This is a genomic window from Phyllobacterium sp. TAF24 (assembly GCF_052113785.1).
Taxonomy (GTDB): Bacteria; Pseudomonadota; Alphaproteobacteria; order Rhizobiales; family Rhizobiaceae; genus Phyllobacterium.
In genome coordinates this window covers 1-57094 of record NZ_JBFRDN010000027.1, presented here as the reverse complement: position 1 = coordinate 57094, position 57094 = coordinate 1, and the positions used below count along the sequence as shown (strand labels likewise).

Below are 57094 nucleotides of genomic sequence, written 5' to 3'. Positions count from 1 at the left end.
TATCCGTCGTCTTAAGGCCCATGGCCTCTCCGTCAGCGTGGATTCAGCCAACCGCAATGAGCTTGAAACCGGTGCTGCTGCCGGTGCTGATTATCTTCTTAGCCTCACCGAGGAGACTATAGGTCTGGCGGTGAAATATAACGCCGTTCCAATCCTTATTCCTTCAGTTGCAGGTGATCTCGATTCACTTGGCCGTGCGATTGTGGCTGCACAGAATGCAAATATCTCCTTCATTGCCGATCCGGTACTCGATCCGATCCATTTCGGTTTTGCCGCTTCGCTCGGGCGATTTCTGGAAGCCCGCCGCCGATGGCCCGATATCCCGATGATGATGGGCACCGGTAATCTCACGGAACTCACGGATGCGGACACGTCCGGTATTACTGCGCTTCTCTCAGGGATTTGTTCGGAACTATCGATAGACAACGTCCTTGTCGTTAATGTCAGTCCCCACACCATTCGTACTGTCGAGGAGCATGATCGGGCTCGCCGCATCATGTTTGCAGCCAAACGGGATCATGCTCTGCCACGCGGCTATGATGCTGGACTGTTGCAGATCCATGACCGTAAGCCCTATCCGAACAGCGTAGAGGATATCGCCGTGCTTGCCAGTGATGTGCGCGACGCCAATTTCCGCATTATGACCGCGCCTGATGGCATCCACATCTTCAATGTCAAAGGTCATGCAATTGCACAGGATGCATTTGAACTTTTCCCGAAGCTCAACGTTGAATCGGATGGTGCCCACGCCTTCTATCTGGGCGCCGAGCTGACGAAAGCCGAAATAGCCTGGAAGCTGGGCAAGCGGTACACGCAGGATGAAACACTTGCATGGGGTGCCGCCACTCCGGAAGAAAAAATGGATCGTCAACGATTAAAAGAAGCGGGCCATACGTTACGAGCGAAGAAGGATACGACGACTTGACCTATATCAGGGAAACCATCGTCACGACGGTTGATGTTGCCGGAATTGTCCACGTCGCGCCGCTTGGTATCATCCAGCAGGAGGATGGGTGGGTTATCGCGCCGTTCCGTCCATCGAAGACGCTCGATAATCTTAGCGCTGTCCCCTTTGCAATTGCCAATTATACGGATGATATGCTGGTGTTTGCTGGCTGTCTCACGGGGCGCAAAGAGTGGCCCACAGTCGCAGTTGAGGGCTTTCCCGTGCCGCGCCTGCAAACAGCACTCAGTCATTCAGCGCTTCAGGTGGTGTCCGTCGACGATGACGGGTTGCGCCCACGCCATTTCTGCAAAGTTGTTTCTGAGGCAATGCACGCGCCTTTCACCGGGCTCAATCGAGGCAAAGCCGCAGTGCTCGAATTGGCCATTCTGGTCAGCCGTCTGCATATGCTGCCACAAGAAAAGATCGATGCGGAAATTGGCTATCTCACGATTGCAATCGAGAAGACTGCAGGGCCGGATGAACTGCTTGCGTGGTCATGGTTGATGCAGCGCGTGAAGGAGCATCAGGAAGCCGCCGATTCCAAGGGCAAGAGTGCAGCGCGTCACCCCGGTACTGCCTGAATTATCCTGCCAAGGACATTGACGCGAGCAGTGCGACTGCGGCCGCAGGCGCAGCTTTGCTTGCATCGTCCCGCGCATCTGTCGTTGCTGGTATCAACATGCCGAAATCGACATAGGGTCGGTCCATACGCCGGGCCAGTTGTTTAATTTGAGGTCTGCCTATACCTGCACCAACAATGGGCGCGGTCTGCTCGGGCGAGAGGTGGCGTGCCACCCGGAAAGCTCCATCATGGATCATGCGTATTTGGTGCTCGCTGAACCACCGTGCAATATCGATCCATTCCGCCTCGTGCAGGTCACCACTATCCCGCCCCACCATTCTTGCCAGCCTTTGAATGGACCCGGCAAGGGTTTTCGGTTGACGGTCGGCAGATGGATATTTGTCATCGGCCTCATCCAACGTTCCGAGAATACGGCCCAGATCGGCGGTGTTGGCGAAATATTCGTTCATAAGCGGCGTCATGTGGCCACGTATGGGGACAAGAGCCGCGATACCGATCAGCGCTGAGCGGGCAAATCCCGTATAAACCAGTTCGCCTGTCGACAGCCGCTCCGCATCGGAGTAACCGTCATGGACCAATTCACCGTTCCTGAAGGCAAGTATATCTGTAGTGGTCGATCCCATGTCGATAAACAGGCCGGTACCCGCCAGTTTCGCACTTAATGAAGCTGTGGCGTGCCAATTGGCGGATGCGATGTCCCCACCCAGATTGCGTGCCATATCAATATCACAGAGGCCTGCACGGCCGGCATAGATGAGCGTGTTCTTGTCCCCGAATTGCTCTGCGATAAAATCAAGCAGCCCTGCAATTCCTGCGTCGCGTGAGGTGAACGTATCCGAGAGTTCTCCGGTCATCGTGAACACATTGAGATGACCATCTGCCCGCAATGGCGCAATTTCGATCAGGACCTCGCGCACCTGATCGACACCGAGCCAGAGTGGGGTTTTGAAAATTTTTGCCGAGACGATCTCGCCATTCTGGCATTGCGCCATCTTGAGATGGGCTCCCCCAACATCCCAGCCGGTAATCAGGGGCTTTCCTTCAGCAGCAAATCGGCGTTTCATGAGCATAACATTCCTTGGATTCTACAAGTGCATATCATTCCGGTACTCGACATAAAAGATGGACTCGTTGTTCGCGCCTATATGGGCAAGCGCGAGACGTATCGTCCTATCGAAACACCCCTCAGCCCTACGGCTGAAGTACTTGATGTGGCCGAAGGTTTGCGCAAACTCTATCCTTTTCCAGCCTTCTATATTGCTGAACTCGACGCAATACAGCGCGGCCCTTCTGACGATACATTGAAAAGATTGAGGCCATTATTGGCCACAGCCGATGTCTGGCTGGACGCTGGTTTCTCGACCCTTAGCCAGCTGGAACAAGCCTTGAATATGGATGGCATATCACCTGTATTGGGTTCGGAGTCTCAATTTGATGCTTCCGTGCTTGAGAAATTACGCGAAAATCTACGGCTGGTTCTATCCCTGGATTTCAAGGAGGATGAATTTGTCGGGCCGCCGTCTATTCTTGAAAATGCTGATAACTGGCCATCCCGGATCATCGCCATGACGCTTGGCCGTGTCGGCGCCAATTCGGGCCCCGATTTGAAACGGCTGACCGAAATCAAGCGCCGGGCCGGCAATCGTGCAGTTATTGCTGCGGGCGGCGTTCGCCATGTCCATGATCTGGAGCAACTGGAAGCAATCGGCATCTCAGCAGTACTTGTCGCTACCTCCCTGCACAATGGATCACTGACATCGGAGACAATCTCGTCTCTGATGAAAAACACCCAACAAGGCAGGTTTGAGCAAGGGGATTGATTGCTTTCCCCTTGCTCAATTCTAGAAGCCCAAACGTTTTGCCAACCGGCGCAACAGACCATCCGATGCAACAGAGGGCGTACTCTGTGCGGGGTTGTCTCGTGTCTAAGCGCTGAACGGATGCTTTACAGCATCACGCTGAGCTGTTGCTTCGGCGGCAGTCGGCTTGCCCGATACTGCACGTTCCAGAGCTTCCTTGGTTGCTCGATAATTGAAGTCCTGAATCTTCGCGTCGTCCTCAGCCTCCCAATGGATGAAAACACCAACGCAAATAAACAGATCATCGGCTTCATCAGCTGGAATAGTGCCATCGGCTACACTGTCCTGGACCGCCTTGGCTACCGCATGCTGTGCGGGACCAAACATCTGGACAGCCTGTTTGGCTCCCTTGATGGTAACCTTGTTGAACAGAATAGTGTTTGGCTTACATGCCAAATTCGGCGCGATTACCGCAAGGAGAGAGGTGAATCCATCCTTGTTATTTGTCAAAGCGTTGCAGAATGCTGTTTCAACTGCACTGCCGCGCGGTCCGATCAACAGATCGATATGCGCAACTTCATTACCATCGCCAACCAGCGATTCGCCAACCATTACCTTGTTGATTTTAGCCACGGCCAAATACCTCCCTAAACCGTTTCCAAGTGGTTTGTCCAAAGACGCCGTACCTCTCGAGACACGACTCTCGATGGACAGCTATCCTTGTTCACAGCACCCTCAGTCCGGGGTCGGTTGGCCAGATAGCAGCGGACAAATCCGCTGGGGAAATTCAAGCATTTACCTCGCCATTATGCAAGAGCCAGATGAGTTTTGAAGCAAAAAGGCTTGCAACTGTAAGGTCTGCAGAAGTGCCGGGATTGATACTTTTCGCTTTGAGTTGAGCATCGAAAGCAAGGAGTATTTTTTCACGTTCCTTGCCATCGTGCACTTGAATAACCCGGGCAAGAATTTTCTCCGCCGCCAGCCGCGTTTCTTCGGCAATAGTGACACCATGCTTACGCACGATGTGGCTATCCGGAAAATTTGAAAGGAAATAGAGATAGACGAATATGCTTGGCCACATCGCAGGTTCGCTGCGTCCAACAGCCGAACTATAGGCCGACAGACCACCGGCGAAAACGTCGGAAAAACCTGTCACATATTGCCGCGCAATCATATCACGGTCTGACGCCGCGCGCATCGCGTCCAGAAGTGGGACATCCGGTTCATTAGCAACGTCATGTTCCGATGTCGTCCCAAGGCCACCCGGCTGTGCCAATGTGATTGCTGTAAATACATTCCGCGCATCGGCCATATCGAGCATCTCAAGTGTTTTGGCGAGATCAGATTGCAGATCGGAAGTGCTCTCGACGGCTGCTTGGGCAAGCGGAATACAGAGAAGAAGTATACCGAGATTTGTATTGGTCCCCACTTCAGATCGGGTAGCCGCTACTGCAGCAAGAATGCGTCCACCAACGGAAAGGGCAGGATCAGTCACTGGACCGGATGAAACCTGTGCGCTGTCGAAAAACTGCTGTGCATTCATGCGATGCCCGTCAGCAAAAATATGCACGTTGCCCGGTTTCAGCGCCTCAATCTCCTTGTAGCAGGCATCGATATAGGCGCGGCGGATCTGTTCACGCGTCAAGGTCAAGCGGCAGGTCTTTCGTCCAGTTCGGTTTCAATTTGCGCGACGAGAGCACCGGCAATGCAGTCAGCAATCCGGACAGGAACAACCGATTGCAATCCCGACCAGGCAGGCATGCTATTGACCTCGAGAACAAGGAGTTTTCCATCTGCTGCAGGAATGATGTCGATTCCGGCAAAATCGGTGCCGATGGCGGCGGAAGCTGCAAGCGCAAGCTCTTCCAGTTTATTCCGCAATGGCCCAATGATGGGCTCCGCCTTTGCGCCCTTGGCAATATTGGTGATCCATCCTTCGGCGCGCCGTGCCATCATACCGAGGACCTCGCCCGCACAGGTGAAGACCCGATAATCGCAGTAAGGCGGGCCTGGTCTGGCCACAAAGCGCTGCAGATAATAAACGTCATCCATTTCTTCCGGCTCGGGCAAATCCTCGACGCTGCGGATCAACCTGATGCCGCGGCCTTGCGACCCGAACAGGGGTTTGAGCACTAGTGGCCCGTGCACGAGTTCCCGCTCCGCGATCAATCTGGCGTTCACAAGACTTTCAACGGCAAAGGTTTCTGGTGTGGGCAAACCGGCCTGCACGAGAAAGAACGTCGTTGTGGACTTGTCGACACAGCGTTCGATGGCCTTGGCGGAATTCCATACGGGAACACCGAGGTGGGCAAAGGCATGCAGAATCCCAAGGCGACGGGTGATTGCCTCGAATGTGCCTGAAGAGATTGACCGCACGATAACGGCAGCGGGCAAAGTACCGTTCATGCGGGGAATGGCTATGCCGGAGGGATAGCGTGTATCGAAACCGATATCGGCTAATGGTAATGTCTGAACATTAAGCCCATGGGTTTTTAGCGCAGCACGAAGCTGTTTCACCTGACGGTCGGGTCGGTCGGAAAGGATCAATACGGTTTCTGTCATTTTGTCATTCAGCCCAGAGATTGTTCGAGCATTGCTTCGTGGACTCCGCCGTTGCGAAAGGTATCACCAGTCTCAATGGCTGTAACGATTACTTCCGCAGGGCTGAACAGGTGTGGGTCAATGGCATAGAAATCTCCTTTGAATTTCTTGAATATATCGGCGAAAGGCTGGCCATGATCGCGTGATGTATGGCTGGGAAGCTGTTCAGCCAGCTTACGAGCCGCTGCCGAACTACCGCGCACGAAAAGTTGAACCGTACCCCCATAGATGATCGCATCATTGGTTCTGCCCATGGCTTTGAGAAAATCCGGGTGCGGGGCAGGGATTGGAGCGCGTCCGGCACCATCCACAATGTCACCCAGTGGAAATTTTAGATCATGCGCCTTGTGCATTGCGACCTCAAGCACACGTCCGACAATCTGTACTGCCCCCGTAAGACTTTGCGTCGGCGCATAAATGAACGTCAGCTTCTCAGGTGTGAAACCCGTCGCCTTGGACACTTTTTCAACAATAGCTTGAGGCGGCGGTGTCGCAGTTTCAAGAATGACGACAGCGGATTCCGCGTCGGGTTCGCGATAGAGGATTTCCTCAAACAATGGTTCCACCCGTGCCAGTGTGCGTGCTGGTCCCGATCCCATGGCGAAGTATTTCTCATGCGAGAGATTCCAGCCAGCATATTGACTGGCAAGACAGGCCAGAACCGGCTGGGAGGAACGCACATTCACAATAAAAGGCCATTTGCCTATGCCGAGCGTAGCGGAGGCCGTGCCGAGCCCGCCCATGCAGATTTCAATAATGCGAAGCCCGGCGTCCACACCACCCCGACAATTAGCGCCCGCGTCGATAACGTGTTCGCCTATGCTGCCACGGCTATAGTTGATACCAAGCCTGCTCGCATCCTCAATCATCTTGTCGGCCAGGTATTGAGCGCTTCGGTTGAGATAGGCATGACCGTCTCTCATGAAAACTCCTCCCTCCAGTTAACCGCGAGTTTTTCGACGCGGCTCTTCACGGCTTTCATCGCTGCTGAGGCGGAGGGAGCCGTGGCGAATACAGTACAGACAGGATCGCCTGCCTGAAGCGCGGTGCCTGCCCTTTGATGGTCTGCGGTCATCGTCGGCCAAATAATTTCGGGAAAGGCGCTGATGGCTTTGGCGGTATAGGCGATTGCCGAAGCAGTTGAGCCCCTATAGCTGGGTATGGAGATGCCGCACCCTGTCAGGGCTTGTAAATGTTGACGCAAAAGAGGTGCTTCTTCAGTATCGAAAATATCAAGCGTCGCACCCGGCCGCGGGTTGATTTCGATCAGATAGAGACCGGTGTCACCAACAATAAAGTCAGCACTGCACAATCCGACCAGATTAGTGCGACGGGTTAATGCTGTCAGCCAGTCCTCTATATCTTTCGCTTTTTTCTTATTGAAGCGGCGTAGACGAACCGCGCCGCCATAGCGATAGGGGCTGATCTTTGACGGAGCAGACCACTGTTGACTGAACCCGATAATATGCGCCTTTTCCCGGTCGGCAAGAAAGAGCGCCGATAAATTTCGGCCAGAGATAAAGCGCTGAAAATAGTGCTTCAGGTCCGCAGTTCCACCGTTTAGAGGCTTTACGTGCGAGCCACCTGCGCCTCCAGCCAATTTACTCAGCCAATCCGTAGGATTGTTTGGAGGATCAAACTGTATTTCAGGATGTCTTATGCCAAACTCATTACATAGCTGTGCCAGATATGCAGGATCTTTAATAAGCCGAACTGTCTCGGTGTTGTTTCCAGCGACCGTGAACTTTTGCGAAAGTGCCTCTATCATTTCCGGATTGCGCTCGAAACCGGAGCCGTAAATGACAGCTATCGGTTTGTCGTTACCGGCAAGTTCTTGGAGTGTTTCTACGAGATATCGTTCGTTGATGCCCTCGTGCAGACTCCCCGAAAGTTTCACGGCACGCTCTGACAGTGCGAGCGTGTCCGCGTCGTTGAAAAGATCCGCAACCAATGGCCGAAAGCCTGCACGGCGCGCAGCCGCAGCTAGCGAGCGTCCTGAAACTGCGGCGATCAAGACCGCGTTATTTAACGAGTTCGCGTGCAAGGGCAAATGCGTCCCGAAAATCAAAGATGACTGGCTTTTTGGCTCTGATCATCTGTTCAAACAAACCGGCTTGAGTCTTGTATTTGACATTACCGATGGAAAGCGGGCCAATGCCGACAGCCTCTGTCGCATCGAGCGGCTCATCATTGGCATTGACTTTCAATCCCTCAATACCGGCTGGTGGAACAGCGTTGACATCAGCGGCGACGAGAAGCTTGCCGGCTTTACCCAGCTGTGCCGTCGATAAGACCTGCACACCCGCTTTTGCCGCCGCCAGCACCACTTCCGTGTTCTGAAGAATAGCGGACTTTTTCTGCTCGTTTGACCCGTCAGCAGGCTCAACGGAAAGATTAAATCTTTGCCTGATTGAGGTTGCAACTGCCTTCACCCGTTCAATGCCGTCGTGACCGACAATCGTCACATTTGCGCCCTGTTGCGCGGTAATCACTGCTGTGCAATAGCCGACGACGCCAGTAGCGCCAAAGATCACTACACTGGCACCCTCAAGCTTGCGATCGTGATGTTTCAACAATGCCTTTTCTACCTTGGCAACCATGGCAGCGGCGGTTGTAAAGGACCCGGCAGGGTCGGCAAAGACCGAGATTTCAAAGGGCGGAACCATGGCATTCTTTGCAGCGTTGAGCATGTCGAGCGCGATTGGGGCATCCTTTCCGGCAATGAAAATGCCGGTCGCCACACCCGCGTCCGGCGGTCGCGAGAATATGGCGTCTTGAACAAGATTGCCCACATCTGAAAGAGCGACATCGGTGTAGGGCACAACCGCGTCGTAACCGGCATCAAGTGCCATGTTGACATCAAATGGGCTCATTTGCCGAAGCGGGGTTAGCATATGCAGGATTGTTTTGCGGCTCATAATATCCGCTCCTTTTTTATGAAGGCGCCCATGGTACAAGCTCTGGCAAGATTCAAAGCGGCATGCGTGATATCCGCCCCGGCATTGCGGCCCGCAACAATCTGGATGGTGGTGCCGTACGCATCCTGGTCTATCGTATCGACGATCCGCTCGGCATCCATTTGTGATGCTGCAAAAGCAAAACCGGTGGGTCCCCAAGAACTCTGGCCGATACCAACGGCACCAGCCCGGACAAGTTGACTGATAGTCGCCGCAACCCGCTTACTGGTGAAAATACCGCCCTGTGCCGGTGCAAAATAGTTGCCGATCTCGCTCTGGATGGCAGCAATTGCCTGCCCAAACAACGGTAGGTTGTTTTCGATAAGTCCCGGCATAATACCCATCAAAACATGACGATTGATCGCGGCCGATGTTGCCAGCGGGAATGGGGGCAATGCTTTGAAAGCTTCAATCTCGGCATCACCATGAATGCCTTGTGTGGATGTATCGAAGACAAGGATGATGCGCCAGTCCTCGGGAAAGGGTATCCGTGCGACAATCGTCGGCGCTGCACTGTTTGGCCCCTTGCCGGCATCAACAATGACCCCGCCCTTTTCAAACGCTGCTATGCCTATGCCGGAGCGTGTCCCGCGTCCGAGCAGGGAGGCGTCATTGACGATATCAAGCGGCAGGGAGTGCAGAGAGCGAAGAGCTGCTGCAATGGCGAGGGCAATCTGGGTGCCGGAGCCGAGGCCGATATGCTGCGGGATGGTTTGATGAACGACAATCCTATGTTGCGCCTTGATACCAAGATGACGGGAGAGCGTTGCAACATGCTGCGCGACGCGTTCCTGCTCATCGCCTTCCACATGGGCCTTCGCAGCACGTGAGATCGTCAGGACGGTTGCAACATCCTGTATAGGCAGGCCAACACTGCCGAACCTGTTATGACCAGGTTCAGGGACGTGGCGTGGTATATCAAGGAAGCCAAGGTGAAGACGGGCCGGGACTTCAATAGTGACGGATTCCGACATTTGCTTAATTTACACAATCTCGAAAATCGGGCCCTGCAGTATGATATCGTCTTTCGAGCGAGGTGCAAGCACCATACGCAAAGAAGTGGAGGATTGGTGAATGGCTGAGGAATCAAAGGGGACGAAGCCTGCGGAAAAAGTTTATTCCGAAAGCGAAGTGGTCGCAAAACTCAAGAAAGATTTGCCCCAGTGGCGATACGAGAACGGCTGGATTCGCCGGAAATACAAGACCCACAGCTGGAAAGCGACGCTCATGGTTATCAATACCGTTGGGCATCTCGCCGAGGCCGCCTGGCATCATCCGGATCTCAAAGCGTCCTATGCGTGGGTTGAGGTCTTGCTGATGAACCATGCGGCAAAAGGCATCACCGACAAGGACTTCGAGCTTGCGGCAAAGATAGAAAGTGTTGTCCAGTGGCAGCCCGGCGAAGAGGCGGGATCGCTTGAAGGGACACCGCAAACGGACCAGCGTTTTGCCTATATCAAGTACGACAGTTGATCTTGTAAATTTTGCATCCCGACAGGGTTCACATTCGAGAAAAAATGGCTAAGCTCAAATTGGCACCAGAAAGTTGCGGAATATGTCGGTTGCATGGATTGGCAGCCAGCCTGTATCTTTAACGGATGCAATTCAGAATGCTGTGAAGCTTCTGGCATCAAGCCGTTGTCCGGTTTTCTCCTTGGATACGGATGTGCATGGTACGCGCAGTGCCATTGCTCTGGCGATGATATTGGGTGGTGCTTACGATCACACGATGGGTCGGTTACTTGCCAATGAAATTTCGCTGATCACAGATCATGGCGGCATGTTCACGACACCGGGTGAGGTGCGCCGCCGCTCCAGTCTGATTGTTCTTGTCGGCGAAGTTCCCGTCTTCCATCAAGAGCTGCTGCAAACATGGGCGAACTCGAAACCCGACCTTGGCGACAAGCACAGCCGTCATTGGTTCCATGTTGCCGGTGCGGAAACAAATTCATTAGACAGCAAATTGCTGCGCCCAATGAAGGCCGTGCCAGTCGGTGGCGAGAATTTATCGCTGAATGCAGCATTGGCGGTTCTCCGCGCGCAATTGCAAAACCGCCAGACAGTATCAACATTGAGCAATATCGACCGGTTGAAAAGCGCGCTTACTGCAGCACAGTTTCCGGTATTTGTTTTTTCCGGCGGTTCGATTGAAACAGCTGGTCTCGTGATGTTGCAGGATTTGATCGCCGATTTGAACAAAAAAGGGCGCGCCAGTAGTCTATTCCTACCGGCAGATGATGATGCATGGGGTTCCGCTCTCACCTCGCTTTGGATGACCGGATTTCCACCCCGAACAGGATTTATCAATAGCCTCCCAAGCTATGACCCGGTGCGTTGGGATGTTCAACGCATGCTCCGCGAGAAGGAAGCGGACCTGCATGTCTGGGTGTCTACACGTGAGGGCGAAACGTCCCCCAAAGGGGGAAAGGCCAGATTGATTTCCCTGTCCCGAACCGACGCCCCAACCGCTGGCGCTATGATAACGATTGCTGTCGGTAAAGCCGGGATTGATCACGATGGCGTTGCCTATTCGAGTCGGATTGGCACGTTCGGATTTGTACAAGCGATGGCGCCATCGCATTTGCCAAGCGTTTCGAGCATCATACGTCAATTGGCCGATGCATTGCCCGGAAAAAAGGAGTTCGCATGCTGATCCGTTTGTCAGGCGGCGAAGTCATCGATCCCGTTAATGGCAAAACCAGCCAGCGCGACGTGTGGATCAGAGATGGCGTATTGATCGACATACCAGAGGGTGAAACAGCCGATCAGACGCATAATGTTTCGGGTTGCATTGTCATGGCAGGCGCCATTGATATTCATTCTCACATTGGTGGCGGCAATGTGAATACCGCACGTTTGCTTTTGCCGGAATACCATGCGGCGCACCAGCCGCGGCCAGCCAACACGCCCTTATCCAATGCCGGTTGGTCTACGTTCCGGACCGGTTGTCTTTATGCGCAAATGGGATTCACGACAGTAGTGGAACCTGCAATGGCGCCTTACACCGCCCTGCACACGCATCTGGAACTGGCTGACATACCAATCATCGACAAGGCGACACTGGCCATTCTAGGCAATGATGATTTCACGCTGTCCTTGCTGCGCGACGGCAAATCTTCGGCGATGATCGATGATTACGTGGCGTGGGTCGTGGGTTCGACGCGTGCGCTTGGTGTCAAAGTCATCAATGCGGGCGCCGCCGCGGCATTCAAAGAGAATGTGCGAGCCTTTTCGCTGGATGACGTGGTGCCGGAATATGGCGTCAGCTCGCGCAAAATAGTGAAATCGATGCAGGCGTCTGTTGCCCGGCTGGGTATTCCCCATCCGCTGCATGTCCATGCCAATAATCTTGGCATTGCTGGCAGTGCCAATACGGCCGCTGCCACCATCGCCGCAACCGAAGGGGTACCGCTGCATCTGGCCCATCTTCAATTCTATGGTTACGGCACCGAAGGGAAACGCAAATTCTCGTCTGAAGCGGCGCGACTGGCTGAAGCAGTTAACAGCAATCCCGATGTCACCATAGACATCGGTCAGGTCATGTTTGGCCAGACAGTAACGATTTCTTCTGACGTGATGCGCCAATTCGCAGCCCTCGGCAATGCCAGTCCGAAAAAAACGGTGATTTTTGACGGCGACGGCAATGGTGGTGGTGGAATTGTGCCCTACCGTTACAAGCAGGATTACTACGGTTCGATACAATGGGCTGTTGGGCTTGAGCTTTTCCTGCTCGTTACCGATCCATGGCGCGTGTTCTTCACCACCGATCATCCCAATGGTGCGCCGTTTACGGCCTATCCTGAATTGTTTGAGCTTTTGATGAGCAGTGCTGCCCGGGATGCAAAATGCACGGAACTGAATGCATCCGCACTGGAGCTTACGACACTCGCGTCCATTCGTCGTGAATACAATCTGGAAGAGATTGCGATTATGACGCGCGCCGCGCCCGCAAAACTGCTTGGTCTCAAGGACCGCGGTCATCTTGGGGCAGGGGCAATTGCTGATGTCGCGGTATACCGTAAGGGCAAGGATATCGCGAAGATGTTTCGCGAGGCGGCGCTGGTTTTCAAGAATGGCGATCTGGTGGTCAAAAACGGCAAGGTAACGCACTATCGGTGGGGCAAAACGCTCAGGCTTAATCCGCCACCGGATAAGGCAATGGCCAAGCGTATGAACGCTTATCATGAAGAGCGCTATGGCCTGTCACTCGACTGGTTCACCTTCCCAGACTCGGCGATTCAACGCGACGAGCCGTTTGCGGAGGTATCATGCAACAGCTAAGCCGCAATGGTATCCTCATCGATGACACTTTTGCCGAAGCTTTCGGTATGCGTGCGACAGCAATAGTCATTACCGCGCCCACGCTGAAATGGGCCCGTCAGGCGGCCATTACCATGACGGGCTATGCAACATCGGTTATAGGTTGCGGCTGCGAAGCGGCGATCGATGTTGATCTACCAGCTTCAAAGACACCGGATGGGCGTCCGGGGTGCCGCGTCATGATTTTTGCCATGGGTACGGATGAACTACAGAAGCAATTGAAGAGCCGGCTCGGCCAATGCGTGCTGACGTCGCCCGGGAGTGCCTGTTTCGCTGGTCTTGAAGGAACGGCACCGCTGGATCTCGGCAATTCACTGCGCTATTTTGGTGATGGCTGGCAAATATCAAAGAAGTTTGGTGGAAAGCACTATTGGCGCGTACCCGTCATGGATGGTGAATTCCTGTGCGAAGCCACAACGGGGTTGACCAAACTGGCCGTTGGCGGCGGTAACCTTCTGTTTCTTGCAGCTGATAACACCAAAGCCTTGAACGCAGCCGAACGAGCTGTTGCTGCCATCGAAAAAATACCGGGCGCGATTATGCCATTTCCAGGTGGCATCGTTCGCTCAGGTTCGAAAGTTGGTGGAAAGTATAAGGGAATGATGGCCTCTACGAATGATGCTTTTGCGCCCACATTGCGCGGTGTCGTTGGCACGGCCTTGACACCTGACATCAACGCGGTGCTCGAAATCGTTATCGATGGTGAAACCAGTGATGCAGTTGCCGCCGCTATGCGGGCAGGATTGAAGGCTGTTATCGATTTCGGTCCCAAGAAAGGTGCGTTACGGATAAGCGCTGGCAATTATGGCGGCAAGCTAGGCAAATTTCATTATCATCTCAAGGATTTGCTGCCATGAAAGCGTTGACGTTCACACTGATTGACCAACCTGACGAGCGTTTGGATTTATCCGGATTAACGCCCGTCGCTCTGGCCGGATTATCGGAGGTCCAGGTCTCCAGGCTACGTATTGGAACGAGCCGCAATCCAGCCTCCGTTGGTGATGTGTTCAAGGTCGCTGGCAAAGATGTAAACAACATTGTTTTCGAAGGCGGCAGCGCGCGTTTCGATAAAGTCGGAACAGGATTGAACTCCGGATCAATGCGTATCATCGGTGACGTCGGTGACCAGGCCGGCAGGCGAATATCCGGTGGATCATTGTATATTGAAGGCAGCGCCGGTGACCACACGGGATCGTGTATGGCTGGCGGACGGCTGGAGATCAAAGGGAATGCCGGAAACTGTCTGGGTGGACCGCTGGCAGGCGAAATGACCGGCATGGAAGGCGGCATATTGATCGTTCGCGGCAAGGCCGGAGATTATACAGGAGATCGTCTGCGTCGCGGTGTTATTGCTGCATTGAAGGGTTGTGGCGATTATGCGGGGTATCGCATGATTGCCGGAACGATTGTGGTCTGCGGCCGTACCGGTGCTATGCCGGGTTACCTCATGAAACGCGGCTCGTTGCTGTTTGATCGGCGGCCGGAAAATCCGTCGCCGACTTTTATGCCATGTGGCGAACCCGATATTGCCTTTTCTAGTCTGTTTGATCGTTTTCTTATGGATGAGAACATTGTGAACAAGCCGCTGCTCGGTCCAAAGCCGGGAAAATATGGTGGCGACAACGCTGTATCAGGCAAAGGTGAAATATTGTTTCGACAACGCGATCGGTTACGCAGTGATTGACGATAGCGTGCGGTGCTTATCCCGCTAAAGGCGCCGCAGATCAGATAGTGCTTACTTTTGTAAATAAGCCCTTATTGGGTGGGGGGCTTGATGATGACGATTACTTCGACAGTGGCATCAGGAAGCAAACTGGCAAAAGATTCGGATTGCTCCTGTGTGCTGGAACCATCCGTCAATTGGATTTTTCCGGTGGCGTTTTCGTCTTTCAGGACCATTGAGCCCATCACCTGGGAATTAACGCGCAGTTCGATTGCCCGACCGACCGCTTGCCTTGTAAAATCTTTGTAAAGCGCGGCACTTTGTGGAGTGAGAACGATATTCACCGCCACACCACCGGAATCGAGTTTTGACGCCGTTGCATTTTCCACCTGAAGTGGAAGCGCCTCTGGTGTCGCTTGCACCTCAATATGAGCGTCAGGCGATAATAAGTGACGTGCCATGGCATCCAGCGTCTCTTTGTCATCACCCGAAATCTGTACTGTCCCGTCCACGATAGGTGAGATCACCACCGGCTCCGAAATTATCTCCCCATCCACCCGCAATTGCGTTTTCTGTCCGATTGCAGCTTTTGTGAAAGCGCCAAATAAAGCGCTACTCTCTGGTTGAAGGATGATTTTCAGCTCATATCCATAAGAGATCGGTGATTTCATTACCGCCGCGCTCGATATTTTGAGTGCCACCGGCTCGGAATATTTTACTTTCTCTGGAAGGGTTGTCAGCAGTATTTTATCGGGTTTTGCGGGGACGGTTGCGCTACCGAGCAGTTGTTCAACGCCGGCCTGCTTTCCTTGGGTGTCTTTATCATTGCTCTTCAGCTCTTTGAGCGTTTGTTCAAGATTGGAAGCGTTTTGCCAATTTGGTGATACCGGCTGAATTGCACCAGATACCGGATTACGCGGGCTTTTAGCTGCCAAGTCAGACGATATGCCATCTTCACGTTTGACATGCGTTACAGTGGTGGTTTTGAGACCACCCAGCTGAGTAGTCAGCGTTTCAGTCACCTCTATTGTAGAACCATCAACCAACGAAACCACGGAACGACCGAGGCGGCGACTGCTGGCGCTCTTGATGACAGCTAGTTGATCAGTGGTCAGTTTTGCTGCACGCTCCTTCGATGCTGCAATCATCGCATCAATTCCCGGCTGAGATGCCTTTGTTAGCGCTTCCTTATCGGATATTTCGTCCCACGTGATAACGGCCGTCTGGGTTGAGTGATCGACACTTTCGAGCAACGATGTTGTGACAATATTGACAGCGGTTCCATTGATGTCGTCATCGCGAGATGCCTGCCATTGATCCCCCACCTTGAGTGACGCGCTCTTATACCACTGACCACGTGCCAAAAGCCTAGCCTCGGGCACAAGAATATCAGTCAGAACCAAGGGATTATCATCCAGTTTTTTAACAAGGCTTGATAGTACGGACCCTTCAGGCACTGGCCTATTGCCAAAAGAACTTGCGATCTTGTCTTGCATATTCTGTCGAATAGAATCGAATCCGATCAAAGAAAACGGGAATCCATTCAAATCTGTCTCAAATTGCAGTTGCTCAACACCATAAAGGTCCAGTGTGGTCTTGTATTGTGAATTGAGATCATAATTTCCCGTTGCCTTTGCAGGGACATCAGAACTCAACGACCAGCGCATGCGCACCGCTTGCTCATCCTTGGATACAACCATCATTTGCTGGAGAAAGTCACCGCGCATGATGATGCTTGGCTTTTCCAGCCAGATAGACATATCCGTTTCAATGCTCTTTTCTGTTCGGAATGTGCTGATGGCACCAATAGTCGGCGTGTAGGAAGGAATGGTCACCACTTCTTGAGCCATGGCAGAATGAGCCGCCAGGCCGAGAAATAAACCCAAAATCATCTTCGCTATACCGCGCGACATCCCGTTATACATCTTCGTGGTTTCCTTTTTATACGACAAAAAGGAGAGGTCGGTCTGCAGCCGGAACTGCGAGATTTCTTCACGGTTCTTCTGCAAACCACTTGAGAAGGCTACTTCGCCAATCCGATGCATGGCGGCAACCACAGCATGCAGGCATGGAGCTATATATGCTTTCCGGGTGCTCGTAGCAGCTATCAAGAATGGGTTGAACGATACAATGTTCGCTATCCACTCGGTTCTGTTTCGATCAAGGGGGAGAGGGCATAAAAATGGCACGTCAGGACAGTACGGCGAAATGATAACGAGGTTGCGTTGCCCCCTATCGCAGCTTCGGCTCCTTTCTGCCAGGTATTGGCATTGGCGGCGCGAGCACACACTGGAACGGCCTGAACTGGCGTCCGCAACCGGAAGAAATGGCTCTGCGCTCCATGTGCGCGAACGTCTGGGGGAGCAGTCATCCCATAAGACATGAATCTGCAATCTGGAGGGAGGATTCCAAGACGGATAGATGACCTGAATTGACGCAGATTGATGTCAGAGAACGAGCATTCAGGCACCGGCTCGCAGGGCATCGATGAAAACCCGCAGGGCGGGTGCCATATGGCGCTGCTTGGGATAGCATAAAAACAGTCCGGGAAACGGAGCACACCATGGATCGAGAAGGCTGATGAGCCTTCCGCTAGCGAGGTGGTCTTCAACCGTGTCTTCGATTGGAAATCCGATCCCGATTCCTTTGAGCGTTGCGGTCAGCGCCATTTCCTTGTCACTGAAAATCAATGGACCTTCGACAGAGACACTGAACCAGTTTTCATTCTCGAAGAATTCCCAGGCATACGGCGTCGCCCGGCCCGGCCAGCGCCAGCGTATGCAGCGATGGCGAACGAGGTCTCGTGGGTGCTCCGGATATCCATGACGGGCGAGATAATCAGGTGTCGCCACCACCACCTGCCGGAGTTCTGATCCCAGACGAACGGCAATCATGTCGCGCTCGATCACCTCTCCTATACGCAGGCCCACATCGAAGCCTCCTGCAACGATATCAATAACTTCGTCATCAAGCGTAATGTCGAGCAGCACCTCAGGGTAGCATTCGGTGAAGCTGGCAAGAATGGGTTCGATATGCTTTCGGGCTGCAGATCGAAACGAATGTACCTTTACCGTTCCAGCAGGATTTTCTCCTGAGCGACGGGCCTGCGCGACAGCGCTTCCAAGTTCGAATGCCGCGGGCTTCACCCGTTGAAGCAAATTTTCACCAGCCTCCGTCAGTGACACATTTCGTGTCGTCCGGTGGAGGAGGCGCATCTCCAACCGTTCCTCTAGACTTCGCACCATCTGGCTTAAAGCTGAAGGGGAAACGCCGAGGCTATCGGCAGCTCGGGTGAAGCTTAGAAATTCAGCTACGGCAATAAAGGCGCGAAGCTGGTTGTAGTCATGAGCGGCGAGCAAGCTATCCATTCTGGGCACTATATATTGCTTAGATCAACTAACAAGTTCTATAATTTTTGAATGTATTATAAAGACAAGGCCTTTCTGTCATTTTCTCTTTGGTTCATTGAAGAGGATAGAAAAATGACAACTTGGTTTATCACAGGGATTTCGCGTGGTCTTGGCAAGGCACTCGCCTGGGCAGCACTGGCAGAAGGGGACACTGTGATTGGGACAGTTCGAGCTGGGCAATTCCAACTTGATCATGATCGCGGTACCTTGCATATCTTGAATGTTGATCTGGTCGATGGCAACGCGGCGGCGGCCAGCGTACTGAAGGCGTTCGAGATAGCGGGCCAGATCGATGTCATCGTAAACAATGCCGGATACGGGTTGCTTGGTGCATTGGAGAAAGCGTCAGATGCAGATGTCGAGCGGCTGTTTGCTGTCGATGTCTTTGCGCCATTCCAGATCATTCGAGCGGCATTGCCTTACCTTCGCACACAAGGCCACGGTCACATTATCAATGTCACGTCGATCGCCGGGCGCGCGCCAACCACCGGATCGGCAGTCTATGCTGCCGCCAAATACGCGCTTGAAGGGCTTTCATCAGGATTGGCTTTGGAAGTTGCACCACTTGGAATCAAAGTAACAGCGGTTGCCCCAGGTGCATTCCGGACGGATTTCCTTTCGTCTCACTCGATACGCAAAAGTGACGCTGAAGATGCTGCCTACGCTGAGACCATCGGACGGAGTTCTACCGCCTTCGATACCGCTGCAGGTCGACAGCTGGGCAATCCGGATCTCGCGGCGCAAGCGATCATCGCCCTGGTTCGCTCCGATAAGCCGCCTCTTCATTTGCTGCTTGGCAGCGACGCGCTGCGCCGTGCACGCAGCAAACTGGATCAGATTGCCGATGAGATCGATGCTTGGGAAACCGTTACCCGCAGCACTGATTTCGAAAATGCTGAATAGGCAAATCCCCAAGAAAGGGGATCTATTGGGTAAAATGGCGGTGGCGGCCAGCGTGACTATTCAAGCGGATATGACCAATCCTGACCCGTGGCAAGCAGGCGATTGGCGATATCGCGTTCCAAACAGTCGGACCATCTTTCACTGATATCATTTGGGTGCCGACGCAATGCTCCTATAAAGGAGATTTGCCGGAAGAGGCGCGTGTATAATCGCGTTGGTCGTATCGGCGACGCCTCTGTTCGGTCCCTCTCTGCTCCTCGGTAATCCGTGATCGATGGCTTGCTCATGAGGCTTCCTTCGGCAGAGCGTACAGACCGTGGCGTACGCGCAGCAGCGCCACGGCCAACTCAGCAATCGCGAACGCCAATATGGCACCAAGTAAGCCATTCGTGCCGAAATTGACGATCATCCAGCCACCAAACAGGGGAAATCCGAATATGCCGACGAAATAAGCGATTACAAACCACGTCATTGCAGCGTTACGTTGATCGATGGGACCATCATTCACCGCTTGTGTCTGGATCACTGCGTAAACCAAGCCATAACCAAGGCCAAGCAGAACAGCACTGGTGATCTGGACCAAGACGCCATAGTGAAATCCGAAGCTTACCACCACGCCAAGGATCATCAGCGATAGGAGAACAATGGCGACATGATCACCATTGGCCCGGTTGACCACCGGTGCCAATACAAAACGGGATGCCACCACGGTTAAGGCGTAGACGCTAAAGAACGTGCTGGCCTGAAGGCCGGTGCCTCGCACGAGCGACGTCTGAAACGTCAAAATACCACTAAAGACACAAGCGCCAAGCCCCACCATCAGGATTGGGTAGATGGCTCGCGTCCGGGCGATATCAGGCAATTTGCGCACCCAACCTTCACTGAAAGAGGCTGGCGCAACGGCAGCACCTTTTGGGGCCAGTCTGTCAAAAGCCCACAGAAGCACGGCCGCAAGAACACAGGCCGCCGCAACCAGGCAAAATGCAGCGGGAGTGGAAAATCCAAGGCTTCCCGTCAGCGTGCCTGCTATAACCGGGCTGCCGCCAATTCCCGCCATCAGGAACGCTCCGTAGCGTGCGAACCAGAAGCCACGCTCCGTATCTGTGACGCGCTCGGACAACGCCATTGGTGCAGCGAGATAGAATATTCCCCACCCAAGTCCAATGAGAAAGCCAGCTCCACCGATCAGCGGCGACAGGGTCTTCAAGGAAGCAAGAACGAGGTACCCGGCACAGACAGCCAGCGCCCCCAGTGCTCCCATGCGAGCTGCGCCGAAGCGGCCAGCAAACCAGCCGACCAAAGGCACTCCAATCAAAGTGCCGAACATTGCGCCGCCAAGCGTAATGCCGGTGTCGATCTCGCTACCGCCAAAAGCGCGGAAATGCTCGGTAAGGAGGAATGTCGCTCCATAGCCAGCGGCAGTTAGAAGGCTTCCCATAAACAGGCAGTTGGCGTGTGATGTGCGCATGATCTCTTGACTCAAATGAATAATTGGTTCGATTATCTTGCCATTCGACATCAAATAACAGGACCACTTGAAGCCGCTCGCGGGAACCACTTGGGGTATAAAACGTGACAGTTGAAGGCTCGCGCCGGCGCGAGGGAACAGCGCATCTGGTTACTATCGCCATCGACAGGGTGTCTCCCGTGCCGCTTGTCCGACAGCTTTATCTTGCTTTGCGTGCGGTGATCATCACCGGGGTGATGCAGCCCGGGACACGGCTTCCCTCGTCGCGTGCGGGCGCGCAATTTTGGGGTGTGTCCCGTGGCTTGGTCATTGAGGCCTATGAAACACTCCTGAGCGAAGGTTATGCCGTCGGCCGCATCGGCTCGGGTACTTTCGTTTCATCTGATGTGCCTGAACGCTCCGGACGTCCGGGTGGAGAGGGATGGTCGGGGCCGGAACGTGATCGCCTTCTTTCCCGCGCTGCCCGTACTGTCATCATGACGGCTCATCAACCCGATCCGCCACCGCAGGTCCCCTTTGCGACGGGACGCACGCCACCGGATGAAAAGACGCGCGCGATCCTCAATCGCATTGCTCATCGCCATGTCGGTACCTTGTCGGACCATTACCGCAATCCACAGGGGGAAGCGTGGTTGCGGGAAGCGGTGGCCGCCTATCTTCTTGCCGCGCGTGGTGTGCGCTGTGTACCAGACCGCATCTTCATCACTGCGGGGTCACAACAGGCGATCGATCTTGCAATCCGTTCTTTACTTGATCCAGGCGATGTCGTTGCGGTGGAGGACCCTTGTTATCCGCCCGCCCGGCATGCCTTGATCGCGCATGGGGCAACGCTTGCGCCTGTACCGATTGACGACAATGGCATTGACGTTTCCGCCCTCGCAGCACTCGCTGTCAGGCCACGGGCTGTCTATGTCACTCCATCGCACCAATATCCCGCAGGCGTGGTGCTTCCCATGGCGCGCCGGCTGGCGCTTCTTGATTGGGCTGCAACCGCCGGGGCCTGGGTCATCGAAGATGATTACGACAGCGAGTTCCGTTATGATGGGCCGCCACTTGCCGCCCTGCAAGGAATTGATGAGCACCACTGTGTCATCTATGTCGGCACTTTCAGCAAGGCTCTGCTGCCGGGATTTCGTCTTGGCTATCTGGTGGTGCCGGACGATTTGGTTCCGGCGTTTCGCAGCATGCGCGCACTTCTTGATCGTTTCCCCGCCCCATTTCAACAATTGGTGGTCGCTGACTTTTTGGCTGAAGGGCATTTTTCAAGCCATTTACGCCGATTGCGCGATGCCTACCGGCAGTCACGTGATGTGTTGGTGTCATTGTTGCATGAGCGCCTCTTCGAACATCTAAAAGTCAGTCCGCCCCAACAGGGAGTCCATCTTCTGGCGCGCGTTCGTGCGGAAAATGATGACACAGTGTTAGCGCGTGGCGCACGCGACCATGGCGTTTCTGTTCTGCCGGTTTCGCCAATGCACATCGCGCCTACTTCCGATTATGGTTTGTTATTGGGTTTCTCGGCCTTAACAGATGCCGAGGCCGATATCGGAACAAAACGTTTGGCCGCCGTCTTTGCGGATTTCAAACTATGATGATTGCGAATTCCAACCGAGATGTCGGGCCAGTTGAGGTTTGATGACGCGCTACCGTGGCCTGTCGCCAAATAGTTCGTTTTCTATCTGAATGAACCGTGTCCGCCTCACAGACCGTCAGGTACACGGCGTGTCAACCAAGCGCCCCAGAACAGGCTGGAAAAGAAGCGGTATGGAGTATCAAACCCCGCCTCGGAGAGTAAAATGGCAATAGCTTCTTCCGATCTAGGTGGTTCGGCTCCTTGCAATATCTTGCCCATCTTGGCTTCGATTTCCTCGGGACCGGCGCCGTTCATCCGCCAACGGGTGGCCCAAGCCTTCATCAGGAGCGGCTGCGAAGCATAGGTTCTATAATTTCCGGCGAGAACCAATGGCGCGCCCGGTCTAAGACGTGTTGCAATCTGCTTGAGGATTTCGCTTTTTGCTTCGTCATCTTGCAGGTGATGCAGGACACCAATCATGATCGCTGCGTCAAAAGATGGTGTTATGGAGATTTCGGCAAGGTGACCCAGAACCGGCTCCACACACTGCTCCAATCCGGCTGCGGCCAATTCGGCCTTCGCCAGCTCCAGCATTGGTGGTGACGGGTCAACGGCGACAAATGACCAATCTGGTTCGAGTGTTGCGGCGGCTATGATCTCACCGGCTGTTCCACCGGCTCCAACGACCAATAACCTCGCCTTTGTTCCAGCACCAAGCACTGCCGAAAGCATGCAGGCCGAAAGCTCGTGGCAAGCATCGTAGCCGGCCAGAGCAATCCGGCTTTGCCGTGCGTACTCCGCAGCTCGGGAACTATCAAATTTGGCAGCGGAATCTTTGGACATAGTATTTTTCCTTCGCGACCATTCCCAGCCTAGATGGGGCCGGCACAAGAGCTGTTTGAAAATATACAGGAGATGACGTCGGAACCCGAATGCGAGTATCTCGGCCTATATCGCAAGGGATGGTGACTTTATCGAGCGCAAGCATTCATTGATGAACCATGATCTGAAAGCCGATACCACCATTTTCCGGGCGCTTCGTTGAGGTATTGTCAGGCAGTAAGGCTGTCCGAGTTCAAGTACACGTTTTACTGGTCTGATTAGCGGGCCCGTTTCAATTAGGTCAGCAGAATAAATGCCTTGCCCCAGAGCGACTCCCAATCCTCCAAGCGCAAGATCAAGAGCAGCCTTTGACGAGTTTGCGGTCAGGCCCCGTTGAATGTCGCGGCCGGGTGTCAGAAGTGCTGTTTCAAACCAGTTACGCCATGAGGGAAACGAAGACGCAGCCGGTCCCCAATCGGTATGAATCAATGGCAAGGTCAGTAGATCCGCGGTGGTATTCACGGGGCCGTACTGTGCCAGAAAACCCGGTGTGCAGACGGGAAAAACCGCGTCAACGGCAATTTCTTCTGTGCTGTGTTCGCGATAGTGGAAGCGCCCATAGGACAGTCGAATGTCAATCAGATCGCGCTCAAATGAAACAGGGTCGCCTTCACCCCTCAAAGAGATATCTACCGGGCCATGTACGGTGATGAAATCAGGTAAACGGCGCGAGAGCCAACCCATTGCCATCGAAGGCGGTACCGATATGACGAGTGAAGATCGTCGTTGACCACCGGACAGTTCACTCGAAGCACTTCTCAACTCGTCGAAAGCCAATGAAAGCCGGGGCAGAATTTCTCGGCCTGCTTCCGTGAGTATGGCTCGCCGGTTGATCCTTTGGAACAGTTTGCGTGCTACTTGTGCTTCGAGAGCACGAATAAGCTGACTGACTGCCGCAGGCGAAATTGAAAGCTCTTTGGCTGCAGACATAAAACTGCCAGTTCGCGCGGCTGCCTCGAATGCCTGCAATCCACGTAAGGATGGAAACAAGATTATTCACCTAAAATAGATAAGCTTATCTTTCTAATATGGCAGGAATTCTCGTTTTAAAAAAGATTAAATATTGAATACTCTCATTCATCTGAAACCAACTGTTTGAGGGCATCCATGGATCACCGGACTATTATCGCATCACTGACATCTGAGCAGCGTGACCATCTGACTGGCAAATCAAACCGAGCGGGCGTGATTCAGCTCGCCGCTCATTGGGGCGCGATCGTTTTTCTCGGGTCGTTGATCGCAATGCGTATAACTTTGTGGCCGCTCTTGATGTTGCCGCAAGGTATCCTGCTCGTGTTTTTATTCACCCTGCTGCATGAGTCGGTGCATCGTACCCCGTTCAGAACCCAGTGGCTGAATGATTTTGTTGCCCGTACATGCAGTTTAATCCTCGTGCTGCCGACGGACTGGTTTCGGTATTTCCATTTTGCCCACCACCGCTTTACCCAAGACCCTGAAAACGACCCTGAATTGGCATCTCCGAAACCAGAATTTTTACGACAATATATTGTACACGTCTCGGGTTTTCCAGTTTGGGTAAGTCATCTGAAAACGCTGGTCAGGAATGCTGCTGGCCACTGCTCCGACACGTTTGTTCCCGAAAAAGGGCGCCCAAAAGTGCGGGCTGAAGCGCGGATGATGATGATTGTTTATGCCATCATGCTTGCACTTTCGCTTTATCTGCACACGGCGCTTCTTCTCTATGTATGGGTATTGCCAGCTCTACTTGGGCAGCCGTTCTTGCGTCTCTATCTTCTTGCCGAGCATGGTCGCTGTCCATTTGTTGCAAATATGCTGGAAAATAGCAGGACCACCACGACGAATTGGCTCGTTCGCAAGCTTGCATGGAATATGCCATATCATGCCGAACACCACTCATATCCCGGTGTGCCTTTTCACCGACTGCCGGAATTCCACGAGCTGATAGAGGCCCAGCTCAAGGAAACGGAGGCTGGCTATGTCAATTTTAACATTAAGTACATTGAGACGATGCGGTAAATGCTGCCCTTCAATGCCATGAATTTTACCTGACTTAGTTGGTCGACAGCGATGACGATGCTGAAATGCGGTCCCAACTATGTTCGGAAAGTGCCCCACAACAAATACAACGGGGCTGGCTCGACAGGGGATCAGAAGCAAAATATCTATAGAACATGACCGCAGCCAACGAAGACACCATTGCCAACCGCATCAGCCGCATCCTTGCCGACAGGATTGTAACGGGCCAGCTGGAGCCGGGTGCCAAATTGCGGCAGGACCATGTTGCCGAAGAGTTTGGAGCAAGCCACGTTCCGGTGAGAGAGGCATTTCGCAAGCTTGAGGCCCAGGGATTGGCCGTCAGCGAACCGCGACGGGGCGTGCGGGTGGCCTCCTTTGATCTGAAAGAGGTTCGCGAAGTGGCGCTGATGCGTGCCGAGCTTGAGGGGCTTGCACTTCGCCATGCGGTGCCGCATTTGACGGCGTCAATTCTTGAGCAGGCCGAAGAGGCAACCTTCGCGGGCGATAATTCGCGGGATGTGCGCTCTTGGGAAGAGGCCAATCGGCGGTTTCATAGGCTGATCCTGACCCCCTGCGAAATGCCGCGTTTGTTGGCGGCAATCGACGATCTTCATGCAGTGAGTGCGCGTTTCCTGTTTTCAGCTTGGCGCTTGGAATGGGAAGTTCGGACCGATCACGATCATCGTGCAATCCTCGGGTTTCTACGGCAGCGCAATACTGACAACGCTGTTGCCGTGCTTGAACGCCACGTTCAATGGATCGGGCAAAAACCGGTTAAAGGCCCGACAGGCTCAACGCGCGATGCCTTTGCCATTGTTGGCTAATTGCCGCTGTCGTTCATCTCTAGAGGCATTTTTAGACAGCCATAGCTCGATTTGAATTTCCGACCGTTCGAAGCGGCTTGCGTTTTTCCATGTCGTGAATAAAATTATAGATAATTTGTGATTCTATCTATAATTATGCATGTAAGCCCGAAAGGTTATCAATGTCAGTATCTGCGATACAGGAATCCGAAGGTTTGAGTGCATCTGTAATCCCCGCTGAACGCTGGGATTTCGATGAGGCAAAAAAAATCTATAATTTGCCGTTCAATGATCTGCTATTCGAGGCACATAGTGTGCATAGGGCACAGTTTGACCCCAATGCCATCCAGCTCAGCAAATTGTTGTCGATCAAAACGGGTGGATGCCCTGAGGATTGTGGCTATTGCAGCCAGTCCGCACATTACCCCACCGGGCTCAAGGCATCGAAGCTGCTGCAAGTCGAGAAGGTCCTTGAAGAGGCAAGCAAGGCTCGCGACAGTGGTGCAACACGATACTGCATGGGGGCAGCGTGGCGCAGTCCCAAAGATCGTGACATGGACATGGTTGTTGCCATGGTCGAGGGCGTTCGGGCGCTGGGTATGGAGACCTGCATGACGCTTGGTATGCTGTCTTCAGGACAGGCGAACCGGCTCGCAGAGGCGGGCCTTGATTACTACAATCACAACATTGATACGTCCGAGCGCTTTTACAGCGAGATCATCAGTACCCGCAGTTTTGCGGATCGTCTGGAAACACTCGGAAATGTGCGGGAGGCAGGGATCAAGGTCTGTGCCGGTGGCATTCTCGGCATGGGCGAGACGACGGATGACCATATCTCAATGCTCGTTACCCTTGCCAACCTTCCGGTACAGCCGGAGAGTGTGCCGATCAATATGCTGATCCCGATCCCCGGGTCAAAGCTGGCCAACGCAATTCCCGTTGATCCCATTGCATTTGTGCGGGCCACAGCGCTTGCCCGCATTCTCATGCCTCAGACGCATGTTCGTCTGTCCGCCGGGCGTACGGAAATGAGCGACGAGATGCAGGCGCTGTGTTTCTTCGCCGGTGCGAATTCGATCTTTGTCGGTGACACGCTGCTCACTGCGGAAAATCCCGGCGATGATCACGATACCGGACTGTTCCGGCGATTGGGGCTGAAGGCAATGCCTCCGCGTATTGCCGAATGACGTCCCATTATCTTGCCCGTTATGACAGGACGTTGAACGGATTAGAACGCAAGGGAAGATTGCGGACGCTGGTGCCATGCAACGGTGTTGATTTTACATCGAATGACTATCTCGGCTTTGCCGGTTCCCCGCGTATTGCAGCAGCGATAGCTGCTGCTTTGGAGCGCGGCGTCCCGGCTGGTTCGGGCGGGTCTCGTTTGCTTCGCGGCAATCATTCCGAGCATGAGGCGCTCGAAGATGAAGCATCTGCCTTTTTCGGTGTGGAGAAGATGCTCTATTTCTCAAGCGGTTATGCCGCCAATGCCGCGCTGTTTTCGACGCTGCCGCAACGCGATGATCTCATTGTCTATGATGCGTTTATACACACCAGCGCTCGCGAAGGTGTCACAGCCAGCCGGGCGCAATCGGTCATGATCAGGCATAATGATCTCGGGAATTTCGAGAGCGCATTGAGGCAGTGGCGCATGGCGGGCGGCAAGGGGCATGCGTGGATTGCAGTCGAGAGCCTCTATTCCATGGATGGTGATCGTGCGCCGTTAGCCGATCTGATGGCGCTTGCGGACAGATATGAGAGTTTTCTCGTCGTCGACGAGGCACACGCGACCGGAGTATTTGGTAGCGAAGGTCGTGGGCTTGCGACGGGCCTTGAGGGGCGGGATAACATTATCCTGTTGCACACTTGCGGCAAGGCACTTGGCGTTTCAGGTGCGCTCGTAGGGGGGAGCAAGGTCCTTTGCGATTATCTTGTCAATCGCGCCCGCGCCTTCATTTATTCCACCGCGCCGTCGCCACTTATGGCGACGGGAGTTCGCGAGGCACTGAAGATGCTTGCAGACGAACCTCAGCGCAGACTGGGTCTGCAGAAGCTTTTCACGTTCGCCAGCACACAACTTGCGGCGACCTTTGGGATGGAGGGGAGCGGGTCACAAATTCTGCCCATCCTGATTGGCGACAATGCGCGTGCAACGCGTGTTGCGAGGCGGCTGCAAGCGGGTGGTTTCGATATCCGTGCAATCCGCCCGCCCACGGTTCCCGAGGGAACAGCGCGCCTGCGAATAGCCATCACACTGAATGTCGACCAGTACGAAATCGAGCGGATGCTCAATCATCTTAAAGTTGCATTGGCCGAGGAAGTCATATGAGTTTGCGTTTTGTCGTTACGGGTACCGATACGAATATTGGCAAGACAATATTTTCAGCGGCGCTAGTCAGTGCACTCGGTGCCTCTTACTGGAAACCTGTCCAGGCTGGCCTTGAGGAAGAAACTGATAGCGAAGCCGTTGCCCGCCTCGGTCAGATTCCGCCCGATAGGATTATTGCCGAGACCTGGCGGCTTCAGACGCCTGCTTCGCCACATCTTGCTGCGCGGTTGGACAATGTTCGAATACGACCGGAGTTGCTCAATCCGCCTTCCATAGACGGTCCGCTCATTATTGAGGGCGCTGGTGGTGTGATGGTTCCGCTGACGGAAACCGAAATATTTGCCGATCTTTTCGCCCGCTGGCAAATCCCCGTTATTCTATGCGCTCGCACGGGTCTTGGAACGATCAATCACACATTGCTCTCCTTGGAAGCTTTGCGCCAACGTTGCGTACCGGTGTTCGGCGTTGCCTTCATCGGCGATGAACATATGGATACGCAGTACATTATCGGGACGTTGGGTCGTGTCCGCTGCCTTGGCCGGTTGCCATTGCTTAAGCCGTTGACAGCCGATGCATTGCACAAAGCCTTTCAGGAAAATTTCGATACAGCGCATTTTCAGATGGTGAACCCGTGACCTATTCTCTTGCATCATCGCCTGTTTGGCATCCGTTCACCCAACACGCGCTGGAGCCCGCGATGAGGCGCATCCTCAGAACGGAAGGCGCATGGCTTCATGACGACGAGGGGTCAGCCATTCTCGATGCGATTTCCTCCTGGTGGGTTATCACACACGGACATCGCCATCCGCTTATCATGAAGGCGATCCGCGAGGCTTGCGACAGCTTTGATCAGATCATCTTTGCTGAGTTCACCCACGAGCCCGCCGAAGAACTTGCAAAGGGGTTGCTCGCCATCGCTCCGGAAGGCCTTGCACACGTCTTTTATTCGGACAGCGGGTCAACCTGCGTGGAAGTCGCACTGAAGATGGCATTGGGCTATTTCCATAATATGGGAGAACCACGGTCGCGCATCGTCGTTATGGAACACAGCTATCACGGCGATACAATCGGGACCATGTCTGCGGGGGAGCGCGGGGTTTTCAACGCAGCCTACCAGTCATTGCTTTTCAGTGTCGATCAGGTGCCGTTTCCGCTGCCCGGACATGAGCAGAATACGCTTGATGCTTTCGAACAGCTATGCCGGAGTGGGCAGGTCGCTGCATTGCTGGTCGAACCGCTTGTGTTGGGGGCAGGGGGAATGCGGATGTATCCCGCATCGCTCTTGACCGAACTGAAGCGCATCGCTGAAAAATATGGCACCTTGCTGATCGCTGACGAGGTGATGACCGGATGGGGGCGAACCGGAACATTGTTTGCCTGCGATCACGCCGGCATTACGCCGGATATATTATGCACATCGAAAGGACTGACCGGTGGTGCTTTGCCGCTGGCTGCAACCCTGTGTTCTCCAAAAATATTTGACGCGCATCTATCCACCGATCGTACCAAGACTTTCTTTCATTCGAGTTCTTATACTGCCAATCCGATTGCTTGTGCAGCGGGGCTCGCCAATCTTGAAGTGTGGAAGAAAGAGCCAGTGCATGCGCGCATTCGATCGCTGGAAGCCATGCATCGTGAAAGGTTGAAACGGTTCGCGGCAGACCCACGATTCAGCAATATACGCCAGACCGGGACGATCGCTGCACTAGACCTCAATACTTCGATATCAGGCTATCTTTCCGACGCTGGACCAAAACTGCGCGCTTTCTTCCGATCCAGAAATCTCCTGATCCGCCCTCTTGGCAATGTCATTTATCTGATGACACCCTATTGCGTCGATGAAACTGATCTGGACCGTGCCTATGATGCTATTGATGAGGCGGCGGATATGCTTGCCGTGGGGAGGCGATGAGCCGGATAGCGGCAAGTCGAATTGCCGGATTTGGTCACTACGTGCCGGCGCGCCGCGTGGAAAATGCAGAGATAGAAAGCAAACTCGGGCTGGAGCCCGGCTGGATTGAGCGCAGAACCGGTATTCGCACCCGGCATTGGGTCGAAGACGGCGAATTCCTCACGGATATTGCCGAAAAGGCAGGGGCATCGGCTTTGGACGACGCCGATCTCTTGCCTGATGACATCGCCCTGACGATCCTTGCCACATCAACCCCTGACCATCTTTTACCACCTTCAGCTCCATTGCTGGCGCATCGTCTCAGGCTCATTAATTCCGGTGCTATTGATCTTGCCGGTGCATGTTCGGGGTTCCTTTACGCGTTAACGCTTGCTGATGGTTTCGTCCGTGCGCAAGGGCGTCCGGTTCTTGTCGTGGCCGCCAATATTTTGAGCAGGCGCATCAATCCGGCCGAACGCGCAAGTGCCGTTCTCTTTGCCGATGCGGCGGGTGCTGTCGTTCTGGTGCCATCAAGCGATTCAGATGTTGGCTTGCTTGGTGTGAACCTGGCCTCGGACGGCAGCTATTATGATCTGATTTCAATTCCCGCAGGAGGTTCCGCAAAGCCGTTTGCTTCAGGCATGGCAAATGAGGAATGCCTGATGACGATGCGTAGCGGCAAGGAAATGTTCACGCGGGCTGTCCAGATGATGACCACATGCGCGCAGCGAGCAATGGCAGATGCGAATCTCTGTTCGGCAGACATGGACAGGTTTGTGCCACATCAGGCCAATGCGCGCATTTTCGATGTGGTATCGGATAATCTTGGCATTGATGCTTCCCGAACCGTGCGCACCATAGCAGAGTATGGCAATTCCTCTGCCGCAACCATTCCGCTCTCACTATGTCTTACGGATCGCAAGCGACCCTTGGTGCCGGGCGAAAAACTGCTGCTAACCGCAGCTGGCGCTGGCTTAACAGGTGGCGCCGTCGTCTGGGGCATTTAATGCCATACCGGTAACATTGGACTGGCCTAGGTATAATAACCAGCTCAATTGAACCATGTTCTGTGATTTTGCCCGTCTGCTCTCAAGCCCAGAAATTGCAAATTCGTATTAGTTTTCTGAAAATTTGCCGCTATCGAGATTGTTTCGCCCCTGTCAATTTTCATTCAGGATTGGACAGGTAAGAGGAGAAATGCCTGCCATATCCCCAATAATGGTGACCTTGGGAGGACAACCAATGATCGACAGATTATATCGCACTGCCCTGTTTGGGAGTGCCGCTCTACTCATTTTTGCAAATAGCGCGAATGCACAAATCTGCAACAGTACAGTCCGGGTTCTGGCGCAACCCCGCGACAGTCTTACCCTGCTTGAAAACTACAAGGACGAATTCAAGAAGCTTTCGGGTGCTTCGTTCGAGTTTGACTACCTGAATGAAAATGATCGGCGCGCCAAATCGCGTGCGGAGGCAGCAACAACGGGTAAGTACAATGTCTATTATATTGACGAGGCCAATGTCGCGCTTTTTGCCGAGTCAAAATGGATCGTGCCGTTGCTCGATTACTACCCGGCGGACGCCAGTTATGATGATTTCGATGCGGGGCGAAAGAAGGTTGCCAGCTACAACGGCATCGCCTATTTCGCCCCCATTCAGGGCGGCGGTGATCTGCTTTACTATCGTAAGGATGTCCTGGAAAAGGCCGGGATCACGCCGCCCAAGACCTTGGAGGAATACGAAGCCGCACTTGCCAAACTGAATGATCCGGCCAAGGGTTTCTACGGCACGGCCCTACGCGGCGGTCGCGGGTCTGGCGCAAATGTCTGGCGGTGGATGACCTATTTCAAGGCGTTCGGCGGCGAGTGGTTTGTCGATGGCAAACCGGCCTTTAATTCCGCTGCAGCCGTTAAAGCGACAGAGACCTATCTGCGTCTTTTCAAATATTCGGCCCCGGGTACGCAGACCGGCAGCTGGACTGAGGTCACCGAAGCCTTCAACTCCGGCAATGTCGCGATGATCATCGAGTCAAGTCCGCTTGCTGGCCAGACGGAAGATCCCAAACAATCATCGGTGGCGGGCAAGGTCGGTTACACCGTTCCGCCACGTCCGCTCGTCGGAGGCGGCTATGGCCATGGCCTTGCCATCGGCGCAAAGGCAAATGCCGACGATGCCGCAAAGAAATGCGCTGGTGCTTTTATCGCATGGGCCACATCGAAACAAAATGAAGAACGACGGCTTGAACAGGGCATTTTTGGTGACATCAATCGAACCAGCGTCATCAACAGTGATGCTTTTAAAAAGAAATATGGTGCGGAGATTGGCAATGCGCTTAACGAGACGGCGCAGTACACCGATGTCAATTTCTGGGTCAACGCCGATTGGCCTGATCTCGGCGACCGCTGGGGCATCATCCTCGAAGAGCTGATCACCGGCAGCCGGACAGATATCAAAGGCGGCCTTGATGAGCTTGAGGCCTACGCCAACAAGTTGATCGCACGCCGCTGATCCGCAGCGACATTCCTTCGTGTCGCTGTCCGGGGCTTCACAACGCTCCCCATGTGAAGCCCCGTTCCTCACTTATCTTTGATGATTTTGCCGGATTACCGAAATGAACAGGAAAACAAGCCTACCTCTGCTTTTTCTCATACCACCGCTCGTGGTTCTTGCGATCCTTGCGTTTGTCCCGACCATTGCGGCCGTCAATATTGCACTGCAGAACCGGGAGCTGAGTTTCCCTAACAGTAGCTATGTCTGGTTTGCCAATTTTATAGATTTGTTCAATGACCGACGTTTTCTCAATGCGATCCGGATCTCGCTGATCTGGGAGGTGGTGACTGTAACTGCAACGATGCTGGTCGCCATTCTGCTGGCAATCTTTCTCTACGAGACCGCCTCGCCCCGCATGCGAAACCTGGTCACGGTGCTCTTTATCATCCCCGTGATGTTGCCCCGCGTCTCTGCGGCCTTTGTGTGGAAGTTCATGTTCAATCCGCTTTTTGGTCTCATCAACTATCCGATCAAATTGCTGACTGGTGCTCCTGTTGATTTTCTCTCCCTGCCGTCGACGGCATTGGCATCAGTCGCCATCGTCGATGTCTGGCAGTGGGGATTGTTCTTCTCGGTCATCATTCTGAAATTGCTTGAAACATTACCGCCACAGCCGTTTGAAGCTGCGCGCCTCGATAATGCCAGGACATGGGAAGTGCATTTCTATATCGGCATCCCCATGCTTGCCGCGCCTTTGCTAAGTCTCGTCTTTGTCAAGATGGTGGAATCTCTGCGCGCCTTCGACCTGATCTATGTCATGACCCGTGGTGGTCCGGGTATCGCGACCGAAACGCTTGATATGTATGCGTTTTCTCAAGGGTTCGTGGAAGCTGGCAAAATCTCTTATGCGTCCAGTATGGCCGTCCTGATGATGTTTGCCACCATCATCGCTTTCACAGTTCTTTGGAAGTGGGTACGCAAATGGCACTAAAATCAAAATCCGTCGCCTCAAAAATTGTGCTTACAGCACTCGTCTTGGTAGCGATTTTTCCGATCTTCTGGGTGTTTCTGAATTCGTTCAAGCAGTTGGTCGACATCGTTTCGACAACACCGAAATTCATCTTTACGCCGACGCTTGATAATTACATCTACGTGCTCGGACGCGATAATGTGCAGCACGGATTGTTCAATTCAATCATCATTGCCGGCCTGTCCGTATTGATCGGTGCCGTTCTTGGAATCCCCGCTGCCTATGCCGTCGCGCGTTATCCGAACCGCTTTTCCGACGATATCCAATTCTTCGTCCTATCGCTGCGTTTCCTCCCACCGGTTGCTGTGGCAATTCCATTGATTGCCATCTGGCTGGATCTTGGCCTGTACGATACCCGCACGGCCCTCGTTATCACCTACACGCTGTTGACCATGTCAACGATCATCTGGTTGGCAATTCCGGCTTTCAGTCGTGTGCCCCGAGAAATCGAGGAGGCAGCAATTGTTGATGGTTATGGTCCCTATGCGGTGTTCTTTAAGGTTGCTCTGCCGGTGGCTGCGAAATCACTGATCGGTGCCGTCATCTTCAGTTTCATTCTTGTCTGGAATGAGTTCCTCATTGCACTGATGCTGACCACATCCGACGCCAAGACGCTGCCCATCATCGCCTCGGAGTTTACCCTTCTCGGACGCAATGTTCCGTGGGGCATCCTCAATGCTTCGGTCATCGTTCTTTCCCTGCCGCCTTTGATCTTTGTTGGTGTCATGAGCGGTTTCATCAATTCAGCACTCAAGAAAAAGGACTAATGGAGCATGCAGGCTCTTGTTCTGGAGAAAATCCGCCACCTGTCGTTGCGTGACATTGATCTTCCACTCGATCTTGGTCCCGACGACGTCAAAATTGCTATTGATACAGTCGGTATCTGCGGCAGCGATGTGCATTATTATACCCATGGCCGCATTGGACCTTATATTGTCGACAAGCCGATGGTCCTGGGGCACGAAGCGTCAGGGACTATCGTCGAGATTGGTCCCAACGTTCGAAGCTTACGCAAGGGTGACCGGGTCTGCATGGAACCCGGCATTGCAAATGACAAATCCCGGGCGACCCGGCTTGGACTTTATAACCTTGATCCCGATGTGGTATTTTGGGCGACACCGCCGGTGCATGGCTGCCTCACACCATCTGTTATTCATCCCGCTAATCTGACATTTCGATTGCCTGAGAATGTTTCATTTGCTGAAGGCGCAATGATCGAGCCATTTGCTGTCGGTATGCAGGCAGTCACAAAGGCGCGCGTGACACCCGGCGATACTGCACTCGTCATCGGTGCGGGTCCAATCGGCATCATGGTTGCTCTTGCGGCGCTTGCGGGTGGCTGCAGCCGCGTCATCATATCGGATATTCAGGACCCAAAGCTGGCCATTGCAGCCCGCTACGATGGAATCATTGCCGTGAACAGCCGCCACGACAACCTTTCTGCTCTTGTCAGAAAAGAGACTGACAATTGGGGTGTGGATATTGTGTTCGAAGCGAGCGGTCATCCAAGTGCATTTAAAGGTATCTTTGATTTTGTGCGGCCGGGCGGCACCACTGTTTTCGTCGGTATGCCGGTTGAACCGGTCAGCCTCGATCTTGTCGCAGCACAATCCAAGGAAGTGCGCATGGAAACTGTGTTCCGTTACGCGAATGTCTACGACCGGGCGCTCGCCCTCATCGCCTCCGGCAAAGTTGATCTAAAACCGCTTATTGCGGCCACCTACGCTTTCAAGGACAGCATTGCAGCTTTTGAACGCGCCGCGGAAGGCCGTCCTGCTGACGTCAAGTTACAGATACATTTGGGAGAGGATACATACTGATGGCCGCTATAGTCTGCAATGAGATAACCAAGCGCTATGGTACACATCAGGTTGTGCACAAATTCGATCTTTCCGTTGAAGAGAATGAATTTGTGGTGTTCCTCGGCCCATCTGGTTGCGGTAAGTCCACGATATTGCGCATGCTGGCTGGCCTTGAGGAGATCTCGGATGGCGAGCTCACTATTGCTGGCAAGATAGTCAATGATCTGCCGCCGCGTGATCGTGACATTGCCATGGTCTTTCAGAACTATGCGCTCTATCCGCATATGAGTGTCTTCGGCAATATCGCCTTTGGGCTCAAACGTCTGAAAGTTTCAAAACCCGAAATCGAGCGGCGTGTGCGGGAAGTAGCTTCACTGCTTGGTCTTGATCCCTATCTGGAGCGCAAGCCCGCCGCTCTATCAGGTGGACAGCAGCAGCGCGTTGCAATTGCCCGGGCCATGATCAAGACGCCTGCGGTCTTTCTCTTTGATGAGCCACTTTCCAATCTCGATGCAAAATTGCGCAATCATATGCGTGTCGAAATTGCGCGTCTGCATCAGTCGTTAAAGACCACTACGGTTTACGTTACCCATGATCAGTTGGAAGCCATGACACTGGCAGACAGAATAGTTCTGTTGAAGGATGGGCGTATTGAACAATTGGGTACGCCGAGAGAGATTTACGAAAATCCCCTCACCAAATTTGTCGCCAGCTTCATTGGTACGCCTCCGATGAATTTCATCGACATGACCGTATCATCAGGCGGTTCGAAATACATATTGTTGAATGGTGATACAAAGCTGGAGGTCAGCAGGCAGCGATATACCCTTGAAGACGGCAAGACCGTTACTGTTGGGATACGACCTGCTCATCTGCAGATGGCTGTTTCAACCAACAATACGAACATCTTTTCCGGCACTGTCGATCTGATTGAATATCTTGGTAATGAGGCTCTGATAAACTTCAGTCTGGGGACGGTGGAAATGGGCGCACTGCTTGATTCCGGCGCGTGTCCGCAGCTCGGGCAGCCCTGCCGGTTGACCGTGGATGAAAAGCATATTCATATCTTCGACAAGGAGACGGAGCGGACATTGATCCGCCACGCACTCCAGGCGTGACGCGAGGTGACAATGGCGATCGGCGTTGCAAAAAACGCAGAACTCGAGCACATATTTTGTGATCCAGGCCAATCGTTCCGGTGGTTTACGCATGACTATCCGTACCGGCTTGCATGCTGGAACTATCATCCTGAATACGAAATTCACCTGATTACTCAATCAAGTGGAACAGCTTTTGTCGGTGATTATATCGGTGATTTTCAGCCGGGAAACCTGTGCCTTGTTGGCTCCAATTTGCCGCACGAATGGGTAAGCACCAATTTCGGAGATGAGGTGCTCAAGGACCGGGATATGGTTCTGCAATTCGATCCGCAGATTTTCGCACGCACCGCCGAAATCATGCCAGAAATGGCAACGCCCCGTATTCTGCTTGATCAGGCTTTGCGGGGTCTGCAATTTTACGGGACAGCCGAAGAACAGGGTATCGACCTGATGCGCAGGATCGGCAAGGTTCATGGGTTACAGAGACTTGCTTTATTCTTTGAGCTTATATCATTGATGGCCGAAAGCGATGAGAAGATCATTCTTTCAAGTCGTGACTACGCTCCCAATCTGGATGCTGACAGCGCAGCAATTATGCAGCGCGTGACATCCTATATTCTTGGCAATCTTTACAATGATGTGCGGATGTCCGTTGCCGCAGATCTGGCGGGGATGACACCTTCCACGTTCTCCCGCTACTTCAAGAAAACCACGGGCAAAAACTTCGTGGACTATATCCATAAGCTCCGGATTAGTCGGGCCTGCAATATGATCAATGAGCAGGCAGAGCCGATTACGTCGATTTGTTTTAATGTCGGCTACAAGAACATTTCAAACTTTAACCGCCATTTCAAAAGAGAGTGCGGGTTAACCCCGTCAGATTACAGAAAGCTCGCTGCAGCGCCACGCACGAAACAATTCTAACAGCGGACAACTGCGGTGTCAGGGTCAAACGCGGCCGGAAATTTGGAGGCATGACTAAGACAATGGTTCAATTACCGGCAAATGCCAGCAGAACAGATTCTTGAGTTCCTTTAAGCATTGTCCACGAGCTTGCAAAAGCTTTGTTATAATCTCAGTCCGTTTCTGGTGAAACAGTTTGGCACCTACCGGGGAACCGATGTCACTGTCTATAGCTTCGATCCTTGCTTGCGATAAAGCCGAACGAATGCGCTTGATAATCATCATGGCAATCGGTCTTCCACTGGTCTGCGCTTCCCCGACCGGAGCCAAAACCCAGTTCGGGCCGGGCGCTGTGACCTGTGAGACTTTCCTGAAAAACATCCGCAAGCACCATGCTACGGGTCAAGACTATCGTAATTGGATCGCTGGCTTCTTGAGTGGGTTCAATGAGACCTTGCCTGGGCCGGACGCCTTGAAGGAAGGCCAACAAGATCAATATTTCAGGGCGGTCGAAAACAAATGTAAAGCGATGCCCAGTCAACCCTTGTCGGATGCGATCATAGATTTGGAGATGGAACTCAGGACCAAGCTTGGGGAGTAGAAGCCATCAAATAGGCATTTATACTGGACTGTGCCGACCCGGATCAAAACTGACGAAGGCCATTTCCCGTCCTCGATTTCAAAGGTTTCTCATGTCGACTTTACCCATGCGATTAACAGGTATCGCAATCTGTCTTTTCTTGAGCGGAACCTCAGTCTCAACCCGCGCAGCGCCAGTGGAACCCCATGTGGAGGTTTCGTCCGGATTCCAGAAGACCTTCACCGTCTCAGGAAATACGATTTTATCGCTCGGCGCGCAGCGGCGATCGCGGATCGGCCCCGATACCACAGGTGCCGGTGAGATTACCATCGGCCTTGCGCCAGCTGGCGGTGCCGTTGGCGTCGCAAAACTCCATGTCTTTGAGCGAACGGCCATCGCCGTGGGTTTTACAGCGACAGCCTTTAAGGGCGCCGAAGTCATTAACACCGTGCAGGTTTGCGGTCGTCTCGATATGGATGCGTGGGTCGGTCTGTCGGCCGAGACAACAAGTGTGCGTGTGTTTGCCTTCGTTCCTGTCAAAGGCGATTGCTCATAAGTCTTTGTCAATCGCTCTGCTTCAGGCTTGACCGAACCACCGCGATACAGCTTGGACAAGGTCTTCGGAGTTTGAAGGACCGTCGCTGGCCCAAGCGACAAAACCATCGGGGCGCACGAGCACTGCACGCAGGCCCATTCGGTCTTTGACGTCACTCGCGACATACGTGATCCGGTTGCCCCAGCGGCCCCCGAGCGCCCGAAGTAAGGTATCAGCATCAAAGTCCAGCAGCAGGCCCTTTCCGTCACTGAGAAGCTCGCCGAGCTTCGTTCCGTCGGCCAACTCGAAGTCGGGAGCGCTGCGGCCCTCCAGTGGATGGCTGCCGCCAAGATCGTAGCGGAGAGAAACACCCCACACACGTTCGGCGAAGTAGGTCGCGCCGTCGCGTGTGTCGATAAGATCGCGAATGATGGCTTCGAGAGCGCGCGTACTCCGGCTTGGCCGCATGAGAGCGACCTGGGCGCGTGACCAGTCAAGAACCTGCGCGCCCACTGGGTGCCGTTCACTGAAATAAGTGTCAAGCAGATCCGTCGGTGCATCGCCACGAATTGTCGAAACCAGTTTCCAACCGAGGTTCATCGCGTCACCAAGCCCGAGGTTGAGCCCTTGGCCGCCCAAGGGGGAATGGATATGCGCTGCGTCACCGGCGAGGAGCACCCGCCCTTTGCGGTAATCGGTCGCCTGATACGCGCGATCGGTCCAGGTCGTGGCAAGCTTTAGAGCCGTCAAGGTGACGTCGACGCCGGAGACACGGCGCAATACTGCCTGTACGTGCTCAAGCGTTATTGGTCGGGCTCTATGGAAGTCGCCCCCGTCGAACTCAACCATCGCGATGGTTCCGGGGCGTGAGTATGTATACATGCCCGTCGGAGTGTAATGGCGGCCCAGGCTGAGCTTATCTGGATCGACCATCTCGACTTCAACGGAATAGCCGGTGAATTCCGGATCAGTGCCGACGAATTCAAAGTCACCTGCCTTGCGCACGGCGCTGCGGCCGCCGTCACAACCGACGAGCCAGCGTCCGCGAAAAGTCCCAACTCCGGCACGAATAGTTACGTCGTCATCCGACTGTTCGAAGTCTTCGACGCTGAAGCCACGTCTGATCTCCATCCCCATCGCACTTGCGCGGGCGGCCAGAGTGGATTCGAGATGCTCCATTTCGACTGCCATGCTGGTGCCAGCAGGACTTGGCAGGCGGTATTGCCACTTCGAAGTGTCAATGTTGTCGTCGTAGAACTGGATACCTGCAAAATGCCCTCCCGGACGGCGCGGCTGTTGCATCCAATGTGCGGCACCCGAGGAGTTGCTGCTAGAGCCATCTTTCGCACGATGTGGCGACGCGATGCTATCCAGTAATCCGCGGCGGTAGAAAGCTTCGATAGTAGGCAGCGAAAGGCCGCGCATACCGAACGGAAGGCGCTTTAAGGGAGATTGCGGGTCTTCGGCTTGCTCCAGCACCAATACCGAGATGTCTGCAAGGCGCAGCTCACAGGCGAGAAACAGGCCAACGGGGCCAGCGCCAGCGATTACGACATCATAGATCATGGATAAATTCCTTAGTCAGCTTCACCGATACGTCATCGAACGTACCTGAAATCTCAAGTTGATCCGGGGATTGGTGTTCATCGCTGCACAGTAGTTCTTTCGTAATTATCGATCCAATGATATATCTTCATCATGTCCATGCATCAAATCGATTTATCGCGCGCCGATCTCAATCTGCTGGTGGTTTTTGAGGTTCTGATGGAAGAGCGGCATGTCGGCCGGGCCGCCAAACGGCTTTGCTTGTCTCAATCTGCCACCAGTCATGCGCTGGGTCGTCTACGGGGTATGTTCAACGATCCGCTTTTCGTCCGTAACCCTCGAGGCATCGAGCCAACGCCGCGATCCAGGGAATTGTCGCAATCAATAAGCGAGACGCTCACGCAGATCAGGGGTTTCTTAAACCCCGTTGCTGCGTTTGATCCGGCCAAGCTGCAGCGTACATTTCGTATCGCCACTCACGACTATGCCATTGCTGTGCTTGTCGCGCCGCTTATGGCCTCTTTGAGAACGGAAGCACCCGGGGTGGACTTGCGGTGTATCAACATCCATCCCGAAAAGGTTCTGGAAGAGCTTGATCGCGGGACGGTGGATTGTGCTTTGGGCGGCCTTCACGGGCTGAAGGCAGAGCGGGTGACACGCCGTGTCCTCTTTTCAGACCGGTTTGTAGGCGTTGCGCGACGAGATCATACCCGTCTTCGCAATGGAGCCATGACGCTCGAAGATTTTGTCGACACGCCACAGGTCTTGATATCGCCGGGCGGCGAGGCTCGCGGTGACATCGATGAAACGCTCAAGCTTCTTGGCCGGGAACGGCGGATCGCGATTACCGTGCCGAATTTCCTCACCATGCCATTGATCGTGCAAAACACCGACCTTATCGGAGTCCTACCTGAACGGCTGGCGGTTCAAATCGCCGGGGCCGGCTCATTGATGATTTTTGATCTGCCCTTAAAAATCGAGCCTATCATCTGCAACATGTTGGCTTTGGCTCCTCTTGCTGCTCAGTCTGAGATGCAATGGTTGCATAAACTTTTTGAACGCGCGGCCGGGAGTGCAATCTGCGGATAGCGAGCCCTGCTCCATAGCTTCTACGAGAGGAGGATGGAATTGCGATCTTATAATTAATTGGGAGATTGAAGTAATTAATTATAAAATTATATAAATACAAGTATTTAACATACTAACGGCCGTGATAGTTCTATGTAAAAATTGATTTCTGACATAAATGGAAAATGTTTTCTGAATGTAACTGTTAATATTTCCAATAAAAATTATTGTAGAAATAAATATAAATATTCAAATTGCGAATTTGAATATTTATACATAAAATATTAAAAATTTAGTTATCCATATCAAGACATTAAACGATACTTCTGGTTGATTGGCCTCAGTCGATCATGTATCACTGCGATGGGTTGCAGTAAGTTTTCTTTCAGTTGATCACGCTGGTCTTGTATAAGGGGCGAACGAACATGTCAGAAGTCTTTGAACCGTTTATCGCTAGAGAGAGAATTGTTGGGCCACATAAGTTTGACGTCCATATTGAGGACAAGTTAGCTAGCCAGTGGTATAATTATCCTAATCAATGGCAGGTCGAGCGACAATGGTGGATCGACACCATCAAGCCGGGCTCGACAGTCCTTGATTGTGGTGCCCATCAAGGCGTGACCACTGTTCTCTTAGCCCTATGCACGGGGCCAACAGGTGTGGTGCACGCTTGGGAGGCGTCCCCGAGCAACGCGGCCATGATTGAGCGCAATGCAAAGCTGAACAATCTTAAGAACATCATTGTTCATCCTCGCGCGGCTGGAGATCGGAAGGGTATGTTGCCGGTTCTGGATAATTCAGGCGCATTTGTGGTTCTCCCCTCGGATCAGGATCCAAGAATGTCGACGAAAGTCGAAGTCGTCAGGCTCGATGATGATTATGATCGCTCCAGAAAGGTCGATTTTCTGAAAATCGACGTGGATGGTGCCGAACTGGAAGTGATGCTCGGGGCACCAAAGATTTTGTCCGATCGGCCTTATATCAACCTCGAAATACACAATTATCTCTTCGATGATCCGGCTAAAACGATGTCGAAGATCATCAAAATATTTCAGGATCTGGAATACAGCTTCACAGTGGATGGTTATGACGGGAAGGAAGTTGTCGACGCTGGTATGTCCCCGGACATTGCTTGGTTGACGAGTTTCAAATTCGCGCAGCTTTTCTGCACGCCAGTGTAAACCACCGCTGTGCAATTGACGTACTCGCCGCTCTTTGGCGGCGAGCTGTCCAAAAGGTCAAAGCTGGTGACATGCGAGGAGCAGAAATTAGCTGGTCATGCTCCAAGCACCTTTACTCCGTCGCTAGCCGCGGCGGAAAGATCAAACGCAGGTTGCATTAATACTGCAGAATCTTATTGAGAAATTCACGCGTGCGGGGCTGGCGATCTTCGATTTTGCCAAAGAACTCATCCTTGGTCGTATCTTCAAGGATACGGCCACCGACATCCATGAAAATGACCCGGTTTGATACCTTCCGGGCAAAGCCCATTTCGTGTGTCACTACCATCATGGTCATGCCTTCGGAGGCAAGACCCACCATGACGTCAAGCACTTCGCCCACCATTTCTGGATCTAGCGCCGACGTGGGTTCGTCAAACAGCATGATGATGGGGTCCATCGACAGGGCGCGTGCGATAGCCACGCGCTGTTGCTGGCCACCCGAGAGCTGACCCGGAAACTTGTTCTGGTGATCGATGAGGCCGACGCGTTCCAGCATTTGCAGGCCGCGCTTCCTGGCTTCGTCCTTGCGGCGGCCAAGCACTTTCATCTGAGCAATGGTGAGATTGTCAGTCACAGACAGATGCGGGAACAGCTCAAAATGCTGAAAGACCATCCCGACGCGGCTTCGCAGCTTGGGCAGGTCCGTCGCCTTGTCGTGGACGGCGACGCCGTCGATCCAGATCTCGCCTTTCTGGATGGGTTCCAGGGCATTGATAGTCTTGATCAGGGTGGACTTGCCGGAACCGGACGGCCCACAGACAACAACGACTTCACCCTTGTTGATTTTAACGGAGCAGTCGTTGAGAACCTGGGTCGCGCCGTACCATTTTGAAACGCTTTTCATCTCGATCATTTTGATTGGCGTCCTTCAGTTCAGCGCACAATGCGGATTTTTTGGTTCAGTCTCTTGACGAGCATGGATAGGAAAAAAGAGATAGCAAAATAGACCACGGCGGCAAGAAGATATGTTTCAATTCTCCGGCCAAACGTGTTCCCCATGATCTCGAATCCCTTGAGAATGTCATAGGCGCCGATGGCATAGACCAGCGACGTGTCCTGAAACAGCACGATTGTCTGGGTCAGGAAAACCGGGAGCATGTTCCGGATCGCCTGGGGCAGGATAATGTAACGCATATTCTGTCCATAGGTCATCCCAAGGGCTTGACCTGCGGAACTTTGACCCCGGGGCAGGGATTGAATACCAGCGCGTACGATCTCGCTGAAGAATGCAGCTTCGAACACAATAAAGGTGATCAGGGCGCAAATCTCGGCCCTGTATTTCTGGCCGCTACCGCCGGGAAACAGATCATAAAAGCTTGATGGGACCAGCAGGAAGAACCAGAGGAGCACCATGACAAGCGGAACACTGCGAAACACGTTAACATACCAGGTCGAAAGATATACCAGTGGTTTGATACCGGACAGACGCAGCAGGGCAATGATTGTTCCCAGCGCAATACCACCAATCGTGGCTGCGATGGTGAGGGAAATACTGAAGTACAAGCCACTGATCAAATAGTTGCTGATATTGGCCCAGGTATAAAAAGAAAAATCAAGCGTAGTCATCAGTGTCCCCCCTGTGCCTGCGGCGTGAGGCCGGGTATGGACGTTCGCCGTTCGATGAGGGACATAACCCGATTAACTGCCAGTGCGGTGATGGCATAGAGCAAAGTCGCCGCCAGATAGACTTCCACACCACGCGAGGTCTCTTCCTGCGTCTGCATGGCAAAGCTGATCAATTCCGGTATCGATACCGCGAAGGCCACCGACGAGTTCTTGACGATATTCATCGCTTCGCTGGTCAGCGGAGGAATAATGATGCGAAACGTCTGCGGTAAAATCACATAGCGATAGGTTTGCAACTGGGTGAAGCCAACCGCAAGGCCGGCATTACGCTGGCCGGCGGGCAAAGCCTGAATGCCCGCCCGAATCTGCTCGGCGATCCGAGCCGAAGTGAAAAATCCAAGGGCGCAGCATGCCAGTACGAAGCCGGGCACGCTTCTCATTCCCGGTACAAGCTCCGAGATCACGAAGAACCAGATAAAGAGCTGGACGAGGATCGGGATGTTACGGAACAGCTCAACCCATGTTGCGGCAAAGGTGGAGATGATCCTGTGTCCGGTAATCGTCCGCAAGGTGCCAATGATGATGCCGAACACCAGAGCAATCACGAGAGAGCAAAATGCAACCGCGACTGTATATCCCCACGCAGACATCATCCATTGAAAGTAGGTTACACCGTCACCCCGGTCGTCCCAGAGAAACTGCCAGTGGTCCCACACGTTCTGCCAATATGCCATCATACTTTGCCCACTCGTCCCTAAATCAATCCCCGATCGATCAGCCTGAACAGAAGAACGGTGAGGACAAGACTAACCGGCTGCCACACTTGTTCCAACTGCCATGCGAACGAAGGATATTGCCTCAGATCGCTTTGGACGCGCTACACGATCAGTGAGGGCGCGTCCAGATACTTCCGATCAAACCTGGCAATGACCGTGGGACTATTGACCGGGTTGCTTATATTCTTCAGTCGGCTTGTCGTTCGGATTAGCCCAAGCTTCCTTGGTTGCTTCTGAAGCCGGCATGTTCAGCGAAACATTGTTCGGTGGAATCGGCTGCATAAACCACTTGTCATAAAGCTTGGCTATGGCACCCGATTTGATCTGCTCCACAATGCTTTCGTCGACTGCCTTCTTGAACTCGGGATCATCCTTGCGGATCATGATCGCGATAGGCTCAACAGATAGAACCTCTGGCAAGATCTTAAAATCACTTGGATTTTGCGCCCTTGCAATATTCGCAGCAAGGATCGAAACGTCCATGACAAAGGCATCAGCGCGACCGCTTTGCAGCAGGAGGAAGCTGTCGGCATGGTCTTTGCCATAAACTTCGCCGAACGTTACGTCCTTGGCACGCTTGTTTTTCCGCAGAGTCTGTACGGAGGTCGTGCCGGTTGTGGTCGCAACGTTCTTGCCGTTCAGATCCTCCAGCTTGTTGATGCCGGAGTTCGCACGAACAGCGATCTTAATTTCCTCGACATAGACAGTGTCGGCAAATGCAACATCTTTTGCACGGGCAGTATTGTTTGTCGTCGAACCACACTCGAGATCGACAGTGCCGTTTTGAACCAGAGGCACACGATTCTGCGATGTCACAGGTTGGTATCGAATATCGAGCTTTTCAAGCCCGAGCTTCTTCTTAACATCTGCAATAATATTCTGACAGACATCATAATGGTAACCGGTATAGACGCCGTTACCAAGTGTATAGGCCAATCCCGAAGATTCTCTCACACCTTGCGTGATGGAACCAGTAGACTTGATTTTGTCCAAAGTGCCATCGGCATGGGCGACAGAACCAAGAGCGGCAAACATTACTGTTGCCGCGATCAGAATTTTTTTCATTTTTTCCTCCAGTTCGAATGCCGCGACTATGGCCGCATTCGAAGCATTTGAAAAGCGCTTACCACTCGGATTTGCCCGATGTCAGGTCAAGTCTGCAAGTACGAAGCTTGGTTTTATGTCGGAATTTATGCTGCGCCAGTGGCAGATTGCCGATGCGAAGGGGCTCTGAGTGATTGTCGCCACCAATTCGGGCTTCCATGAATTATTCTCGGTCGAGTGGTCTGATGTAGCCCGTCATGCTCTCGAATGATCTGATGCCTCGGCGTTTAATATATCGGTATTCACCACATTGATGGGACGTCCGATGGCATAGGCAACGATCTGATCGAAAATATCAGAGAACTGAATCTCATACTCGTCTTCTGTGACGTAACCAATATGCGGTGTACAGACAACATTTGACATGTGCAGCAGTGGATGCTGCGGATCACTTAAGGGTTCTTCATCATAGACATCCACTGCTGCCATCCCGGGTCGTCCAGCAACAAGTGCTCGTTCGAGAGCGCCCTGTTCAATTAAGCCTGAGCGACTGGTGTTGACCAGTAGAGCACTGGTTTTCATTCGGCTTAGATCTTCCGCTGTCACAATATCACGTGTATCGGGGACCAGCCGCATATGCAGCGAGAGTACATCGCATGTCTCGAAGAATGCGCGCTTATTTGGCGCTGTGTTCCAGCCATCTTTGCGTGCCTTCTCGAGCGAAGTCTCTCTGGCCCAAACCAGCACATTCATACCGAAGGCCGCGCCGTATCGCGCCACTTCGGCGCCTATGCGCCCATACCCGTAGATACCCAGCGTGCGCCCGCGCAGGCTGCGGCCCACGCCAATCTGCCAGTGACCGGACTGAAGCGAGCGCATTTGCTGCGGAATTTGACGCATTGCTGCGATCACGAGCCCCCAGGTTAATTCTGCCGCTGCGTAGGATGGGCTACCGGAATGCTGGTTCGAGGACACAATCACCCCGTGTTTAGTACAGGCATTGATATCAATGTGCGGATAGACACTGCGCTGGCTAATCAATCGCAGCTTGGGCAATCGGGCGATGAGCTGTGCGGTGATCTGCGTGCGTTCTCGAATGAGAACCAGCGCTTCGGTATCTCTCAAGCGCTCTGCTAGTGCATCCACGTCTTGAACGTGGTCATTCCATATGGTTACGCTGTGTCCCTTAAGCTTTTGGAAGCAGGGCAGGCCGCGCAAGGTATCAAAATAATCATCCAGAATGGTGACGTTCATGATGAGTTTATCCCTTGAAGGAGCCACGATCTTAATTGTCACCTTATAGAGAGGAAAATGAAATCATTTCATCCTCAATTCACTTCCTCGTTATGTTGTAAACCAGTTCAAGGCGGAATGGAGCCGTTATTGGCCAGCCTGGCATAAAGGCAGGATTTTTGGTGTTTCGCGGATACCGCTCGTCAGATCACCATTGGCGCAACTGCCTCCTCAAGATCATTGAGGCTCGTGATGGTTGGGCGAGCATTCGGGACTGCAGCCTTAACCGCAGTTGCGCGGCGGCGTGGGCAGAATCGTTAAACCGCGGGAGTGCTTCGCCATAAATTGCTGCCGGAAGCCTATGCGGCATCCGGCTGCATTGATCGGTAGCTATTCGTGCGACACGCCAAATGTCTGACGCATACTAGCCAAGAACGCTTCCTCACTCAGTTCGGCATGCTTCTTCGCAATAGCTACTGAATCTGCCCCGGCCGGGAATCGAAGAGTCGAACTGGTGTCGTTCGCAGCTCGAAATACGGCGGCGGCGGCATCTTCCAGAGTCGTTGAGACTTCGGGAAGACTGCTCATCAGGGCGTTTAGCTGCGGTTGGTAAGAAGGTGGAAACGAGTTCTCATCGTTGAGCGCCATCATGTTCGATTCGAACTTCGTGTCTCGTCCGTAACCGGGCTCCATCAATTTCACATGGATGCCAAGTGGTGCCAGTTCGTAATACAACGCCTCCGAGAAACCCTCAACGGCTGTTTTGGTGGCCGTATACGCCGAGACCATGGGTGCAGGATTGAAGATCACGCTGGACGTGACATTGACGATCGTACCCGACCCACGCTCACGCATGTGGGGCACGATTGCACGGACCATAGCCATCACACCAAAAGTATTGGTCTCAAACATTCGCCGGATGGTTTCATCCGATGTTGTTTCGATGGGCGAAAATCCACCTATTCCGGCATTGTTGACGAGAACGTCTACGCCCCCGAAGAGACCAATTGCCTCGTTGACGGCGGCTTTGATGCTCTCTGCATTTGTTACGTCAAGAGCCACGATCTGTAGACGATCGGCAGGCCCTTTGATGCTGTTGTCACTTGGACGACGCATCGTGGCGATGACGTTCCAGCCCCTGTCGAGGAAGAGTTGTGCGGTCGCCTTGCCATAGCCAGACGAGGAACCGGTAATAAGAACAGTTTTCATGAATATACATCCTTCAGGTCATTCACGATGAATACTATCCAATCAGGCCAGTACGTACTATAATCAGACGTACGTAATTCTTTATAGATCGTTCAAAATGGATCCTTTATCTTCTCTTGTCGCACTGATGCGCCCTCAAACGGTGGTATCGAAGGTTGTCAGCGGTTCGGGTCGTTGGGGCGTCCGCTATCCCGGTTCCACTAACGCTGGCTTCGGTGTGGTGATGGCGGGCAAATGCCATTTGCTGGTTGAAAATTGTGACCCGATCGAGTTGGCCGAAGGCGATTTCATATTACTGCCCACGGGTCCGGGCTTCACCATGGTCAGTGATTTAGGCGTTGAACCAATCGGGGGCGATATCCGTCCGACGCCCGTCCGTCTTGTGAAAACTCACTTTGGGCAAATCGCGGGCGAACCGGATTTCCAGCTTCTGGGAGGATATTTCTTGTTCGGTGCACCCAATGTGGAGATGCTTGCCCAAGTCGTGCCGACACTGATCCATATCAAATGTACTGACAATGCCACGCGCAGGATTACCAATGCGATCAACTCGCTGAGAGAGGAGGCACTCGATCAGCGCCCCGGACGCGACCTCATCCTACAGCGCCTGATCGATGTCATGCTGATCGAAGCTCTGCGCTACAAGTCCGAGAAGACCGGAGTATCAGTCCGCCCTGGTCTGTTAAATGCTTTGGCTGATGATCGCATCGGACGAGCGCTGACAAGCTTCCACGCCGACGTTGCTCGCGTCTGGACCGTTGGCTCATTGGCACAAGAGGCACATCTTTCACGCACCGCCTTTAGCGAGCGCTTCACTCGTCTTGTCGGTACCCCGCCGATGACCTATTTGATCAAATGGAGGATGGCGGTCGCCAAGGATATGCTCCACTATGAACAGCTGCCCCAAGATGCCGTCGCGGCAGCAGTGGGTTACAAATCTGCCAGTGCGTTCAGTACGGCCTTTCGCCGTGAGGTCGGTCGAGCACCGGGCGAATATGCGCGTATCAGCCAAGCACTCGCGATCTAGGTGACAAGTAAGCGACCGGTATTGTGTCTCGGCAGTCGGTTGTTGTCGCGCCCAGCAAGTGCCGACTTAATAGTTCTTGAGAAGGTCTGAAATACTATCGCTATAGAGCTGGCGTTTCATCGCGCTGCTGGTCATGCTCCAAGTACAATGTACGGAAACCTGCAAGGGGCACTCGTTAGCCAATGGCTTTGACGGGAAGACTGCTCTTGTCTTTCGCGGGCTCGGCCAAAGCCTCAGCGGCTTTTTTCTTCTTCCTCGCGTCGGCATATCTCTGCGCAATGACGGCACAGGTCATAAGCTGGATCTGATGGAACAGCATCAGCGGCAGGACAATGCTGCCGATGCTCTGCCCGGCAAAGATCACGGTGGCGATTGGCACGCCGCTGGCAAGGCTTTTCTTCGAACCGCAGAACGTAATGGCAATTTCGTCCTCTTTTGAGAAGCCGAGGGCGCGGCTTCCATACATGGTCGTTGTCAGAACCAGTGCAAGGATGACGATATCAACACCAATGATTACTGCGAGATCGCGCAATGATGTCGTTTGCCACAGGCCTTCGTTCACCGAGTCACTGAAGGCGAGATAAACCACCATCAGGATGGAGCCGCGATCAACCGGCATCAGAATCTTCTTCTGACGGCGGATAAATTCGCCAATCAGTGGCTGCAGAATTTGGCCAAGAACAAATGGCGCGAGCAATTGCAGAAGGATGGACAATAGGGCGTCAAGCGAGAATCCGACATGGCCGCTGGCCGAGAACAATATGCCCGCCAGAAGCGGCGTCAAAAACATGCCGAAGATATTTGAGGCGGACGCCGCACAAATGGCGGCCGGAACATTTCCCCCGGCAATTGAGGTGAAGGCAATGGAGGATTGCACGGTGGAGGGGAGCACGCAGAGAAACAGGATACCCGTATAGAAGGAAGCCGGCAGAATGGTGGGAACTAGCGATCCGGCCGCAAGTCCGAAAATCGGGAACAGCACAAATGTAGCTGCGAGGATTGTCAGGTGCAGCCGCCAATGCAGGAACCCGGCAATCACCACGCTGCGGGACAAGCGTGCGCCATGCAGGAAAAACAACAGTCCAATCGCCACTTTCGTTGCCAAGCCGAAATAATCAGCGGCAATACCACTCACAGGAAAGAGAGATGCCAACGCGATCATCGCAACGAGCATCAAGGTGAAATTGTCAGGCAAAAAGCGGCGCATGATAGATTAGTCCAGCACGATATGTTTGCGGCAGCATCTACTATCATGATACAAGATGCAAGAAATAACACTTATCATGTTTCTGGATTTCAGGATCATCTATGCTTGATCTCACGCAATTACGCAGTTTTGTTGCCCTTGAACAAATGGGGAGCTTTTCGCTTGCAGCCAAAAAGCTTGGGTTGGGGCAATCCACGGTCAGCCAGCATATCCAGAGGCTCGAGGCGCAGCTTGGACGCAATCTTGTCCAGCGTGATACCCATCATCTGGCCCTTACGTCCGATGGCGAAGCGCTGCTCGCCCATGCACGCAATATGCTCAGCATTAATGGCGAAGTGCAGGCGCTGTTCGCGGAAAGCAGTTTGCGTGGGCATTTTCGCCTCGGCGTTTCGGAAGATTTCGTGACCAGCCGGCTCCCCGGCGTCCTCGAAGATTTTGCTCGCGCACATCCCTCAGTAGACCTCGAACTCACGGTAGCGATAAGCGGTGTTCTCTACGAAATGCTGGACCGAGGTGAAATCGACCTTCTGCTCGCCAAGCGCAAGCCGGGCGATGCGCGTGGCGAAGTTGCTTTTCGCGAACCGCGCGTCTGGCTTGCGCGTGATCCCGATCGCATATTGGCGGGACACAAGGCATTGCCATTGATCGCGTTCCCGCCACCCAGCCTTACACGCAGCGCTGTGCTCCAAGCTTTGGAAAGACATCAAATCCCATGGCGGATTGTCTGCACATGCGGCAGTCTAAGTGGCCTTATTGCAGCGGCACGAGCAGGCATGGGTATTCTCGTGCAGTCGAAAAGTATGATGCCATCGGGCTTGCAGGAATTTCCCACTGGACGTTTGCCGCCGCTCGAAGATGTCGAGTTCGTGCTTGTTCCGCGAGAAGGCACGGACGGGAACCTGATCTCTGCCTTGTCCAAGGAAATTCTCTGGAATGTCAGGAATTTCACGGTGACTACGTAACCCCTCGGCAATTCTTCTACCGCACTTAAGTATCCGGAAATCAGTGCATCCTTGAAACATCAGGGAGGTCAGGTTGCGTCCAGTTTTCCGCCCATATCTTGGTGAGATGGGTTTGGGTTTCGCCATTTTGTTGAAAGTGTTTATTTCCATAATATGAAAATTAATTCCATTTAATGTTGATATAGAAATTTTATGGATTATGATCTCATCAAATTGGAGGAATGATCATGACCAAAATGCGTGCTGTTGATGCTGCAGTTCTTATCCTTGAAAAAGAGGGGATTGATTGCGCCTTTGGAGTGCCCGGTGCTGCCATCAATCCATTTTACTCAGCGCTTAGGGCGCGGGGTTCTGTTCGCCACATTCTGGCACGCCATGTGGAAGGTGCCTCGCATATGGCAGAAGGTTATACCCGTGCCAATCACGGTAATATCGGTGTTTGCATCGGCACATCAGGGCCTGCGGGAACGGATATGATCACCGGTCTTTATTCCGCATCGGCTGATTCAATCCCGATTCTTTGCATCACTGGGCAAGCGCCGCGTGCGCGCCTTGATAAGGAAGATTTTCAGGCGGTTGACATTGCCTCGATTGCCAAGCCGGTAACCAAATGGGCGGTGACAGTGATGGAGCCCGGCCTTGTTCCTTATGTTTTCCAGAAGGCCTTTCATATCATGCGCTCGGGCCGTCCGGGTCCGGTGCTGATCGATCTGCCCGTTGATGTTCAGTTGGCGGAAATCGAATTTGACGCTGACACCTATGAGCCATTGGAGCCCTATAAGCCGGTAGCGACACGCGCGCAGGCGGAAAAGGCGCTTGCGATGCTCAATGCATCGGAACGTCCCGTGATCATTGCAGGTGGCGGAATCATCAATGCCGATGCGTCCGATCTTCTGGTTGAGTTCGCCGAAATAACGGGTGTTCCGGTTATTCCTACATTGATGGGTTGGGGGACCATCCCGGATGATCACGCACTGATGGCTGGTATGTGCGGCCTGCAGACCTCACATCGCTACGGCAACGCGACATTGCTTGCATCGGATTTTGTCCTTGGTGTCGGCAATCGCTGGGCCAACCGCCACACCGGTAATGTTTCCACCTATACGGAAGGGCGCAAATTCGTCCATGTCGATATCGAACCAACCCAGATCGGACGTGTCTTTGCGCCTGACTTTGGCATCGTCTCCGATGCAGGCGAGGCGCTGAAACTCTTCCTCGACGTGGCCACGGAGTGGAAAACTGCGGGAAAGCTGCGCGACTGGTCGCAGTGGGCGCATGAATGTGGCGAACGCAAGCGGACCATGCTGCGCAAGACGCATTTCGACCAGATACCGCTGAAGCCTCAGCGGGTTTACGAGGAGATGAACAAGGCATTTGGCAGGGATACCTGTTACGTGACCACCATCGGCCTGAGCCAGATAGCCGGGGCGCAGTTCCTGCATGTGTACCGTCCACGCAACTGGATCAATTGCGGTCAGGCTGGACCACTTGGCTGGACATTACCCGCAGCCCTTGGGGTGCGTGCCGCCGATCCACAGCGGACTATTGTGGCATTGTCTGGTGACTATGACTTCCAGTTCATGATTGAAGAGCTGGCCGTTGGTGCCCAGCACAAGCTGCCGTACCTGCATGTGGTTGTGAACAATTCCTACCTCGGTCTTATCCGTCAGGCGCAGCGCGGCTTCAACATGGATTTCGAAGTGTCGCTTGCCTTTGACAATATCAATGCGTCTGGTGATGCGGAGAAGGGTTACGGCGTCGATCATGTCGCGGTTGCCGAAGGACTGGGCTGCAAGGCTATTCGGGTGCGCAGCCCCAACCAGTTCACTGAAGCTTTCGAACAGGCAAAGGCGCTGATGGAAGAGCATCAGGTTCCGGTTGTTGTGGAGGTCATTCTCGAACGGGTCACCAACATCGCAATGGGTCTGGATATCAATTCCGTTGTCGAGTTCGAAGAACTGGCCGCACAGCCCGAGGATGCACCAGCCACAGTTGGTGCTTTCAACTGAACCAGTGAATGCCAATTCCACGCATATCCATCCCGGCAGGGTGCAATGAGCTACCCTGCCGGGACCCCAACGATGGAGGAACCCATGCCGAAATTTGCTGCCAATCTGACAATGCTGTTCAACGAGGTTCCGTTTCTGGAACGCTTCGATGCCGCGGCCAAAGCGGGGTTTGAGGGAGTGGAATTCCTCTTCCCTTATGACTTTGGCAAACAGGAGTTGCGCGCCGCCCTTGATCGCAATGATCTGACGCAGATTTTGCACAATCTGCCTGCGGGTGACTGGGGCAGGGGCGAGCGCGGTATAGCCGTGCTACCGGATCGTATTGACGAGTTCCGCCGTGGTGTCATTCAAGCAATCGACTATGCAACAGCGCTTGGCTGTAACAGGATCAATTGTCTTTCCGGTATCGCACCTGCCGGTTTGGCCGATGATGTTCTGCGTACCACATTCATAAGCAATCTGCGGCTTGCAGCCAATGAACTGGCCAAACATGACATTCGCCTGCTGATTGAACCGATCAATCATTATGATATTCCCGGCTTTTATCTGAACACTGTTGAACAGGCCGGGTCGATTATCGAAGAGGTTGGCAGCAACAATCTCTTTATCCAGTACGATCTTTACCATCAGCAACGCACACGTGGCGAACTGATCGCGACCTATGAGCGTTACAAGAACCTCATTGCCCATGTGCAGCTTGCCGACAATCCGGGAAGGCACGAACCGGGCACGGGCGAGATCAATTATCCCTTCGTTTTCGAAGCGCTGGATCAGGCCGGTTACGACGGCTGGATCGGCTGTGAGTACAAACCAAAAGCAGAAACGCAACGCGGGCTTGGCTGGCTGAACGATGTTTCAGCGGCACAGAAGTCCGCCGATATTTTGAGAATGAGGAGCTGAGCGAATGGCTGACATAGGTTTCATCGGATTGGGGATCATGGGAACACCCATGGCACGTCATCTTCAGGATGCCGGACACAGTCTCTATACGTCGAAGTTCTTCATCGAACCGCGCCCGGAGCTTGTCGAAAACGGACTGAAGATCGTTGAAAGCCCGAAGGCTCTGGCTGAGAAGACAGACATCATTATCCTGATGTTGCCTGATACGCCCGAGGTAAAGGACGTTCTCTTTGGCGAGAACGGCGTGGTCTTCGGATTGAAGCCGGGCAAACTCGTTATTGATATGAGTTCGATCTCACCGATCGAGACCAAGGAATTTGCCAAAAAAGTTCGGGAAACCGGGAGCGAGTATATCGATGCGCCGGTCTCCGGCGGTGAGGTAGGCGCAAAGAACGCTACCCTGAGCATCATGGTGGGTGGCGCCCAAAGCGCTTTCGACCGGGCTTTGCCGCTGTTCAAGCTGATGGGCAAGAATATCACGCTGGTCGGTGATTGTGGCGATGGTCAGGTGACCAAAGTGGCCAACCAGATTATTGTTGCCCTGACCATCGAGGCTATATCGGAAGCACTGGTTTTGGCATCAAAAGCCGGAGCAGACCCTGCGCGGGTACGCGAGGCGTTGATGGGCGGGTTTGCGTCATCACGCATTCTCGAACTGCATGGAGAGCGCATGATCAAGCGGACGTTTGAGCCTGGCTTTCGCATCTCGCTGCACCAGAAAGACCTCAACCTTGCGCTGCAGAGCGCAAAGACGCTTGGCGTATCATTGCCGAACACAGCATCGACACAGGAACTGTTCAACAGCTGCGCGGCGAATGGCGATAGTGGTCTCGATCATTCTGGACTGGTCAAGGCGCTCGAACGCATCGCCAATCACGAAGTTGCCTGAACAGAACATTTGACATCATGGGGGCGGTTTTCAGAATGATGGCCGACCCCAGAACCTTCCTTACGTGGCTCTTTGATGCCGCTGGTTTTGGGGATCGTTCCGACGTATTCTACTTCTTGAATTGTGCCAGATAAGCCAGCAGATTGGTGATGTCTGCGTCGTCCTTCAAGCCGACAAATGCCATTTTTGTGCCCTTAACCTTTGCCTTTGGGTCATGCAGATAGTCACGTAAAGTGGCTTCGTCCCAGACCAACCCGCCTTTTCCTGCATCAGTCATCGCTGTGGAATAACTGAAGTCCGGATGTGTGCCAGCCGTTCTGCCAATCAGCCCATTGAGCGACGGACCAACCTTGTTCTTATCCGTGTCGGCTATATGGCATATCGCACATTTCTTGAACACCGTTGCGCCAGCTGTTGCATCACCCTCTTGGGCATTGGCACCGGCAATGGAAGAAATTACACAGAGTGAGCCCATCACTAACGTCGTGTATCGCATGGCATTTCCTCATTCTTTCAAAGGGTGCCGCCGGCGAAGTTTGTCGCCAATTCCGTCCATTGGCAGCCACTGTTTTTTGGGATCGCTGCTTGGATTGCTCATGCGGCGACCGGCATTCATACACACTGAATCGTGATCTCCTGCATTCTATAAGTCAATCGCAGTTGCAAATAATCCACCTCGGAGTAACGGCCGCATAATTCCTTCAGGCTTCAAGTAATCTTTGGGGGAGGATGGCCAATCGTGAAAGTTGATCTCTGGCAATGTGTCAATAAACAGGGTATGATTTCTGCAGTGCAGGTTTAGGTCCCATGGTCCGGTTCTTTGCATGGTGCCACTGGTGCCTTCCCGCTCCAAACGAGATTGGGAGATTTCTTCATGACGCAATTCCATGTGATAGCCGGTGCAAACGAAACGAACGTCTATCCTGACGTGCGTCGAATAAGTGTGGCAGACGTCTTTGCTTCACTTCGCGAAGGGCTCGCTGATTTCTGGGACAAACCTTCACACTACGTTTTTCTTTGCTTGATCTACCCGATTGCCGGATTGGTTCTCATACGGTGGACTTCCGGTGCCAATTTACTCCCGCTGCTCTTCCCGCTGATGTCCGGCTTCGCCTTGATCGGACCTTTTGCCGCTCTTGGTCTTTATGAGATCAGCAGAAGGCGCGAACAGCATCTCGACACATCATGGTGGCATGCTTTGGAGGTGAAGCGCTCTCCAGCGATACCATCAATAGTGGCGATGGGTATCCTGCTTCTTGCTCTTTTCGTTGCGTGGATTCTTACGGCACAGGCCCTTTACGTGAATCTTTTTGGTCCGGAGGCGCCGGAGTCGGTCAGCACGTTCATCAATCAGGTTTTCGGTACGCCTGAAGGCAGGCAAATGATCCTTCTTGGCAACGCGATCGGTTTTGTCTTTGCAGTCGTTGTTCTTTGTACGAGCGTCATCGCCTTTCCGCTTTTGCTGGACCGGGATGTTGGTGCACTTTCGGCGATTGTCACATCAGTGAAGGCGGTATTGGTCAATCCGCTCCAGATGGCCCTGTGGGGGATAATCGTCGCTGCACTTCTTCTGGTCGGTTTTTTGACCCTGTTTGTCGGACTTGCAATCTTCATACCGGTACTGGGGCATGCGACCTGGCATCTCTATCGCAAGGTCGTGGTCTCTCCACCCAGCGCAAAAGTTGAAATGCCGGCAAAACGTCGGTCTCGCAAATAGGCTGAACACGACGGAAAGAACGCGGCACTGGGTGCCGCGTTTTTGTTTCTAGGGGCCAGTGCCGAAGAAGGTCAATCGGCTGAAGAGCACGTAGTGCGCTTCGGAAACCATCATCGCAACGAAGACCAGCACCAATATGGGCGGGAGCAGGAC

The 57094-nt window shown here is 53.4% G+C and carries 55 protein-coding genes and 1 pseudogene (1 of these 56 cut by a window edge); 33 read left to right on the top strand and 23 right to left on the bottom strand.

Annotated features, from left to right (window positions below):
• Both AB4Y96_RS20280 and AB4Y96_RS20275 read left to right on the top strand, forming a co-directional pair.
• A protein-coding gene (locus tag AB4Y96_RS20280) for a DUF6513 domain-containing protein (protein ID WP_441919470.1) crosses the window boundary here: on the top strand, positions 1-925 show its 3' portion. Its footprint begins 476 nt before the window's first position; only the last 925 of its 1401 coding nucleotides appear in the window; its start codon lies beyond the left edge, outside the window; the stop codon is at positions 923-925.
• Entirely contained in the window at positions 922-1527 is a 606-nt protein-coding gene (locus tag AB4Y96_RS20275; protein ID WP_441919468.1) for a DUF447 domain-containing protein, read from the top strand. Before AB4Y96_RS20280 ends, AB4Y96_RS20275 begins: the two co-directional genes overlap by 4 nt.
• Position 1528: 1 nt before the next feature.
• Here the strand turns inward: AB4Y96_RS20275 and AB4Y96_RS20270 are convergent, their stop codons facing one another.
• Positions 1529-2593 carry a hydantoinase/oxoprolinase family protein gene (locus tag AB4Y96_RS20270; protein ID WP_441919467.1) on the bottom strand — a complete coding sequence of 355 codons (1065 nt, stop codon included), beginning with the start codon at positions 2591-2593 and terminating at the stop codon, positions 1529-1531.
• 27 nt (positions 2594-2620) lie between these two features.
• Between AB4Y96_RS20270 and AB4Y96_RS20265 the strand changes: the two genes are divergently transcribed.
• Positions 2621-3349 (top strand): HisA/HisF-related TIM barrel protein, encoded by a 729-nt coding sequence (locus tag AB4Y96_RS20265; RefSeq protein ID WP_441919465.1) that lies wholly within the window; start codon positions 2621-2623, stop codon positions 3347-3349.
• A gap of 105 nt (positions 3350-3454) precedes the next feature.
• On the opposite strand, the gene fae is transcribed toward AB4Y96_RS20265, so the two are convergent.
• From fae to AB4Y96_RS20230, 7 genes are all read right to left on the bottom strand, one after another.
• Entirely contained in the window at positions 3455-3961 is a 507-nt protein-coding gene (gene fae / locus AB4Y96_RS20260) for a formaldehyde-activating enzyme (RefSeq protein WP_112522376.1), read from the bottom strand.
• Positions 3962-4115: 154 nt separating this feature from the next.
• Positions 4116-4979: a triphosphoribosyl-dephospho-CoA synthase gene (locus tag AB4Y96_RS20255; protein ID WP_441919463.1), complete on the bottom strand. Its 864-nt coding sequence runs from the start codon at positions 4977-4979 to the stop codon at positions 4116-4118.
• A complete protein-coding gene (locus AB4Y96_RS20250; RefSeq protein WP_441919462.1) occupies positions 4976-5890 on the bottom strand; it encodes an ATP-grasp domain-containing protein in 915 nt (304 codons plus the stop codon). The genes AB4Y96_RS20255 and AB4Y96_RS20250 overlap by 4 nt, the downstream gene beginning before the upstream one ends.
• Positions 5891-5898: 8 nt before the next feature.
• Positions 5899-6852, bottom strand: a complete 954-nt coding sequence (gene mch / locus AB4Y96_RS20245; protein WP_441919461.1) for a methenyltetrahydromethanopterin cyclohydrolase — start codon at positions 6850-6852, stop codon at positions 5899-5901.
• Positions 6849-7943, bottom strand: a complete 1095-nt coding sequence (locus AB4Y96_RS20240; RefSeq protein WP_441919459.1) for an ATP-grasp domain-containing protein — start codon at positions 7941-7943, stop codon at positions 6849-6851. The genes mch and AB4Y96_RS20240 overlap by 4 nt, the downstream gene beginning before the upstream one ends.
• Positions 7944-7950: 7 nt before the next feature.
• Positions 7951-8847: an NAD(P)-dependent methylenetetrahydromethanopterin dehydrogenase gene (locus AB4Y96_RS20235; protein ID WP_441919458.1), complete on the bottom strand. Its 897-nt coding sequence runs from the start codon at positions 8845-8847 to the stop codon at positions 7951-7953.
• Positions 8844-9860: a beta-ribofuranosylaminobenzene 5'-phosphate synthase family protein gene (locus AB4Y96_RS20230; protein WP_441919457.1), complete on the bottom strand. Its 1017-nt coding sequence runs from the start codon at positions 9858-9860 to the stop codon at positions 8844-8846. The genes AB4Y96_RS20235 and AB4Y96_RS20230 overlap by 4 nt, the downstream gene beginning before the upstream one ends.
• Before the next feature lie 100 nt (positions 9861-9960).
• Between AB4Y96_RS20230 and AB4Y96_RS20225 the strand changes: the two genes are divergently transcribed.
• The 5 genes from AB4Y96_RS20225 (at position 9961) to AB4Y96_RS20205 (ending at position 14890) form a co-directional block, all read left to right on the top strand.
• The gene (locus AB4Y96_RS20225) at positions 9961-10359 is read left to right on the top strand and encodes a 4a-hydroxytetrahydrobiopterin dehydratase (protein WP_441919456.1); all 399 of its coding nucleotides are present in this window, start codon (positions 9961-9963) and stop codon (positions 10357-10359) included.
• A 328-nt stretch (positions 10360-10687) separates the two neighbouring features.
• Positions 10688-11539 carry a tungsten formylmethanofuran dehydrogenase gene (locus AB4Y96_RS20220; protein WP_441919454.1) on the top strand — a complete coding sequence of 284 codons (852 nt, stop codon included), beginning with the start codon at positions 10688-10690 and terminating at the stop codon, positions 11537-11539.
• Complete coding sequence (locus AB4Y96_RS20215) at positions 11533-13167, top strand: formylmethanofuran dehydrogenase subunit A (protein WP_441919452.1); 1635 nt, start codon at positions 11533-11535, stop codon at positions 13165-13167. Before AB4Y96_RS20220 ends, AB4Y96_RS20215 begins: the two co-directional genes overlap by 7 nt.
• Positions 13155-14063, top strand: a complete 909-nt coding sequence (fhcD, locus tag AB4Y96_RS20210) for a formylmethanofuran--tetrahydromethanopterin N-formyltransferase (protein ID WP_113094631.1) — start codon at positions 13155-13157, stop codon at positions 14061-14063. The genes AB4Y96_RS20215 and fhcD overlap by 13 nt, the downstream gene beginning before the upstream one ends.
• The gene (locus AB4Y96_RS20205) at positions 14060-14890 is read left to right on the top strand and encodes a formylmethanofuran dehydrogenase subunit C (protein ID WP_441919451.1); all 831 of its coding nucleotides are present in this window, start codon (positions 14060-14062) and stop codon (positions 14888-14890) included. The genes fhcD and AB4Y96_RS20205 overlap by 4 nt, the downstream gene beginning before the upstream one ends.
• Before the next feature lie 71 nt (positions 14891-14961).
• Here AB4Y96_RS20205 and AB4Y96_RS20200 read toward each other — a convergent pair whose 3' ends face one another.
• Both AB4Y96_RS20200 and AB4Y96_RS20195 read right to left on the bottom strand, forming a co-directional pair.
• The gene (locus tag AB4Y96_RS20200) at positions 14962-16914 is read right to left on the bottom strand and encodes a hypothetical protein (protein ID WP_441919449.1); all 1953 of its coding nucleotides are present in this window, start codon (positions 16912-16914) and stop codon (positions 14962-14964) included.
• 417 nt (positions 16915-17331) lie between these two features.
• The gene (locus AB4Y96_RS20195) at positions 17332-18237 is read right to left on the bottom strand and encodes a LysR family transcriptional regulator (protein ID WP_441919448.1); all 906 of its coding nucleotides are present in this window, start codon (positions 18235-18237) and stop codon (positions 17332-17334) included.
• 114 nt (positions 18238-18351) lie between these two features.
• Here AB4Y96_RS20195 and AB4Y96_RS20190 point away from each other — a divergent pair, with 114 nt between their 5' ends.
• Positions 18352-19182, top strand: a complete 831-nt coding sequence (locus AB4Y96_RS20190) for an SDR family NAD(P)-dependent oxidoreductase (RefSeq protein ID WP_441919446.1) — start codon at positions 18352-18354, stop codon at positions 19180-19182.
• Between the two features lie 283 nt (positions 19183-19465).
• Here AB4Y96_RS20190 and AB4Y96_RS20185 read toward each other — a convergent pair whose 3' ends face one another.
• The gene (locus AB4Y96_RS20185) at positions 19466-20650 is read right to left on the bottom strand and encodes an MFS transporter (RefSeq protein ID WP_441919444.1); all 1185 of its coding nucleotides are present in this window, start codon (positions 20648-20650) and stop codon (positions 19466-19468) included.
• Positions 20651-20754: 104 nt separating this feature from the next.
• Between AB4Y96_RS20185 and pdxR the strand changes: the two genes are divergently transcribed.
• Positions 20755-22242 (top strand): MocR-like pyridoxine biosynthesis transcription factor PdxR, encoded by a 1488-nt coding sequence (gene pdxR, locus AB4Y96_RS20180; RefSeq protein WP_441919443.1) that lies wholly within the window; start codon positions 20755-20757, stop codon positions 22240-22242.
• A gap of 107 nt (positions 22243-22349) precedes the next feature.
• On the opposite strand, the gene AB4Y96_RS20175 is transcribed toward pdxR, so the two are convergent.
• Positions 22350-23066 carry a class I SAM-dependent methyltransferase gene (locus AB4Y96_RS20175; RefSeq protein WP_441919441.1) on the bottom strand — a complete coding sequence of 239 codons (717 nt, stop codon included), beginning with the start codon at positions 23064-23066 and terminating at the stop codon, positions 22350-22352.
• A 105-nt stretch (positions 23067-23171) separates the two neighbouring features.
• Positions 23172-24101, bottom strand: a complete 930-nt coding sequence (locus AB4Y96_RS20170; protein ID WP_441919484.1) for a LysR substrate-binding domain-containing protein — start codon at positions 24099-24101, stop codon at positions 23172-23174.
• A 111-nt stretch (positions 24102-24212) separates the two neighbouring features.
• Here AB4Y96_RS20170 and AB4Y96_RS20165 point away from each other — a divergent pair, with 111 nt between their 5' ends.
• From AB4Y96_RS20165 to AB4Y96_RS20095, 15 genes are all read left to right on the top strand, one after another.
• On the top strand, positions 24213-25103 hold the full coding sequence (locus AB4Y96_RS20165; RefSeq protein WP_441919440.1) for a fatty acid desaturase family protein: 891 nt from the start codon (positions 24213-24215) through the stop codon (positions 25101-25103).
• Positions 25104-25258: 155 nt separating this feature from the next.
• Positions 25259-25927 carry a GntR family transcriptional regulator gene (locus AB4Y96_RS20160; protein WP_441919439.1) on the top strand — a complete coding sequence of 223 codons (669 nt, stop codon included), beginning with the start codon at positions 25259-25261 and terminating at the stop codon, positions 25925-25927.
• A 194-nt stretch (positions 25928-26121) separates the two neighbouring features.
• Positions 26122-27093, top strand: a complete 972-nt coding sequence (bioB, locus tag AB4Y96_RS20155; RefSeq protein ID WP_441919438.1) for a biotin synthase BioB — start codon at positions 26122-26124, stop codon at positions 27091-27093.
• The gene (locus AB4Y96_RS20150) at positions 27090-28235 is read left to right on the top strand and encodes an 8-amino-7-oxononanoate synthase (protein WP_441919437.1); all 1146 of its coding nucleotides are present in this window, start codon (positions 27090-27092) and stop codon (positions 28233-28235) included. Before bioB ends, AB4Y96_RS20150 begins: the two co-directional genes overlap by 4 nt.
• Positions 28232-28870: a dethiobiotin synthase gene (gene bioD / locus AB4Y96_RS20145; RefSeq protein ID WP_441919435.1), complete on the top strand. Its 639-nt coding sequence runs from the start codon at positions 28232-28234 to the stop codon at positions 28868-28870. Before AB4Y96_RS20150 ends, bioD begins: the two co-directional genes overlap by 4 nt.
• On the top strand, positions 28867-30147 hold the full coding sequence (locus tag AB4Y96_RS20140) for an adenosylmethionine--8-amino-7-oxononanoate transaminase (RefSeq protein ID WP_441919434.1): 1281 nt from the start codon (positions 28867-28869) through the stop codon (positions 30145-30147). The genes bioD and AB4Y96_RS20140 overlap by 4 nt, the downstream gene beginning before the upstream one ends.
• Positions 30144-31133 carry a beta-ketoacyl-ACP synthase III gene (locus AB4Y96_RS20135; RefSeq protein WP_441919433.1) on the top strand — a complete coding sequence of 330 codons (990 nt, stop codon included), beginning with the start codon at positions 30144-30146 and terminating at the stop codon, positions 31131-31133. The genes AB4Y96_RS20140 and AB4Y96_RS20135 overlap by 4 nt, the downstream gene beginning before the upstream one ends.
• Before the next feature lie 235 nt (positions 31134-31368).
• The gene (locus AB4Y96_RS20130; RefSeq protein WP_441919432.1) at positions 31369-32634 is read left to right on the top strand and encodes an extracellular solute-binding protein; all 1266 of its coding nucleotides are present in this window, start codon (positions 31369-31371) and stop codon (positions 32632-32634) included.
• A gap of 103 nt (positions 32635-32737) precedes the next feature.
• Positions 32738-33607 carry a carbohydrate ABC transporter permease gene (locus AB4Y96_RS20125; protein ID WP_441919430.1) on the top strand — a complete coding sequence of 290 codons (870 nt, stop codon included), beginning with the start codon at positions 32738-32740 and terminating at the stop codon, positions 33605-33607.
• Positions 33598-34413: a carbohydrate ABC transporter permease gene (locus tag AB4Y96_RS20120; RefSeq protein ID WP_441919428.1), complete on the top strand. Its 816-nt coding sequence runs from the start codon at positions 33598-33600 to the stop codon at positions 34411-34413. Before AB4Y96_RS20125 ends, AB4Y96_RS20120 begins: the two co-directional genes overlap by 10 nt.
• A 6-nt stretch (positions 34414-34419) precedes the next feature.
• Positions 34420-35466: an NAD(P)-dependent alcohol dehydrogenase gene (locus tag AB4Y96_RS20115; RefSeq protein ID WP_441919426.1), complete on the top strand. Its 1047-nt coding sequence runs from the start codon at positions 34420-34422 to the stop codon at positions 35464-35466.
• Positions 35466-36566: an ABC transporter ATP-binding protein gene (locus AB4Y96_RS20110; protein ID WP_441919424.1), complete on the top strand. Its 1101-nt coding sequence runs from the start codon at positions 35466-35468 to the stop codon at positions 36564-36566. The genes AB4Y96_RS20115 and AB4Y96_RS20110 overlap by 1 nt, the downstream gene beginning before the upstream one ends.
• 12 nt (positions 36567-36578) lie before the next feature.
• Positions 36579-37472 (top strand): AraC family transcriptional regulator, encoded by an 894-nt coding sequence (locus AB4Y96_RS20105; protein WP_441919423.1) that lies wholly within the window; start codon positions 36579-36581, stop codon positions 37470-37472.
• 262 nt (positions 37473-37734) lie between these two features.
• Positions 37735-38052 (top strand): hypothetical protein, encoded by a 318-nt coding sequence (locus tag AB4Y96_RS20100; RefSeq protein WP_441919421.1) that lies wholly within the window; start codon positions 37735-37737, stop codon positions 38050-38052.
• A gap of 187 nt (positions 38053-38239) precedes the next feature.
• Entirely contained in the window at positions 38240-38587 is a 348-nt protein-coding gene (locus AB4Y96_RS20095) for a hypothetical protein (protein WP_139210468.1), read from the top strand.
• A gap of 21 nt (positions 38588-38608) precedes the next feature.
• Here AB4Y96_RS20095 and AB4Y96_RS20090 read toward each other — a convergent pair whose 3' ends face one another.
• Positions 38609-40132, bottom strand: coding sequence for an FAD-dependent monooxygenase (locus AB4Y96_RS20090; protein ID WP_441919419.1), 1524 nt, complete (start codon positions 40130-40132; stop codon positions 38609-38611).
• A 138-nt stretch (positions 40133-40270) separates the two neighbouring features.
• On the opposite strand from AB4Y96_RS20090, the gene AB4Y96_RS20085 reads away from it, so the two are divergent.
• Both AB4Y96_RS20085 and AB4Y96_RS20080 read left to right on the top strand, forming a co-directional pair.
• A complete protein-coding gene (locus tag AB4Y96_RS20085; protein WP_441919417.1) occupies positions 40271-41200 on the top strand; it encodes a LysR family transcriptional regulator in 930 nt (309 codons plus the stop codon).
• Between the two features lie 404 nt (positions 41201-41604).
• Complete coding sequence (locus tag AB4Y96_RS20080) at positions 41605-42360, top strand: FkbM family methyltransferase (protein ID WP_441919416.1); 756 nt, start codon at positions 41605-41607, stop codon at positions 42358-42360.
• A 157-nt stretch (positions 42361-42517) separates the two neighbouring features.
• Here the strand turns inward: AB4Y96_RS20080 and AB4Y96_RS20075 are convergent, their stop codons facing one another.
• From AB4Y96_RS20075 to AB4Y96_RS20050, 6 genes are all read right to left on the bottom strand, one after another.
• On the bottom strand, positions 42518-43255 hold the full coding sequence (locus tag AB4Y96_RS20075) for an amino acid ABC transporter ATP-binding protein (RefSeq protein ID WP_091881595.1): 738 nt from the start codon (positions 43253-43255) through the stop codon (positions 42518-42520).
• 20 nt (positions 43256-43275) lie between these two features.
• On the bottom strand, positions 43276-43968 hold the full coding sequence (locus AB4Y96_RS20070; RefSeq protein WP_091881593.1) for an amino acid ABC transporter permease: 693 nt from the start codon (positions 43966-43968) through the stop codon (positions 43276-43278).
• Positions 43968-44705 (bottom strand): amino acid ABC transporter permease, encoded by a 738-nt coding sequence (locus AB4Y96_RS20065; RefSeq protein WP_091881590.1) that lies wholly within the window; start codon positions 44703-44705, stop codon positions 43968-43970. The genes AB4Y96_RS20070 and AB4Y96_RS20065 overlap by 1 nt, the downstream gene beginning before the upstream one ends.
• A 201-nt stretch (positions 44706-44906) precedes the next feature.
• Positions 44907-45809 carry an amino acid ABC transporter substrate-binding protein gene (locus AB4Y96_RS20060; protein WP_441919413.1) on the bottom strand — a complete coding sequence of 301 codons (903 nt, stop codon included), beginning with the start codon at positions 45807-45809 and terminating at the stop codon, positions 44907-44909.
• Positions 45810-46043: 234 nt separating this feature from the next.
• Positions 46044-47042 carry a D-2-hydroxyacid dehydrogenase family protein gene (locus AB4Y96_RS20055; protein WP_441919411.1) on the bottom strand — a complete coding sequence of 333 codons (999 nt, stop codon included), beginning with the start codon at positions 47040-47042 and terminating at the stop codon, positions 46044-46046.
• A gap of 369 nt (positions 47043-47411) precedes the next feature.
• Positions 47412-48230: an SDR family oxidoreductase gene (locus AB4Y96_RS20050; protein ID WP_441919409.1), complete on the bottom strand. Its 819-nt coding sequence runs from the start codon at positions 48228-48230 to the stop codon at positions 47412-47414.
• A 97-nt stretch (positions 48231-48327) separates the two neighbouring features.
• Here AB4Y96_RS20050 and AB4Y96_RS20045 point away from each other — a divergent pair, with 97 nt between their 5' ends.
• Positions 48328-49257, top strand: a complete 930-nt coding sequence (locus tag AB4Y96_RS20045; protein WP_091881580.1) for an AraC family transcriptional regulator — start codon at positions 48328-48330, stop codon at positions 49255-49257.
• A 175-nt stretch (positions 49258-49432) separates the two neighbouring features.
• Here the strand turns inward: AB4Y96_RS20045 and AB4Y96_RS20040 are convergent, their stop codons facing one another.
• Positions 49433-50464, bottom strand: a complete 1032-nt coding sequence (locus AB4Y96_RS20040) for a bile acid:sodium symporter family protein (RefSeq protein WP_441919407.1) — start codon at positions 50462-50464, stop codon at positions 49433-49435.
• Positions 50465-50565: 101 nt separating this feature from the next.
• On the opposite strand from AB4Y96_RS20040, the gene AB4Y96_RS20035 reads away from it, so the two are divergent.
• The 4 genes from AB4Y96_RS20035 (at position 50566) to AB4Y96_RS20020 (ending at position 55224) form a co-directional block, all read left to right on the top strand.
• Positions 50566-51426 (top strand): LysR family transcriptional regulator, encoded by an 861-nt coding sequence (locus tag AB4Y96_RS20035; RefSeq protein ID WP_441919405.1) that lies wholly within the window; start codon positions 50566-50568, stop codon positions 51424-51426.
• A 227-nt stretch (positions 51427-51653) separates the two neighbouring features.
• Positions 51654-53435 (top strand): glyoxylate carboligase, encoded by a 1782-nt coding sequence (gene gcl, locus AB4Y96_RS20030; RefSeq protein ID WP_441919403.1) that lies wholly within the window; start codon positions 51654-51656, stop codon positions 53433-53435.
• An 84-nt stretch (positions 53436-53519) separates the two neighbouring features.
• A complete protein-coding gene (gene otnI, locus AB4Y96_RS20025) occupies positions 53520-54335 on the top strand; it encodes a 2-oxo-tetronate isomerase (protein WP_441919402.1) in 816 nt (271 codons plus the stop codon).
• A gap of 4 nt (positions 54336-54339) precedes the next feature.
• The gene (locus AB4Y96_RS20020; RefSeq protein WP_441919401.1) at positions 54340-55224 is read left to right on the top strand and encodes a 2-hydroxy-3-oxopropionate reductase; all 885 of its coding nucleotides are present in this window, start codon (positions 54340-54342) and stop codon (positions 55222-55224) included.
• 109 nt (positions 55225-55333) lie between these two features.
• Here the strand turns inward: AB4Y96_RS20020 and AB4Y96_RS20015 are convergent, their stop codons facing one another.
• A complete protein-coding gene (locus tag AB4Y96_RS20015) occupies positions 55334-55720 on the bottom strand; it encodes a c-type cytochrome (protein WP_441919400.1) in 387 nt (128 codons plus the stop codon).
• Between the two features lie 378 nt (positions 55721-56098).
• Between AB4Y96_RS20015 and AB4Y96_RS20010 the strand changes: the two genes are divergently transcribed.
• Positions 56099-56941, top strand: coding sequence for a DUF2189 domain-containing protein (locus AB4Y96_RS20010; protein ID WP_091881563.1), 843 nt, complete (start codon positions 56099-56101; stop codon positions 56939-56941).
• Positions 56942-56989: 48 nt separating this feature from the next.
• Here the strand turns inward: AB4Y96_RS20010 and AB4Y96_RS20005 are convergent.
• Positions 56990-57094 (bottom strand): annotated as a pseudogene (locus tag AB4Y96_RS20005) (cytochrome C oxidase subunit IV family protein); the annotation flags it as partial.

What these genes read in the sequence shown, in the direction of transcription:
- AB4Y96_RS20270 (WP_441919467.1), bottom strand. Translation starts at nt 2,593, where the DNA reads ATGAAACGCCGATTTGCTGCTGAAGGAAAGCCCCTGATTACCGGCTGG.
- AB4Y96_RS20250 (WP_441919462.1), bottom strand. Translation starts at nt 5,890, where the DNA reads ATGACAGAAACCGTATTGATCCTTTCCGACCGACCCGACCGTCAGGTG.
- mch (WP_441919461.1), bottom strand. Translation starts at nt 6,852, where the DNA reads ATGAGAGACGGTCATGCCTATCTCAACCGAAGCGCTCAATACCTGGCC.
- AB4Y96_RS20235 (WP_441919458.1), bottom strand. Translation starts at nt 8,847, where the DNA reads ATGAGCCGCAAAACAATCCTGCATATGCTAACCCCGCTTCGGCAAATG.
- AB4Y96_RS20230 (WP_441919457.1), bottom strand. Translation starts at nt 9,860, where the DNA reads ATGTCGGAATCCGTCACTATTGAAGTCCCGGCCCGTCTTCACCTTGGC.
- AB4Y96_RS20225 (WP_441919456.1), top strand. Translation starts at nt 9,961, where the DNA reads ATGGCTGAGGAATCAAAGGGGACGAAGCCTGCGGAAAAAGTTTATTCC.
- AB4Y96_RS20215 (WP_441919452.1), top strand. Translation starts at nt 11,533, where the DNA reads ATGCTGATCCGTTTGTCAGGCGGCGAAGTCATCGATCCCGTTAATGGC.
- fhcD (WP_113094631.1), top strand. Translation starts at nt 13,155, where the DNA reads ATGCAACAGCTAAGCCGCAATGGTATCCTCATCGATGACACTTTTGCC.
- AB4Y96_RS20205 (WP_441919451.1), top strand. Translation starts at nt 14,060, where the DNA reads ATGAAAGCGTTGACGTTCACACTGATTGACCAACCTGACGAGCGTTTG.
- AB4Y96_RS20200 (WP_441919449.1), bottom strand. Translation starts at nt 16,914, where the DNA reads ATGCATCGGATTGGCGAAGTAGCCTTCTCAAGTGGTTTGCAGAAGAAC.
- AB4Y96_RS20195 (WP_441919448.1), bottom strand. Translation starts at nt 18,237, where the DNA reads ATGGATAGCTTGCTCGCCGCTCATGACTACAACCAGCTTCGCGCCTTT.
- AB4Y96_RS20190 (WP_441919446.1), top strand. Translation starts at nt 18,352, where the DNA reads ATGACAACTTGGTTTATCACAGGGATTTCGCGTGGTCTTGGCAAGGCA.
- AB4Y96_RS20185 (WP_441919444.1), bottom strand. Translation starts at nt 20,650, where the DNA reads ATGCGCACATCACACGCCAACTGCCTGTTTATGGGAAGCCTTCTAACT.
- AB4Y96_RS20175 (WP_441919441.1), bottom strand. Translation starts at nt 23,066, where the DNA reads ATGTCCAAAGATTCCGCTGCCAAATTTGATAGTTCCCGAGCTGCGGAG.
- AB4Y96_RS20165 (WP_441919440.1), top strand. Translation starts at nt 24,213, where the DNA reads ATGGATCACCGGACTATTATCGCATCACTGACATCTGAGCAGCGTGAC.
- AB4Y96_RS20160 (WP_441919439.1), top strand. Translation starts at nt 25,259, where the DNA reads ATGACCGCAGCCAACGAAGACACCATTGCCAACCGCATCAGCCGCATC.
- AB4Y96_RS20150 (WP_441919437.1), top strand. Translation starts at nt 27,090, where the DNA reads ATGACGTCCCATTATCTTGCCCGTTATGACAGGACGTTGAACGGATTA.
- bioD (WP_441919435.1), top strand. Translation starts at nt 28,232, where the DNA reads ATGAGTTTGCGTTTTGTCGTTACGGGTACCGATACGAATATTGGCAAG.
- AB4Y96_RS20135 (WP_441919433.1), top strand. Translation starts at nt 30,144, where the DNA reads ATGAGCCGGATAGCGGCAAGTCGAATTGCCGGATTTGGTCACTACGTG.
- AB4Y96_RS20130 (WP_441919432.1), top strand. Translation starts at nt 31,369, where the DNA reads ATGATCGACAGATTATATCGCACTGCCCTGTTTGGGAGTGCCGCTCTA.
- AB4Y96_RS20125 (WP_441919430.1), top strand. Translation starts at nt 32,738, where the DNA reads ATGAACAGGAAAACAAGCCTACCTCTGCTTTTTCTCATACCACCGCTC.
- AB4Y96_RS20120 (WP_441919428.1), top strand. Translation starts at nt 33,598, where the DNA reads ATGGCACTAAAATCAAAATCCGTCGCCTCAAAAATTGTGCTTACAGCA.
- AB4Y96_RS20115 (WP_441919426.1), top strand. Translation starts at nt 34,420, where the DNA reads ATGCAGGCTCTTGTTCTGGAGAAAATCCGCCACCTGTCGTTGCGTGAC.
- AB4Y96_RS20110 (WP_441919424.1), top strand. Translation starts at nt 35,466, where the DNA reads ATGGCCGCTATAGTCTGCAATGAGATAACCAAGCGCTATGGTACACAT.
- AB4Y96_RS20105 (WP_441919423.1), top strand. Translation starts at nt 36,579, where the DNA reads ATGGCGATCGGCGTTGCAAAAAACGCAGAACTCGAGCACATATTTTGT.
- AB4Y96_RS20100 (WP_441919421.1), top strand. Translation starts at nt 37,735, where the DNA reads ATGGCAATCGGTCTTCCACTGGTCTGCGCTTCCCCGACCGGAGCCAAA.
- AB4Y96_RS20090 (WP_441919419.1), bottom strand. Translation starts at nt 40,132, where the DNA reads ATGATCTATGATGTCGTAATCGCTGGCGCTGGCCCCGTTGGCCTGTTT.
- AB4Y96_RS20085 (WP_441919417.1), top strand. Translation starts at nt 40,271, where the DNA reads ATGCATCAAATCGATTTATCGCGCGCCGATCTCAATCTGCTGGTGGTT.
- AB4Y96_RS20080 (WP_441919416.1), top strand. Translation starts at nt 41,605, where the DNA reads ATGTCAGAAGTCTTTGAACCGTTTATCGCTAGAGAGAGAATTGTTGGG.
- AB4Y96_RS20075 (WP_091881595.1), bottom strand. Translation starts at nt 43,255, where the DNA reads ATGATCGAGATGAAAAGCGTTTCAAAATGGTACGGCGCGACCCAGGTT.
- AB4Y96_RS20070 (WP_091881593.1), bottom strand. Translation starts at nt 43,968, where the DNA reads ATGACTACGCTTGATTTTTCTTTTTATACCTGGGCCAATATCAGCAAC.
- AB4Y96_RS20065 (WP_091881590.1), bottom strand. Translation starts at nt 44,705, where the DNA reads ATGATGGCATATTGGCAGAACGTGTGGGACCACTGGCAGTTTCTCTGG.
- AB4Y96_RS20060 (WP_441919413.1), bottom strand. Translation starts at nt 45,809, where the DNA reads ATGAAAAAAATTCTGATCGCGGCAACAGTAATGTTTGCCGCTCTTGGT.
- AB4Y96_RS20055 (WP_441919411.1), bottom strand. Translation starts at nt 47,042, where the DNA reads ATGAACGTCACCATTCTGGATGATTATTTTGATACCTTGCGCGGCCTG.
- AB4Y96_RS20050 (WP_441919409.1), bottom strand. Translation starts at nt 48,230, where the DNA reads ATGAAAACTGTTCTTATTACCGGTTCCTCGTCTGGCTATGGCAAGGCG.
- AB4Y96_RS20045 (WP_091881580.1), top strand. Translation starts at nt 48,328, where the DNA reads ATGGATCCTTTATCTTCTCTTGTCGCACTGATGCGCCCTCAAACGGTG.
- AB4Y96_RS20040 (WP_441919407.1), bottom strand. Translation starts at nt 50,464, where the DNA reads ATGCGCCGCTTTTTGCCTGACAATTTCACCTTGATGCTCGTTGCGATG.
- AB4Y96_RS20035 (WP_441919405.1), top strand. Translation starts at nt 50,566, where the DNA reads ATGCTTGATCTCACGCAATTACGCAGTTTTGTTGCCCTTGAACAAATG.
- gcl (WP_441919403.1), top strand. Translation starts at nt 51,654, where the DNA reads ATGACCAAAATGCGTGCTGTTGATGCTGCAGTTCTTATCCTTGAAAAA.
- otnI (WP_441919402.1), top strand. Translation starts at nt 53,520, where the DNA reads ATGCCGAAATTTGCTGCCAATCTGACAATGCTGTTCAACGAGGTTCCG.
- AB4Y96_RS20020 (WP_441919401.1), top strand. Translation starts at nt 54,340, where the DNA reads ATGGCTGACATAGGTTTCATCGGATTGGGGATCATGGGAACACCCATG.
- AB4Y96_RS20015 (WP_441919400.1), bottom strand. Translation starts at nt 55,720, where the DNA reads ATGCGATACACGACGTTAGTGATGGGCTCACTCTGTGTAATTTCTTCC.
- AB4Y96_RS20010 (WP_091881563.1), top strand. Translation starts at nt 56,099, where the DNA reads ATGACGCAATTCCATGTGATAGCCGGTGCAAACGAAACGAACGTCTAT.